This window comes from Luteimonas dalianensis (genome assembly GCF_049339425.1).
In the GTDB taxonomy this organism is placed as follows: domain Bacteria; phylum Pseudomonadota; class Gammaproteobacteria; order Xanthomonadales; family Xanthomonadaceae; genus Luteimonas; species Luteimonas dalianensis.
Genome location: NZ_JBMPPO010000001.1, coordinates 111,673 through 167,788, shown reverse-complemented (window position 1 = coordinate 167,788; position 56,116 = coordinate 111,673). Strand labels below are relative to the sequence as shown.

Below are 56,116 nucleotides of genomic sequence, written 5' to 3'. Positions count from 1 at the left end.
CCGTAGCAGATGCCCAGCAGCGGCAGGCCGCTGTCGAAGACTTCCTGAGGCGCGACCGGCGCGCCCTCGACGGTCGTCGATTCCGGGCCGCCGGACAGGATGATGCCCTTGGCGCCGAACTTCGCGATCTCGCCCGGGTCGTGATCCCAGGCCCAGACTTCGCAGTAGATCCCGATCTCGCGGATCCGGCGGGCGATGAGCTGGGTGTACTGCGCCCCGAAGTCGAGGATCAGAATCTTGTCGTGGTGGATGTTGGTCATTACCCAGCCCGGTAGTTCGGCGGTTCCTTGGTGATCTGCACGTCGTGGACGTGGCTTTCGCGCTGGCCGGCGCCGGTGATCTTCACCAGCTGCGGCTTGCTGCGCATGTCCTCGATGGTGCCGCAGCCGACGTAGCCCATGGTCGCGCGCAGGCCGCCGATCAGCTGGTGGATCACGCCGCCCAGCGGGCCGCGGTACGGGACCCGGCCCTCGATGCCCTCGGGCACCAGCTTGTCGGCCGAGGCGGCTTCCTGGAAGTAGCGATCCGAGGAGCCCTTCTCCATCGCACCCAGGCTGCCCATGCCGCGGTAGCTCTTGTAGCTGCGGCCCTGGTAGAGCTCGGTTTCGCCCGGGGTTTCCTCGGTGCCGGCGAACAGGCCGCCGATCATCACCGAGGACGCGCCGGCGGCCAGCGCCTTGCCGATGTCGCCCGAGTAGCGGATACCGCCGTCGGCGATCAGCGGGATGCGATCCTGCAGGGCCTCGGCGACCATGTCGATGGCGGTGACCTGCGGCACGCCCACGCCCGCGACCACCCGCGTGGTGCAGATCGAGCCCGGGCCCACGCCCACCTTCACCGCGTCTGCGCCGGCGTCCATCAGCGCCAGGGCGGCGTCGCCGGTGACGATGTTGCCGCCGACCACCTGGATCTGCGGGAAGTTCTTCTTCACCCAGGCGACGCGGTCGATCACCGCCTGCGAATGGCCGTGCGCGGTATCGACGATGACCACGTCCACGCCCGCCGCCACCAGGCGCTCCACGCGCTCCTCGGTGTCGCCGCCCACGCCCACCGCGGCGCCGGCCAGCAGGCTCTCGGAGGCGTCCTTGGCGGCGTTCGGGTTGTCCTGGGCCTTCTGGATGTCCTTGACGGTGATCAGCCCGCGCAGCTGGAAGTCGTCGTTGACCACCAGCACCTTCTCGATCCGGTGCTTGTGCAGCAGCTCGATCACTTCCTCGTCGCTGGCGCCCTCCTTCACCGTGACCAGCCGCTCCTTGCGGGTCATGATGTTGCGCACCGGGTCGTCGAGCTTCTTTTCGAAGCGCATGTCGCGGCCGGTGACGATGCCCACCAGCTGGTCGCCCTCCACCACCGGCACGCCGGAGATGTTGCGGGCGCGGGTGAGGCGCAGGACTTCGCCGATCGAGGTCTGCGGGCCGACGGTGAACGGCTCGCGGATCACCCCGGCCTCGAAGTTCTTGACCTGCAGCACGTGCTGCGCCTGGCGCTCGGGGCTCATCGACTTGTGGATGATGCCGATGCCGCCCAGCTGGGCCATGGCGATGGCCAGGCGGGCTTCGGTGACGGTGTCCATGGCGGCGGACGCGATCGGCATGTTCAGGCGCAGGTCGCGGGTGAGCCGGGTGGCGAGGGAAACGTCCTTGGGCAGGACCTGGGAGTGAGCCGGGACGAGCGAAACGTCGTCGTAGGTCAGTGCTTCGGCCTGGATGCGCAGCATGGGCAATCCGGATGGGGAGTGAAGCGCGCCATTGTACCGCGTTTACCGGCCCCGCAGCGGGCCGCTGAACGTCTGGACGGGTGGTTTTTGACCCTAGCGGGCGGCGCGCAGCAGCAGTTCCCCGGTCTCGGCCGCCTCGGCCGCTTCCAGGGTGTTCTCCATCAGCGTGGCCACGGTCATCGGCCCCACTCCGCCGGGCACCGGGGTGATCCAGCTGGCCCGCTCGGAGGCGGCGGCAAAGCCGACGTCGCCGACCAGGCGGCCGTCCTCGATCCGGTTGATGCCCACGTCGATCACCACCGCGCCGGGCTTGACCCACTCGCCCGGGACGATGTCCGGGCGCCCGACCGCCACCACCAGGATGTCGGCCGACTCCACGTTCCGCCGCAGCACCTCGGGCGGGGTGAACTTGTGGCAGCTGGTCACGGTGCAGCCGGCGATCAGCAGCTCCAGCGCCATCGGCCGGCCGACGTGGTTGCTCACGCCCACGATGGTCGCGTTCTGGCCGCGCACCGGGCGGTCTGTCCAGGCCAGCAGGGTGGTGATGCCGCGCGGCGTGCACGGGCGCAGGCCGAACTGGCGCAGGGCCAGGTGGCCGACGTTCTCCGGGTGGAAGCCATCCACGTCCTTGCGCGGGTCGATGCGGTGGATCAGCCGGGTGGCGTCGGGGATGCCGGGCAGCGGCAGCTGCACCAGGATGCCGTGCACCTCGGGGTCGGCGTTGAGGCGGTCGATCAGCTCCAGCAGTTCGGCCTCGCCGGTGCCGGCGGGCAGGTCGAAGTCGAGCGCGCGGATGCCGACCTTTTCCGCCGCCCGGCGCTTGTTGCGCACGTAGGACTGCGAGGCCGGGTCGCTGCCGACCAGCACCACCGCCAGCCCTGGCGCGGGCTTGCCGGCGGCCAGGCGCTGGTCGACCTTGAGGCGGAGCGAATCAAGCAGGCTGTCGGCAATGCTCCTGCCGTCGAGGATGCGTGCGGTCATGCGTGGGTGGGCGCGCTGCGATAGAGTCGATGCACATTCTCCCCGTTTGCGCGCGCTTGCGAAAGCGCCGATCCAGAACGCCATGACCGAAGCACAGCAAGACCCCACCACCACCGAGATCGAGGCCGCCGTGTTCCGCCGCCTGCGCGAGCACCTGCTGCAGGAGCGGCCGGACGTGCAGAACATCGACCTGATGATCCTGTCCGGGTTCTGCCGCAACTGCCTGGCCGACTGGTATCGCGAGGCGGCGCAGGATCGCGGCGTCGAGATGGATCGCGACGCCGCCCGCGAGACGGTCTACGGCATGCCCTTCAGCGACTGGAAGGCCCGCCACCAGCGCCCGGCCACGCAGGAGCAGCTGGAAGCCTTCGAAGCGGTGCAGCGCGCCCGCGGCAAGGGCTGAGCGCGCGAAGCTACGCGCCCGAGCAGAAGGCGGCGTAGTCGATGTAGCCGGGAAACTCGCGGCCCGGCGCGCACAGCGGGCAGTCGCGATCGGGGCCGAGCCGGGTTTCGCGAAAGCGCATGCCCATCGCGTCGAAGTGCAGCAGGCGCCCGCGCAGCGGTTCGCCCAGCCCCAGCAGCAGCTTGATCGCCTCGGTGGCCTCCAGCAGGCCGACCACGCCGGGCAGGATGCCCAGCACGCCGGCCTCCGAGCAGTTGGGGGCGAGCTCGGGCGGCGGCGGCTCGGGGAACAGGCAGCGGTAGCAGGGGTATTCACCGCGGTGGCGGCCGGCGTCGAACACGCTCACCTGGCCTTCGAAGCGGTGCACCGCGCCATAGACCAGCGGCTTGCCCAGCTTCACGCAGGCGTCGTTGAGCAGGTAGCGGATGGGGAAGTTGTCGGCGCCGTCGATCACCACGTCCACGTCGTCCAGCAGGGCTTCCACGTTGTCGCTGGTGACCAGCTCGGGCACTGCTTCGACATGGGTGCGCGGGTTGAGCGCGGTCAGGCGCTCGCGGGCCGAGGCGACCTTGGGGGTGCCGATCGAGGCTTCGGTGTGCAGGATCTGCCGGTGCAGGTTGCTGCGATCCACCACGTCCGGGTCGGCGATGCGCAGGGTGCCGACCCCGGCCGCGGCCAGGTACCAGGCCGCCGGCGAGCCGAGGCCGCCGGCGCCCAGCAGCAGCACGCGCGATGCCTGCAGCCGCAGCTGGCCCTCCAGGCCGATCTCGGGCAGCAGCATGTGCCGCGAGTAGCGCTCGTGGAAGTCGGCGTCGAAGCCGGGTTCGGGTGCCGACATCGGCAGCTGTTCCAGGCGCCAGCGCTCGGTGCCGCCGGCGACCGAGGCGATGTTGGCGTAACCCTGCCCGGCCAGCACCTCGGCGGCCAGCATCGAGCGGTTGCCGGAGCGGCAGATCAGCATCACTTCGTCGTCGCGGCCCGGCAGGTGATCGCCGGGAGCCGCTTCCAGCTCGGCCCTGGCCACGCCCAGCGCGCCTTCGGCCATGCCCGATGCGCGTTCGAAATCTTCGCGCACGTCGATCAGGCGCACGCCCTTGGTGACGCGCCGCCGCGCTTGGGCGGGAGAGATTTCCTTGATTGCCATGCGCGCCATTATCCCGCGCCGCGCGGCCGGCTGCGCGCCCGTCGCGGGCGCGCCGTTCAGTAAGCGATGACCTCGACCACGCTGCCGGCGGCGTACTCGCGGGAGCCCTCTTCCAGCACCAGCAGCGCGTCCGAATCGGCGGCCGCGCGCATGCGGTTGGAGCCGTCCGCGGGATTGGGCTCCACCGACAGCACGCCGTCTTCTCCGCGGATCAGCCGCCCGCGCAGGAACTCCAGGCGCTCGTTGCGCTTGTTCCACGAGGTGACCAGGCGGGCATGCAGCTTCGGCCGCGGCGCGCGCGCCTGAAGCGCATCCACCAGCGGCCGCCCCAGCGCCAGCCACGTGGCCAGCACCGACACCGGGTTGCCCGGCAGGCACAGGAACAGTGCTTCGCCCAGGCTGCCGCCCTCGGCCAGCAGCACCGGCATACCGGGCTTGAGCCGCGCCTTCCAGAACAGCACCCTGCCCTGCGACTGCATCAGCGCGGGCAGGTGATCCTTCTCGCCCGCCGAGACCCCGCCGCAGGTGATCACCAGGTCGAAGGCGTGGCCGGCGTGGCGCAGCGCGGACTCGACCTGCGCCGGCTCGTCCACCAGGGTCGGCCACGCCACCGGCTCCAGGCCCTCGGCGCGCAGCAGGCCCATCAGCAGTTCGCGGTTGGAGTTGTAGATCTGGCCCGGGCCGAGCGCCATGCCCGGCTCCACCAGCTCGTCGCCAGTGGCGAACACGGCCACCGTCGGCGGCCGCCGCACCTCCAGCTCCGCCAGCCCCTGCATCGCGCACAGCGCAATCCGTGAGGGAGTCAGCACGTCACCGGCGCGCAGCAGCAGCTCGCCCGGTGCGGTGTCCTCGCCGGCGCTGCGCACGTGGCGGCCGGCCGAAGGCGGCACCAGCACCCGCACCAGGCCGCCTTCCACCCGGGTGTCCTCCTTCATCACCACGGTGTCGGCGCCGGGCGGCATCGGCGCGCCGGTGGTGATGCGCACGCACTGGCCGGGCTGCACCGGCGGCTGGTCGGAGGTTCCGGCGAACTGCTCGCCGGCCAGCTCCAGCACGGTTTCGCCGGCCCCGGCCAGGTCGGCGTGGCGCAGGGCGAAGCCGTCCATCGCCGCGTTGTCGAACGGAGGCTGGGCGATGGTTGCGACCACGTCCGCCGCGAGCACCCGGCCGTGCGCGCGCTGCAGCGCGCAGCGTTCAACCGGCAGGCGCCGGGATCCGGCGGCCGAGGCGATGATCGCCGCGGCTTCGGCGTAGGAAATACGGGTCGGGAAATCAGTCATTCGGGTGTTGGACGCCGGCGTCGGCCAGGTCACGCGGGGTATTGAGGTTGCCGAAGCGTACCCCTTCCAGCCGCAGCGCGGCCATGCCGAGCCGGGCCTGCAGGGCGTGCACCGCAAGCTCGCCCGAACCGATCGCCGCTGCCACCGCCGGCCGCAGCGTATCCACATGCCACAGCGCCACCAGCGGCTGCGGGCCGTCGTCGTCGACCGCGAAGGCCCCCTGTCCGCCACGCGCGGCCAGCCTGCGCAGCAGGCAGTCGTTGATGTTGACCAGATCCACCGGCACCGTGAGCAGCCACGGAGTGCTGCAGGCCCGCGCCAGCGCCTCCAGCCCGCCCAGCGGCCCGAGGCCGGGCGAGGCGTCGGCCACGGCGGTCAGGCCGAGCGCCGCATAGGCATCGGGTTCGCGATTGGCGCTCACCAGCACTTCGTGCACTTCGGGCGCCAGCCGCGCCACCAGGCGTTCGACCTGGGAAACGCCGCCGCGTCGCAGCCAGGCCTTGTCCACGCCGCCCAGCCGCGAGCCGCGGCCGCCGGCCAGGATGCCCAGGGTGGCCGTCGCCCCCACCGCTCAGCCCTTGCGCTTGACGTGCCGCAGCAGCCGCTTCTTGCGCTCCACCTGGCGGTCGGTGAGCACGTTCTTGCGATCTTTGTACGGGTTGTCGCTTTCCTTGAAGACAAACCGCACCGGGGTGCCGACCAGCTTGAAGCGCTTGCGGAAGAAGTTCTCCAGGTAGCGCCGGTAGCTGTCCGGCAGCGTGCGCAGGCGGTTGCCGTGGACCACGAAGGTCGGCGGATTGGTGCCGGATGGATGCGCGAAGCGCAGCTTGGGTGAGCTGCCGCGCACCGCCGGCGGCGGATTGGCTTCCACGGCGATTTCCAGCGAACGGTTCACCTCGGCCGTGCCCAGCACGATGGTGGCCGAGTCGTGGGCGTTGTGGATGGCGCGGAACAGCTCGCGCAGGCCGGAGCCGTGCAGCGCGCTGATGCGCACCGACTGTGCCCACGGCACGAACGCCAGCTTGCGCTCCAGCAGCGCCTGGGTCTGGTCGCGCTGGTAGCTGTCCAGCCCGTCCCACTTGTTGACCGCGATCACCAGCGCGCGGCCGGCATCGAGCACCGCGCCCAGCACGCTCGCGTCCTGGTCGGTGACGCCTTCGCTGGCATCCAGCATCACCACCGCGACCTGGCACTCCTCGATCGCCCGCAGGGTCTTGATGATGGAGAAGGTCTCCACCGCCTCGTGCACCTTGGACTTGCGGCGGATGCCGGCGGTATCGACCAGCCGGTAGCTGCGGCCTTCGCGCTCCAGATCCACCGCGATCGAATCGCGGGTGGTGCCGGGGACGTCGGAGGCAACCACCCGCTCCTCGCCCAGCAGCCGGTTGACCAGGGTCGACTTGCCCACGTTGGGGCGGCCGATGAAGGCCAGCCGCATCCGTTCCGGATCGTCATCCAGATCCTCGCCCCGGCCCTCTTCCGGCAGCCGGGCCAGGATCCGCGCCAGCAGGGCATCGATGCCCTGCCGGTGCGCCGAGGACACCGCGAAGCTGTCCTCGAAGCCATAGCGCGAGAATTCGGCCAGGGAGGCGCGCGAGTCGATGCCGTCGGTCTTGTTGACCACCAGCAGCACCGGCCGGCCGCTCTTGCGCAGCCACTGCATGAGCTCCTCGTCCAGCCCGGACGGGCCTTCGCGCCCGTCCACCACCAGCAGCACCAGGTCCGCATCGGCGGCGGCGGCGCGGGCCTGGCGCGCGGTCGCGCCCGCCAGCCCTTCCTCGTCACCGGCGATGCCGCCGGTGTCCACCAGCATGAACGGGCGCTCGGGATCGAGCCTGCAGACGCCGTAGTTGCGGTCGCGGGTCACCCCGGGTTCGTCGTGCACCAGCGCGTCACGGCTGCGGGTGAGCACGTTGAACAGCGTCGATTTTCCGACGTTGGGGCGACCTGTCAGGGCAACGAGTGGAAGCATGGGCACACGCCCGCCGGCCGTTACTGCTGCAGCCGGAACGCGCTGACGTCGCCACCGACCGTCTGCACCACCAGCACGCCTTCCGACACCACCGGGGCGCCCTTGATGGCGTCGCTGCCGGACGCGCGTGCGCGCGCCGCCAGCTCGCCATTGTCCATCCGCAGCCAGTGCAGCCAGCCCTCGAAGTCGCCAACCACGGCGTGGTTGTCATGGATCGCGGCCGAACCCGGGTTGCGGCGGGCCAGCGCGTCCTGCTGCCACAGGGTGTTGCCGGTGTTCTTGTCCATCGCATACACGGTGCCGTCGCGATCGGCGATCACCAGGCGGTCGAAGCCCGCGCCCAGCTGGCCGGCCCCGCCCTGCTCGCGGCCCCACAGCGGACGCCCGCTCGGCGCCTCGATGGCCATGGTCTGGCCGCGATAGCTGCTGGCGAACAGGGTGGTGCCGTCGAGCACCGGGCTGCCGTCGATGTCGGCCATCCGCTCCAGCTCGGTGCGGCCGTCGGGATAACCGACCTGCTGCTCCCACACCGGCTGGCCGCTGGCCAGCTCCAGGGCGATGACCGTGCCGTCGGCGTTGCCCACGAACACGTAGCCCGGCCCGAGGGTGGGTGCGGCCGCGCCGCGCACGCTCAGCGCCGGCAGCTCACGGTTCCAGAACCAGTTGCGCTCGCCGGTGGCGGCGTCGAAAGAGGTGACCCGGCCGTCGTTGGAGTGCACCAGCACCGCGCCCTGCCCGATCACCGGTGCGGCCAGCACCTCGTTGCCCAGCTGCGCAGTCCAGCGCTCGGCGCCGGTATTGGCATCCAGCGCCAGGACTTCGCCGTCCAGGCTGCCCACCACCACCAGGCCGTCGCCCGCGCCCGGCGAGCCGGCCAGGCGAAGGTCGGACTGCGCGTGCCACAGCTCGTTGCCGGTCTGCAGATCCAGGGCGCGCACGCCGTGGCTCATGCCGGCCGCGTACACGCGTCCATCGGCCACCGCAGGCCCCTGGCGGGTACCGGTGCGGCGCTCGCCCTTGCCGACGCTGGCGCTCCAGATCCGGGTCGCGGTGGCGGTTTCGGTGAAGTCCTGCAGCGGCATCGGCTCGGTGACGCCGGGTTCACCGTCGTTGCTGCTGAACCAGCCGCGCACGGTGCTGCAGCCGGACATCGCCAGCGCGCAGGACAGCACCACCGCGCCGCGCAGCAGCATGGACTTGCGCGAGATCGTCGGACGCATCGTATTCACAGGCTTCATCAAATCGTCCCGGGCTGCGCCGGCTGTCCGCCGGCGTCAATGAGTTTGAGTTCCAGCAGCCGCCGCTGCGGCGCGTCGGCTGCCATGCCGTCCAGCGCGGACGCGTAGGCCTCGCGGGCCTGGTCGCGCTGGTCGAGGGCGGCGTGGGCATCGCCGAGGGATTCGAGCGCGGCCGGCTGGCCGCTGCCGCTCAGCAGTTCGACGGCCTGCTGCGCCTGGCCGGCTTCCAGCAGCACCTGGGCCAGGCGCTGGCGCCGGAGCGGCTCCAGCGCAGGGTCGCTGCTCGCGGCGCCCTGCAGGGTCGCGACTGCAGCGTCGAAGTCATCGGCCTCGACCTGTGCCTTGGCCAGTTCCAGCCCGGCCAGCACGCGGTAGGTGTCGCCTTCCAGGCCGGCGGCCAGGGTCTGCGCCTGTTCCAGGTTGCCGGCGGCGACGTTGTCGACCACGGCCTGGAAGGCGGTGCCCGCCTGCATGCGCTGATCCAGCTGGTACTTCTGCCAGTACTGCCAGCCGAAGATCAGCGCCAGGCCCAGGCCAATGCCGGCGAGCAGGCCCAGACTGTTGCGCCGCAGCCAGTCGCGGACGCGTTCGCCCTGTTCGTGCTCGTCGTAGATATCGTCGATCGCCATGCTGTCTCCGGCCCGCGCTGGCGCGCGGGCAGCTTTCACTCTCTGGTTTCGGGATTTGCGGCTGCGCCCCGTCCGGGACCGCCGCCGGCCTGCGCGTGGCCTGCCGGGTCAGTCGCCAGCCGGGGCGAGCGAACCGTCGGAGGATACCGTAAAGCGCGCCACGTTCGCCCGCTGGAAGGGCGCGATATCCTGAATATCGCCGAACCGGCTGACTTCAACGGCGCCGGCATTGCCCAGCACCACCTGCCCGACTTCGCCGCCGTCGTAGTCGCGCTGCTCGCCTGCGCGAACCAGCGCCTGCTCCAGGCGGGCGCCACCGGGTGCGCTGATTTCCACCCAGCTGTCGGCCGTGAACCGCAGCGACAGGGCCGGTGCGCTGGACGCGGGGTCGGGCGTGGCAACGGGTGCGGGACGGCGCGACTGGATCGGCGTCATCGAGGCCACGAACGGACGCTGCTGCCGGGAAACGTCGGCGGCCGCGTCGGCCCCGGGAGCAACCTGGAGGTCGAGCGAAGCGGTTTCCAGCGGATCGCCGTCGATGTGGCCGCGGGTCACCATCCAGACCGGAACGGCCAGGGTGGCGGTGATCACCACGTACACCATCCGCCGCGCCGCCTGCTCGGCGATGCGCCGGTAGCGCGGGGTGAAGGTGCGCGGGCGCAGTTCCGGGGGCGTGACCGGGGGAAGCTCATCGGCCGGCTGCAGGGCCTCCGGCGGCAGGCCGACGGCGCGGGCATAGCTGCGCAGCTGGCCGCGCACGAACACGGCCGCGCCCAGGCGATCCCAATCGCCCGCTTCGAGCGATTTGACCACGCGCGCCGGTACCCGCATTGCTGCGGCGACTTCGGATACCCCGAGCCCTGCGGCTTCACGGGCCTGTCTGAGGCGGAGCCCGGCCCCCTGATCGGGCGCGCCTGCGTTCGCTGCCGATGACATGTTGGACTGCTATCCCCCGGAATTCTGCTGCACTGCGCCCGGGAACTCCCTTCCCAGCTGCTGACGGTAACGCTCGGCGGCGGTGGTGTCGCCCATCTTTTCTTCGATCTGTGATGCAAGCAATAGTACGTCCGCCGTGGCCGGCGCCGCCGCCAGCCGCCGCTGCGAAAACGCGCGGGCATCCAGATAATTGCCACTACGGTACTGGTATTCGGCCATCGCTGACAACGCCACGCTGTTTTCCGGATCCAGCTGCAGGGCCGCGCGCAGGTAGGACTCGGTGCGGTCACCGCGGCCGGCGGCCTCGGCGCAGGCGCCGGCATTGGCCAGCGCGTCGGCCCGGTTGTAGCCCGGAGCGGCCACCGCGCGTTCGAAATACGCCATCGATTCGGCGGCCCGGCCTTCGCGGCACAGCCAGGCGCCGTAGTTGTTCTGGATCGCGCCGTCTTCCGGCGCATGCCCGGCGGCGGCGGCGTAATGGCGGCCGGCCTGCTCGCTGTTGCCGCGAACCATTTCCACCAGCGCCATCATGGTGAGCGCGTCGGGGGCGTTGCGGTCGATCTTCAGCGCCGCCTCGGCCTCGCGCACGGCCACGTCGGTCTGGCCCGCGTTCAGGGCGCGCCCGGCCTCGGCGACATGGTTGCGCACCTGGGCGCGCTCGCGGCTGCCGCGGCTGTCGGAATAGCTGTAGTCGGGCGCCACCTGGTGGTAGCGGCCGCGCTCGGCGCTGGGCTTGATGAAGGAAAGGCGCGAACAGGCGGTGGCCGTCACGGCCAGGACGGTTGCCAGCAGCAGCGCGTCACGCGCGCGCATCGGAGCCCTCGGCCAGGCGCTTGCGGAACTCCGCCTGGCGGCGGGTGCGATCCATCACCTGGCCCTTGAGCTGGCCGCAGGCAGCGTCGATGTCGTCACCGCGCGGGCGCCGCACCGGCGCGATCCGTCCGGCCTCGTTGAGCAGCTTCTGGAAGCGGCGCACGGCCACGTCGTCCGGACGCTCGTAGCGGGTGCCCGGGAACGGGTTGAACGGGATCAGGTTGACCTTGGCCGCGTCCTTCATCTGCAGCCGGTTGTCGAACTGGCGCATCAGCTGCACCAGCTCGCGGGCATGTTCGGGCTGGTCGTTGACGTCCTTCATCAAGGTGTATTCGAACGTCACCGACTCGCCCTTGCGGCGCTGGGCGTAGCGCACGCAGGATTCCATCAGCTCGGCGATCGGGTACTTCTTGTTCAGCGGCACCAGCTGCGTGCGCAGCGCGTCGTTGGGCGCGTGCAGCGATACCGCCAGCGAGACGTCGCTCTCCTGGCCCAGGCGGTCGATCATCGGCACCACGCCGGCGGTGGACAGGGTGACCCGCTTGTTGGCCAGTCCGTAGCCCAGGTCGTCGCGCATCACGCTCATCGCCCGCACCACGTTGTCGAAGTTCATGAGCGGCTCGCCCATGCCCATCATCACCACGTTGGTCAGCCGGCGCTGCTTGTGCGGCACGTTGCCCAGGTGCTTCGCAGCCACCCACACCTGGCCGATGATCTCGGCGGTGGAGAGGTTGCGGTTGAAGCCCTGGGTGCCGGTGGAGCAGAAGGTGCAGTTGAGCGCGCAGCCCACCTGCGAGGACACGCACAGGGTGCCGCGGCCCTTGTCGGGGATGTAGACGGCTTCCACCGCATTCCGGCCGTCCATCGCCAGCAGCCACTTGTGGGTGCCGTCGGCGGAGGGCTTTTCGAACTGGATCTGCGGCACCACCACCTCGGCGCGCTCGTGCAGCTTGGCGCGCAGCGCCTTGCCCAGGTCGGTCATGTCCTCGAAGTCAGTGACGTAGTGGTGGTGGATCCACTTCATCACCTGGTGGGCGCGGAACTTCTTCTCGCCCAGGACGTCCACGAAGAAACGCTCCAGCCCCTCGCGGTCGAGCTCAAGAAGGTTCTGCTTGGCGGCTGGTTCGGTCACGGGTCTTCGGTGGTTCAGGCGGGGTGGCCGCGGATCGCATGGATCCGCGGCCGATGGTGCTCAGCGGGCGTAGACGTCCGCGTCGCCAAAGAAGTACTTGATCTCCTGGGCGGCGGTTTCCGCGGCGTCGGAGCCGTGCACGGCGTTGGCGTCGATCGAGTCGGCGAAGTCGGCGCGGATGGTGCCCGGCGCGGCTTCCTTCGGGTTGGTGGCGCCCATCAGCTCGCGGTTCTTCGCGATCGCGCCCTCGCCTTCCAGCACCTGGATCATCACCGGGCCGCTGATCATGAACTCCACCAGCGCGCCAAAGAACGGACGCTCGCGGTGCACGGCGTAGAAGCCTTCGGCCTCTTCGCGGGTGAGGTGCTTCATCTTCGCGGCGGCGATCTTCAGGCCGGCCTTTTCGAAACGCGAGTAGATCTCGCCGATGACGTTCTTGGCGACGGCATCGGGCTTGATGATGGACAGGGTGCGCTCCAGCGCCATGGGGGTGGTCTCCGGTCAGCGGGCGGCCATGGGCAGGCCTCCCAGATTAGCATCTAAAAACCCGCGGCGGGACGCGGGTTTAGCCAGCTTGGCTGCCAGCGATTCTACAGCAGTCCCAGCCCGTGCGACACCGGCGTTTGACCGCCGGAGCCGATCCGCCTAGTATCAAACAAGCGTTTGAACCCCTCCTGCGGCCACTTTCCAGACTTGATGTCCACTACCCGGTTCTCCACCAAGGAGCGGATCCTCGGCGCGGCCGAGGAGCTGTTTGCCCAGCAGGGCTTCGGCGGCACCTCGCTGCGCCAGGTCACCTCGCGGGCGGACGTCAACATCGCCGCGGTCAACTACCACTTCGGCAGCAAGGAAAACCTCGTGAACGAGGTGTTCCGCCGGCGCATGGACGAGATGAGCGCCCAGCGCCAGGACATGCTGCGCCAGGCCCGGGCCGAGCGGCCCGGTGACCTGGAGGCGATCCTGGCGGCGTTCGTGGAGCCGGCGCTGGCGCTGGCCGGCGACCGCAGCGGCGGCGGCGCGTTCATCCGCGTGATCGCCCGCGCCTATGCCGAGAAAAACGACGGCCTGCGCGCCTTCCTGTCCGAGCGCTACGGCCACGTGCAGCGGGATTTCGCCCGCGCGCTGGCCGACTGCCTGCCCGGGCTGAGCAAGCAGGAGCTGTACTGGCGTCTGGATTTCCTCGGCGGGGCGCTGACCTACGCCATGGCCGACTTCGGCCTGATCAAGCGGCCGTCCGGGGTGGGTGAACTCGAACACCGGCGCCGTGCCGCCAGCGAGCTGATCCGCTTTGCCGCCGCGGGTTTCAAGAGCTGAACCTTTTCCTTTTCAAGGAGTTGCGTAAATGACCGAGAAGCTGCTTGTACGCCGCGCCGCCGTCCTCGGCGCCGGGGTGATGGGCGCCCAGATCGCCGCCCACCTCACCAATGCGGGCGTGGACACGGTGCTGTTCGACCTTCCGGCGAAGGAAGGCGACCCCAACGGCGTGGTGCGCAAGGCCATCGCCAACCTGGGCAAGCTGAGCCCCGCCCCGCTGGCCGACCGGGCGCTGGCCGCGCGGATCACGCCGGCCAACTACGACAGCGACCTGGCGCTGCTGGCCGAATGCGACCTGGTGATCGAGGCGATCGCCGAGCGGATGGACTGGAAGCAGGATCTGTACCGCAAGGTCGGCCCGCATATCGCTCCACACGCGGTGCTGGCGTCCAATACTTCCGGCCTTGGAATCAACAAGTTGGCCGATGTTCTTCCAGAGGAATTGAGGAACCGGTTCTGCGGCGTCCACTTCTTCAACCCGCCGCGCTACATGCATCTGGCCGAGCTGATCCCGGCCAGGGACACCGACAAGGCGGTGCTGGAGGGGCTGGAAACCTTCCTCACCACCCATCTGGGCAAGGGCGTGGTGTACGCGCGCGATACGCCGAACTTCATCGGCAACCGGATCGGGGTGTTCTCGATCCTGGCCACCGCCCACCACACCAGCGAGTTCAACCTGGGCTTCGACGAGGTGGATGCGATCACCGGGCCGCTGATTGGCCGGCCCAAGTCCGCCACCTACCGCACCTCCGACGTGGTCGGGCTGGACACGATGGCCCACGTCATCAAGACCATGGCCGACACCCTGCCCGACGACCCGTGGCACCGCTACTTCAAGTCGCCGGCCTGGCTGACGGGGCTGGTCGAGAAGGGCGCGCTGGGGCAGAAGACCCGCGCCGGCGTGTTCCGCAAGGTCGGCAAGGACATCATGGTCCTGGACGTCGACAAACAGGACTACCGCCCCTCCGACCGCAAGGCGGCCGACGAGGTGGTCGAAACCCTGAAGACCAAGGATCCGGCGGCAAAGTTCGCCAGGCTTCGGGAAAGCGACCATCCGCAGGCCAAGTTCCTGTGGGCGGTGTTCCGCGACCTGTTCCACTACAGCGCCTTCCACCTGGCCGACATCGCCGAGACCGCGCGCGACGTGGACCTGGCGATCCGCTGGGGCTACGGCTGGTCGCTGGGGCCGTTCGAGACCTGGCAGGCCGCCGGCTGGAAGCAGGTGGCCCAGTGGATCGACGAGGACATCAAGGCCGGCAAGGCCATGAGCGACGCGCCGCTGCCGGCGTGGGTGCTGGACGGGCGCGACGGCGTGCACGGCCGGGACGGCAGCTACAGTCCGGACTCCGGCAAGCAGGTGCCCCGCTCCACCCTACCCGTCTACGCGCGTCAGCGCTTCCCCGATCCGCTGCTGGGCGAGCGCTTCGACCAAGGCGAGACGCTGTTCGAGAACGACGGCGTGCGCCTGTGGACGGACGGCGACGGCGTGGGCGTGATCAGCTTCAAGACCAAGATGCACACGGTCAGCGACCAGGTGCTGGACGGCATCCAGGAGGCAATCGCCATTGCCGAGCGCGACCTGCGCGCGGTGGTGGTGTGGCAGCCGAAGGAGCCGTTCTCCGCCGGCGCCGACCTCGCCGGGGCGCTGGGGCTGCTGCAGGAAGGCAAGGTCGACGCCTTCGAGGCGATGGTGGCCAACTTCCAGCGCACCAGCCAGCGCATCAAGTACTCGCTGGTGCCGGTGGTGGCCGCGGTGCGCGGCCTGGCGCTGGGCGGCGGCTGCGAGTTCCAGATGCATTCGGCGCGCACGGTGGCGCATCTTGAAAGCTACATCGGCCTGGTCGAGGCCGGCGTGGGCCTGCTGCCGGCCGGCGGCGGGCTGAAGGAGCTGGCGGTGCGCGCGGCGCAGGCCGCGGGCCCGGGCGGCGACGTGCTGGCCGAGCTCAAGCGCGGCTTCGAGACGGTGGCGATGGCCAAGGTGTCGACCTCGGCGCTGGAGGCCAAGGCGCTGGGCCTGCTGCGCCCGGACGACGTGGTGGTCTTCCACGCCCACGAGCTGCTGCACGTGGCCCGCCAGCAGGCGCTGGCGCTGGCCGAATCCGGCTACCGCCCGCCCCTGCCCGCGCGCGCGGTGGAGGCCGCCGGCGACGTCGGCATCGCCACCCTGAAGATGATGCTGGTGAACATGCTCGAAGGCCGCTTCATCAGCCCACACGACAACGAGATCGCCGAGCGCATCGCCGACGTGCTGTGCGGCGGTGAAATCGACCGCGGCGCGCAGGTGGACGAGGACTGGCTGCTGCGCCTGGAGCGCGAGCACTTCGTGGCGCTGGCGCAGATGCCCAAATCCCAGGAGCGCATCGCGCACATGCTCAAGACCGGCAAGCCGCTCAGGAACTGATGAGGAAGATGACCATGACCAAGCAGATCCAGGACGCCTACATCGTCGCTGCCACCCGGACTCCCGTCGGCAAGGCGCCCAAGGGCATGTTCCGCAATACCCGTCCCGATGAAATGCTCGCGCACGTGCTCAAGGCCGTAGTCGCGCAGGCGCCGGGCATCGACGTCAACCGCATCGAGGACGCGGTGATCGGCTGCGCCATGCCCGAGGGCGAGCAGGGAATGAACGTGGCCCGCATCGGCACCCTGCTGGCCGGCCTGCCCGACACCGTGGCCGCGCAGACCATCAACCGCTTCTGCTCCTCCGGCCTGCAGGCGGTCGCGCTGGCCGCCGACCAGGTCCGCCTCGGCACCGCCGACCTGGTGCTGGCCGGCGGCACCGAGAGCATGAGCATGGTGCCGATGATGGGCAACAAGATCGCGATGTCGCCCAGGGTGTTCAAGGACGACAACGTGGCCATCGCCTACGGCATGGGCATCACCGCCGAAAAGGTGGCCGAGGAGTGGAAGGTCTCACGGGAGGATCAGGACGCGTTCGCGCTGGCCTCGCACCAGAAGGCGCTCAAGGCCATCCAGGCCGGGGAGTTCGCCGACGAGATCAGCCCCTACGAGATCGTCTCCCACCAGCCGGATCCGGACGGCAACGTGATCCGGATGCACAAGCGCGTGGCCGACACCGACGAAGGGCCGCGCCCGGATACCTCGCTGGAAGGGCTGGCGAAGCTGCGCACGGTGTTCCGCAACGGCCAGTTCGGCGGCACCGTCACCGCCGGCAACTCCTCGCAGATGAGCGACGGCGCCGGCGCGGTGCTGCTGGCCTCCGAGCAGGCGATCAAGGACTACGGGCTGACCCCGCTGGCGCGCTTCGTCAGCTTTTCGGTGGCTGGCGTGCGGCCGGAAGTGATGGGCATCGGCCCGATCGCGGCGATTCCCAAGGCCCTCAAGCAGGGCGGCCTGACGAAGGATCAGCTGGACTGGATCGAGCTCAACGAGGCCTTCGCCGCGCAGGCGCTGGCGGTGATCCGCGATTCGGAGCTGGATCCGGACAGGGTCAACCCGCTGGGCGGCGCGATCGCCCTGGGCCACCCGCTGGGCGCGACCGGCGCGGTGCGCACCGCCACCATCCTGCACGGCATGCGCCGCAGGCAGCACAAGTACGGCATGGTGACCATGTGCATCGGCACCGGCATGGGCGCCGCCGGCATCTTCGAGTCGCTGTAACCCGGTAGGAGCGCGTAAGACGCGCTCCTACACGGCCGCGGCGGCCATGTCAGTCGTTGCTGGAGACCCCGAGCTCGTCCAGTGCCCGCTGCATGCTGGCGCGGGCGGGCTCGCTGAGCTGCTCGTGGTCGAGCGCGAAGCGGATGGTCGCCTCGATCAGGCCGATGTGGGTGCCGCAGTCGAAGCGGGTGCCCTGGAAGCGGTAGGCGTCGTAGTGGGCGCCGCTGCGGATCATCGCGGCGATCGCGTCGGTGAGCTGGATCTCACCGCCGCTGCCCCGCCCGGTCGTCTCCAGCGCCTGGAAGATCCCCGGCGGCAGCACGTAGCGGCCCACCACGCCCAGGGTGCTCGGGGCATCCTCGGGCTTCGGCTTTTCGACCATGCCGCGGATCGCGCCGTGGCGGCCGTCGAAGTCGTCAGTGGCCACGATGCCGTAGCTTGAAGTCCGCTCGCGCGGCACGTCCTGGACAGCGATCGCACCGCCGCCGGTGCGTTCGGCGTGGTCGGCCATCTGCTTCAGGGCGCCGTCGCCGGTGTTCCAGATCAGGTCGTCGGGCAGCATCACGGCGAACGGCTCGTCGCCCACCACCGGCTTCGCGCACAGCACGGCGTGGCCCAGGCCCAGCGCCTCGGGCTGGGTGACGAACACCGTGCGCACGTGCGCCGGCAGCGGGTTGCGGATCATTTCCAGCTGCCTGGTCTTGCCGGCCCGCTCCAGCTTGTCTTCCAGTTCGTAGGCCTTGTCGAAGTAGTCCGCCACCGCGTGCTTGTAGCGGTTGGTCACGAACACCAGGGTGTCGCAGCCGGCTTCGATGGCTTCGTCCACGGCGTACTGGATCAGCGGCCGGTCGACGATCGGCAGCATTTCCTTGGGAACGGTCTTGGTGGCGGGCAGGAACCGGGTTCCAAGGCCTGCCACGGGGAATACGGCCTTGCGGATGCGCTGGGTCATGTCTTCCTTGCGTGCCTGGCGGGGAACGCCACGACGGTGGCGACTTCAGGCTGGCTGGATGGCGTCTGTGGGGAGAACTCGGGCACCGAGTCCCGAAGCAGCTGGGAGAGGGTTTCCAGGTCGTACTCGCCGACCGCCTCGCGCATGCGCCCGAGGGCGTGGAACACCCGCTCCTCCAGGATCCCGCGGGCCTCGGCCTGCAGGATCTTCGGATGCGAGGTCGGGCGGTAGCGCTCGTCGGCGTGGAACAGGGTTTCGTGCAGCTTCTCGCCCTGCCGCAGGCCGGTGTACACGATCGCCACGTCGCGCTCGGGCTGCTTGCCGGCCAGGCGGATCATCTGCTCGGCCAGCAGCCGGATCGACACCGGCTCGCCCATGTCCAGGGTGTAGATCGCGTGCCGGGATCCCATCGCCGCCGCCTGCAGGATCAGCTGGCAGGCCTCGGGGATGGTCATGAAGTAGCGGGTCACTTCCGGGTCGGTCACGGTGACCGGCCCGCCGCCGCGGATCTGCTCGCGGAACAGCGGCACCACGCTGCCGGCCGAGTCGAGCACGTTGCCGAATCGCACGGTGACGAAGCGGGTCGCGGCGGGCCGCGACATCGACTGGCACACCATCTCGCCCAGCCGCTTGGTGGCGCCCAGCACGTTGACCGGGTCGACCGCCTTGTCGGTGGAAATCAGCACGAAGCTGGCGACGCCTGCGCGCACCGTCTCGGCGACCACGGTCTCGGTGGCCAGGACGTTGTTGCGCACCGCTTCGCGCAGCTGGGATTCCAGCACCGGCACCTGCTTGTAGGCCGCGGCGTGGAAGACCGCCTCGGGCGAGGCCAGCGACAGCGCGTGGCGCATCACCGCCGGGTCGCCGCAGTCGCCCAGCACCGGCACGCACTGGATCTGCGGAAAATCGCGCCGCAGGGTTGCCTCGATCGTGGCCAGGGCCAGCTCGTCGATCTCCACGATGGCGATCTGGCGGGCTCCATGCCGCGCACACTGCCGGCACAGCTCGGCCCCGATCGAACCGCCGCCGCCGGTCACCAGCACGCTGCGCCCGCCCAGCCAGCCGCGGATCGCCTTCCAGTCGGGCTGGACAGGCTTGCGCCCGAGCAGATCCTCGATCGCGACCTCTTTCAGCTCGCCCGGGAGCGAGCGCCCTTCCAGCAGGTCGTCGATCCGGGGCACCGTCCGAAACGGCAGCCCGGTGCTGTCGCAGGCGGCCACCACCCGGCGCATCTGCGCCGCGTCCAGCGACGGCATGGCGATGATCAGCAGCTTGGCGGCGGTCTCCGGCGCGATCCGGCCGACGTCCTCGATCCTGCCCAGCACCGGCACGCCCTGCAGGTGGCTGCCGTGCAGCTTGATCGCATCGTCCAGGAAGCCGACCGCCTCGTACGACCCGGTACGCCGCAGGTCGCGCAGCAGCGCCTCGCCGGCCTGCCCCGCGCCGAGGATCAGCACCCGCACCGCGGACTGGTCGGTGCGGTTGACGCTGTAGTCCTTCCAGCTGCGGTAAAGCAGCCGCGGCATGCCCAGCAACGCGGTGAGCACCACCGGGTACATCACCAGCACCGTGCGCGGCACCTGTTCGAGGCGGTTGAACAGCGCCAGCGCGAACACGATGCCGAACAGCCCGAACAGGCTGGCCTTGAGGATGTTGATCAGATCCGGGACGCTGGCGAAGCGCCACACCCCGCGATACAGGCCGACCCGCCACAGCACCAGCGCCTGGACTGCGAGAACCAGCGCGATCTCGGTCGACCACAGCGGCACCTGGGGCGCGAAGGGCTGCATCGACAGGCGGAACTGGTGCAGGCCGAGCCAGCACAGCCAGACCATGAGCAGGTCATGGGCGACGATCGCCAGGCGCGGCAGCGCGATGATGACCCGATCCTTCCAATGATTCATTTCTGCTGAGTCCGTCCTTCGCCGTCCCGGGATACGCCCTGCACTGCCAGCCAGACTGCGGCCGAAACCGCACACCAGCTTACTGTCGCAGCGCTCACAATGATAAACGTGCCGTTGACCAAGGTCATGCCAAACATCAATGCGACCGCTGCCGCCGACCAGCCTGCATACAGCAAGGTCACGGGTGCGTGATGCCCCAGTCTGCGTGACCAGACCTGGTACGCATGCTGAACGTGGGGCTGCCACCAGGCCTCGCACCGCAGGATCCTGCGGCCCAGGGTCAGCGTTGCGTCCACCAGGAACGTGGCCAGGGGCAGTACCAGCAGCAGCCAGCCGGCCCGGCCACCCTCCTCCCCGGGCGCCAGCATCACCAGCACCACCAGCAGCGCCAGCACCTGCCCCAGCGAGCCGCTGCCAACGTCGCCCAGGAAGATCCGCGCGCGGGGGAAGTTGAACGGCAGGAAGCCGCAGCAGGCCCCGGCCAGCGCCAGTCCCAGCAGCCCGGCCGGCGTTCCCGTGCCGGCCAGGAGCGCATAGGCCAGCGCGGCGATCGCGGCCTGGCTGGCGGCCAGGCCGTCGATCCCGTCCATGAAGTTCCAGACGTTGACCAGCACCAGCACCGCCACGAATGCGATCGCCGCCACCAGCAGGCCGTGTCCGGACATGAGCAGCGCCCCGGCGAGCAGGGCTGCGGACAGCGCATGGGCCAGCAGGCGGAGCCTGGCCGACAGCGGCCGGTGGTCGTCGATCCAGCCCACCGCGGCCACCAGCACCAGCCCAAGCGCGCCGACCTGCAGCACCGGGCGCAGCTGTGGATACAGCCACCCCATGGCCACGAGGGCGGCCAGCACGACCACCGTGATCGAGATCCCCCCGCCGCGCGGAGTCGCGACCGCATGGCTGCGGCGCTCGCCGGGCTGATCCAGCAGGCCGCGCCGGCGCGCATAGCGCAATGCCAGCCATGTCACCGCCGCGCTGGCGACCAGCGCGCCTGCGAACCAGGCGATCGCCACCACCGGCGAAACCGGCATGTTCAGACCACCGCGTAGTTCAGCAGCGGCTTGATGGTGCCCCACTCCTTGCAGCTCGGGCACTGCCAGTGGTGGCTGCGCGCGCCGAAGCCGCAGCGGCTGCAGCGGTAGCTGGGATTGCGCACCAGCAGCTGGTCGGTGATCAGCTTCAGGTCCTGCAGGGTCGAAACGGGGTCGGAGCTGCCGTTGTCGGCCAGGGTCAGCTCGATCAGCGCCGCCTCGCCGCGCACGGAGGGCCGATCCTTGAGCTGCCGGGTCAGGTACTCGCGCGCGGCCGAGGTGCCCTTCTCCGCCTCCAGCAGCCGGGTCAGCGCCAGCACCGGGGCGATGCCGCGGTAGTGCTCGGTCATCTCGGCCAGGAAGTTGCGCGCGCCGGTGGCGTCGCCGATGCGCTCGTAGGCCGAACGCAGCAGCGGGATGATCTCCGGCAGGAAGTCGGTGTCGTGGCGAGCGGCGCGCTCCAGGGCACGGATCGCGGCGGTATCGTTGCCGGCGTCGATTTCCACCCGGCCCTCGAGGATGCCCGCGCGTACCGACTTGGAGTCGGCGGCATAGGCGCGGCGGACTGCTTCGCGGGCCTCGTCGATGCTGCCCGTGGACAGGTGGCGCTCGGCCAGCTCGCACTCGAAGTGGGCCACCAGGCGTCCCATCGGCTCGCCGGTGGCGGCCTCGTAGCGGGTCGCGTTCTCGATCGCCTTGGCCCAGTCACGCTCGGACTGGTAGATGCTGATCAGGTGCCGCAGCGCCTGCGGCGCGCGGTCGTCGAGCTGGGCCAGCTCGGTGAAGACCGTCTCTGCGCGATCCAGCAGGCCGGACTTCATGTAGTCCTCGCCCAGCGCGAGCAGCGCCTGTACCCGCTGCTGGTCACCCAGGTCGTTGCGCTGCACCAGGCCCTGGTGCAGGCGGATGGCGCGATCCACCTCGCCGCGGCGGCGGAACAGGTGGCCCAGCGCGATCTGGGTCTCGAAGGTGTCCTTGTCCAGCTCGGCGATATGCAGGAACAGCTCGATCGCCTTGTCCGGCTGTTCGCTGAGCAGGTAGTTCAGGCCACGGAAATAGGTCGTCGACAGGCGGCTGACCTGGTTGTCGCTGTGGCGTTCCCCCCCGCGCCGGCCGATCACCCAGCCCGAAAGGGCCGCGGCGGGCAGCAGCAGGAAGAACCAGAACCATTCGGTCATGAAGGCCATGCGGTCACGCTCCCGGCATCCGGACAGCCGCAGCCGTCAGTCTTCGTTCGGCAGGGGCATCACGTCGCTGACGCGCTCGCGCAGTTCCTTGCCGGGCTTGAAATGCGGTACGTACTTGCCCGGCAGGGCCACGGCGGCCCCGGTTTTCGGGTTGCGGCCGGTACGCGGCGGCCGGTAGTGCAGTGAAAAGCTGCCGAAACCGCGGATCTCGATCCGCTCACCCTCGGCCAGGGATGCGCCCATGATCTCCAGCACCGACTTGACCGCGAGGTCGACGTCGTCCGCCTTCAGGTGGGCCTGGCGACCGGCCAGGATCTCGATCAGTTCCGACTTGGTCATTGACCCTTTCCGCCCCCTTCAATCGCGGCCGGCGGCCCGGTTGCCCGGGCCGCCGGTGCGCGGTCTTACTCCGACTTGCCTTCCAGCTGCTCGCGCAGCAGCGCGCCCAGCTTGGTGGTGCCGCTGGAAGCCTCGGCGGCGGCCTTGTTGTACTCGGCCAGGGTGGCGGCGGTCTCGGCTTCGTCCTTGGCCTTGATCGACAGCTGCAGGGTGCGGCCGCGACGATCCATGCCGACGAACTTGGCCTCGATGGTGTCGCCCACCTTCAGGTGCTGGCTGGCATCCTCGACGCGCTCGTCGCTGATGTCGCGGGCCATCACGTAGCCCTCCACGCCCTCGGCCAGGTCGATGGTGGCGCCCTTGGCGTCCACTTCACGCACGGTGCCGCTGACCTTGGAACCCTTCGGGTGGCCGGCCATGAACTGGCCGAACGGATCCTGCTCCATCTGCTTGACGCCCAGGCTGATGCGCTCGCGCTCCGGGTCCACCGCAAGCACCACGGCCTGCAGGGTGTCGCCCTTCTTCAGCTCGCGGGCCACGTCCTCGCCGTCGGTGTTCCAGCTCATGTCCGACAGGTGGATCAGGCCGTCGATGCCGCCGTCCAGGCCGATGAACACGCCGAAGTCGGTGATCGACTTGATCTGGCCTTCGACCTTGTCGCCCTTCTTGTGGATGGCCGCGAAGGTCTCCCACGGGTTGGAGGTGACCTGCTTCATGCCCAGCGAGATGCGGCGGCGCTCCTCGTCCACGTCCAGCACCATGACCTCGACGTCGTCGCCCACCTGGCAGACCTTCTGCGGGTTGACGTTCTTGTTGGTCCAGTCCATCTCGGACACGTGCACCAAGCCCTCCACGCCCGGCTCGATCTCCACGAACGCGCCGTAATCGGTGACGTTGGAGACCTTGCCGAACACGCGGGTGTTGGACGGGTAGCGGCGCGAGATGTTGTCCCACGGATCCTCGCCCAGCTGCTTGAGGCCCAGGCTGACGCGGTTGCGCTCGCGGTCGTACTTGAGCACGCGCACGTCGAGCTCCTGGCCCACTTCCACCACCTCGGACGGATGGCGCACGCGCTTCCAGGCCATGTCGGTGATGTGCAGCAGGCCGTCGATGCCGCCCAGGTCGACGAACGCGCCGTAGTCGGTGAGGTTCTTGACCACGCCCTTGAGCACAGCGCCCTCGACCAGCTTCTCCATCAGCGCCTCGCGCTCCTCGGAGTGCTCGCTCTCGACCACCGCGCGGCGGGAGACGACGACGTTGTTGCGCTTGCGGTCCAGCTTGATGAGCTTGAACTCCAGCTCCTTGCCTTCCAGGTACGCCGGGTCGCGCACCGGGCGCACATCGACCAGCGAGCCGGGCAGGAACGCGCGCACGTCCTTGATGTCGACGGTGAAGCCGCCCTTGACCTTGCCGCTGATCTTGCCGGTGACGGTCTCGTCCTTCTCCAGGGCTTCTTCCAGCTCGTCCCACACCATGGCGCGCTTGGCCTTCTCGCGCGAGAGCACGGTCTCGCCGAAGCCGTTTTCCAGCGCGTCAAGGGCGACCTTGACGACATCGCCCTCGGCGACGTCGATCTCGCCGTCGTCGTTACGGAACTGTTCGATGGGCACGATGCCCTCGGACTTGAGGCCGGCGTTGATGACGACCACGTCGGTGCGCACCTGGACCACGGTGCCGGTGACGATGGCGCCCGGCTTGAGCTTGGCCAGGTGGGCCTGGCTGGCTTCGAACAGTTCTGCGAATGATTCGGTCATGTTGATATCCGGTTGATGACACAGACCGCGGCGCGGGTTCTTCGGGAACTCCGGCTGTGTGCTGCGGTCCACCCGTTGAGTCGGCCGGCGCGGGATTGCGCATTGGCCGCAGGAGTGTGTGGTTTGCAAATGGGTTGATCCGCCGGTTTCCCGGCGGGGCTGGCTCTGTCGTGCGGGCTTCAGGCGGGGTCGCGCGCCGGCAGCAGGGCCAGGACGCGGTCGACGACGGTATCGATGCCAAGGCCGGTGGTGTCGATGTGGACGGCCCCTTCGGCCGGCCTCAGCGGAGCCACCGCGCGATTGGCATCGCGGGCGTCGCGCGCGAGAATTTCGCGTAACAGACCGGCCAATGTAACCGAAACCCCTTTGTCACTCAACTGTTTATAGCGCCTTTCCGCCCGTTCAGCGGCGCTCGCGGTCAGGAAAACCTTGTAGCGGGCGTCGGGGAAGATCACCGTGCCCATGTCGCGGCCGTCGGCCACCAGCCCGGGCGGGCGCCGGAACGCGCGCTGGCGCTCCTTCAGCGCTTCGCGCACCTCCGGGATCGCGGCGATCGCCGAGGCCGCCGCGCCGGCGGTTTCGGTGCGCAGTTCCATGGTGGCGTCCACGCCGTTGACCAGCACCCGCGGCTCCCCGCCCGGCTCTTCACGGAAGCTGACTTCGGTGTCGAAGGTGCAGCGCACCAGGGCCGAGGCGTCCGACAGGTCGAGGTTGCCCCACCCGGCCGCCACCCCGACCGCCCGGTACAGCGCGCCCGAATCCAGGTAGTACCAGCCCATCCGGGCCGCGATCGCGCGGCTGATCGTGCCCTTGCCCGAGCCCGATGGGCCATCGATAGTGAGGACGGGGACGGCGGATCCGGAGTCGGCTTCTGTCATGGAGTGGCTGGCAGCGGTGACGGGATTGGCAATTGTACTGCCCCTTGCAACAGGGCGAGGAAAACCGCTATGCTTGGCGGCTTGTTTCCGCCGTCCCCATATTTAGAGGCACATCATGAAGGTCCTGTCCTCCCTGAAGTCGGCGAAGGCCCGTCACCGTGACTGCAAGGTCGTTCGTCGCCGTGGCAAGGTCTTCGTGATCTGCAAGTCCAACCCGCGTTTCAAGGCGCGCCAGCGCTGAGCAATGCGCCGTGCGGCCGCGTGCCGCACGCGAACGGTTGCATCGTCCGGGGTCGCAGAAATGCGGCCCCGGTTTCGTTTCCGCCGCCCGGCAAGCGCGCCGTTCTGCTTACAATCGGCAGTCCAGACCCGGGGAGGAGTCGCCATGAACAACCGTAATCCGTTCCGCCGCGCCAGCAGCCTGCTTGCCCTGCCGGCCGCCGCCCTGCTTGCAGTGGCCGGATCCGCGTCCGCCGACGTGCTGTTGATCGAGCGCGTGGAAGCACAGTCGCAGGTCGCCCTGCCCGACCGCGGCCTGAGCATGGCCCAGGTCGAACAGCGCTTCGGCGCCCCCAGCGAGCGGCTTGACGCGCGCGGCGGCCAGAAGAGCGACTGGCCGACCATCAACCGCTGGGTCTACCCGCAGTTCACCGTCTACTTCGAGCGCGACCGGGTGATCAACGCCGTGCTCAACCAGGCCCGGCCGAACGAAGTCGGCCCCAGGCCGGCCATCCGCTGAGCCATGGGTGACGGCCAGGCGCGCTTCCCCGCGGAGTGGGAACCCCAGTCCGCGATCCTGCTCGCCTGGCCGCACGCCGGTACCGACTGGGCCGAACGGCTCGGCGAGGTCGAGGACAGCTACGTCGAGCTGGTTGCGGCGATTGCCCGCTTCCAGCCGGCCATCGTCTGCGTCGCCGACGCCGACGTGGAAGCCTACGCCCGCGCCCGCCTGGCCTCGGCCCGCATCGACATGGATCGGGTGAGGTTCGTCGAAGTCGAGTACGACGACACCTGGCTGCGCGACACCGGCCCGATCACCCTGCAGGATGCCGACGGCTTCCGCATGCTCGACTTCCGCTTCACCGGCTGGGGCGGCAAGTTCGGCGCCGAGCGCGACGACCGCCTGGTGGGCCAGCTGCAGGAAGCTGGAATCTTCTCGAATAATTCTGTTCAACCCATTGATTTTGCATTGGAAGGCGGCGCCATCGAAACCGACGGCGCCGGCACCCTCCTGAGCACCCTGCACTGCCTGCGCGAGCGCCACCCGGGTCTCGGCCGCGAGGATCTGGAGTCGCGCCTGGGCGCCTGGCTGCACCAGGATCGCTTCCTCTGGCTCGAACGCGGCTACCTGGAAGGCGACGACACCGACGCCCACATCGACACCCTCGCCCGCCTCGCCGCTCCCGACGCCATCGTCTACCAGTCCTGCGACGACCCGGCCGACAGCCACCACGCCGAACTGCAGGCCATGGCCGCCGAACTGGCCGCCATGCGCACCCGCGAGGGCACCCCCTACCGATTGTTTCCCCTTCCCTGGCCCGCGCCCGTACGCGACGGCGACCGCCGGCTGCCGGCGTCCTACGCCAACTTCCTGATCGTCAACGGCGCTGTCCTCATGCCCGCCTACGACGACCCGGCCGACGCCCGCGCCGCCGAAGTGTTGGCCGCGGCCTTCCCCGGGCGAGAAATCGTCCAGGTGCCCTGCCGACCTTTCGTCTGGCAGAACGGCAGCCTGCACTGCCTGACGATGCAGATGCCCGAGGGCAGCGTCGCGTTTTGATCCGGGGTCTGGGGTTTTTGGTTCCAGGGCTTCGGTAACAGGTGTCACCTGCACTTGCGATTCACCTGATCCCACCCGTATGGCGCTCGTATAGAAGAAGAGCCGAACTGGTCGTTGCGGTGAGCCGTGCCCCGCACCCCTCCGCCCCCGCACCCACGCCCACTCACACGGGTGAACAGCCGCACTCCACCGCAACCCACAAGCCCCCGCTTTTCGCACGCCAATCCACCACCCCCTTTACAATGCCCGCATGAAGAACAAGACCCTTCCCGTCGCCCTGGTGCAGGAGCGCAACCACGGTGATGCCGAGGAAAACCTGGCCGTCATCGAAACCCGCGTCGCCGAGGCCGCCGCCGCCGGCGCGAGGCTGGTCATGCTGCAGGAACTGCACAACGGCCCGTACTTCTGCCAGCACGAATCCGTCGACGAATTCGACCGCGCCGAACCCATCCCCGGCCCCAGCACCGAACGCCTCTCCGCCATGGCGAAGAAGCACCGCGTCGTCCTCATCGGCTCCCTCTTCGAGCGCCGCGCCCCCGGCCTGTACCACAACACCGGCGTCGTCCTGGAAGCCGACGGCACCCTGCTGGGCAAGTACCGCAAGATGCACATCCCGGATGATCCCGGCTTCTACGAAAAGTTCTACTTCACTCCCGGCGACATGGGCTTCACCCCCATCGACAGCTCCGTCGGCCGCCTCGGCCTGCTCGTCTGCTGGGATCAGTGGTATCCCGAAGCCGCCCGCCTGATGGCCCTGGCCGGCGCCGAAATCCTCCTCTACCCCACCGCCATCGGCTGGGATCCGCAGGATGACGACGCCGAAAAGCAGCGCCAGCGCGACGCCTGGATCATCAGCCATCGCGGCCACGCCGTCGCCAACGGCCTGCCCGTGCTCTCCTGCAACCGCGTCGGCCACGAGGCCTCGCCGCTGGGCGCGTCAGGCATCGACTTCTGGGGCAACAGCCACGTGCTTGGCCCGCAGGGCGAGTTCCTCGCCGAGGCGGGTGGCGAGCCGGAAGTGCTGCTGGCCGAAGTCGACATGGCCCGCAGCGAGGACGTGCGCCGGATCTGGCCGTTCCTGCGCGACCGGCGCATCGACGCCTACCAGGATCTGCTGCGTCGCTACATCGACTGACGGCGGCCGGAACCGACCGCCCATGACCGATACCACCGCGCCCCTGTGGCAAAGCCAGCCGCACGCCATCGTCGAGCGCGACGGCGTGCACTACACCCTGCTTGGAACCGCGCACGTCTCCCACACCAGCGTGGAGGCGGTCGAGGACGCCATCGACAGCGGCGGCTTCGACACCGTCGCCGTCGAACTCGACCAGGCGCGGCTGCAGGCGCTCACCGATCCCGATTCGCTGGCCAAGCTCGACCTGGTGCAGGTCATCCGCAAGGGCCGCGTGGCGATGTTCGCCGCCAACCTGGCCCTGGCCTCCTACCAGCGCCGGCTGGCCGAGCAGCTGGGCATCGAGCCGGGCGCCGAGCTCAAGCGCGCGGTGGCCGTGGCGAAGGAGCGCGATCTGGCAGTCGAACTGATCGACCGGGAGGTCGGCCTGACCTTCCGCCGCGCCTCCGCCAACCTCGGCTTCTTCGGCAAGCTGAAGCTGGCGTCCGGGCTGGTGGCCGGCCTGCTCAGCAGCGAGGAAATGGACGAATCCGAGATCGAGAAGCTCAAGGAAGGCGACATCCTCGAATCGACCTTCGGCGAGTTCGCCCAGAGCAGCCCCGCCCTGTATGAAAGCGTGGTCGGCGAGCGCGACCGCTACATGGCCGCCAGGCTGCGGCAGGTGCCCGCGGGTACCCGCAGCGTGCTGGCGGTCGTGGGCGCCGGGCACCTGGCCGGGCTGGCGCGCCACCTGGCCGAGGACACCGCGGCCCCGGGCGAGATCCGCGCCGGACTGGAAGACGCGCCGCCGCCGCGCGGCATGCGCTGGATCGGCACCGTGATCACCCTGCTGATCCTGGCCATGATCGCCTGGGGCTTCTGGCAGGGTGGCGCCGACATGGGCCGGCAGCTGGTGCTGGAATGGGCCCTGATCACCGCCGGGTTCGCCGCCCTGGGCGCGATCCTCGCCGCCGGCCACCCGCTGGGCATCCTGGCGGCGGCCGTCTCCGCGCCGCTCAAGCCGTTCCGCCCGCCCGGGGTCTCACCGGGGCTGTTCAGCGCCCTGATCGAAGCCCATTTCCGCAAGCCGGCCTACGGCGACTTCCTCGCCCTGCGCGACGATGCCGGTGACCTGCGCGGCTGGTACCGCAACCGCGTCTCGCGCACGCTGCTCAACTTCATCCTCACCAACCTGGGCTCCAGCGTCGGCGTCTGGGCCGCCGGCCTGCGCATCGCAGGCCAACTGTTCTAGGAGCGCGCCATGCCCGCGCCGACCGGGGCATCGCCGCGGGCGCGGCGCAGCACCCGCCGGGTGGCGTTGTTGAGGTCGTCGAGCATGGCGTAGATGGTGGGCAGGAACAGCAGGCTGACCACCGTGGAGAACGCCAGCCCGCCTGCCACCGCGCGCGCCATCGGCGAATACGCCAGCCCGCCCAGCACCACCGTCTCGCTGAGAGAGATCGGTATCATCGCCAGCACCGCCGTTCCCATCGTCATCAGGATCGGGCGCAGGCGCTCACGGCTGCCGGCCACCAGCGCATCGGTCCGGTTCATGCCCGTCCGGCGCAGGTTGTTGATGTGCTCGACCATGATGATGCCGTTGTTCACCACCACCCCCATCAGCACCAGGATGCCGATGAAGGCCATCACCGTGAACGACGTGCCGGTGAGCCAGAACAGCCAGAACACGCCCAGGATCGAGAACACCACGCAGCTCATGATCGCCGAGGGGAACAGCAGCGACTCGAACACCGCCGCCATCACCACGTAGATCATCACCAGCGCCAGCAGCAGGTTGAACATCATCTGCTGCACCGCCTGCTGGTCTTCCTCGAAGCCGCTGCCGGCGAAGCTGTAGCCATAGCCGGCCGGGAAGCTCATCGCGCCCAGGGTTTCCTCCATCGCCCGGCGCGCGTCCTGCATGGTCGCCCCGTCCGTGACGTTGGCCTGGATCGCCAGCGTGGTCTGGCGGTCGGTGCGGGTGATGCGGTTGGCCGCCGGCTCGATGGCCACGTCCACCATCGACATCAGCGGCACCGTGCGCCCGTCCGGCGCCCGCACCATGAAGGTGGCGATGTCGCTGGCGTCGAAGGTCTCGGCCCCGGCGAAGCGCACCCACACCGGCACCTCGGTCTCGCCGCGCCGGTACTCGCGCAGCTGGCTGCCGCGCAGGGCCAGGCCGACGAAGCTGGCCACCTGGTCGGCGCTGAAGCCGAACGCCGCCGCCCGCTCGCGATCCACGCGCACGGCCAGCTCGCTGGTACGGTCGCCCACGTCCAGGCGCACGTCGCGCAGCTCCGGCCGGCGCGACAGGATCGGCAACACGTCGGTGGCCAGCTCGCGCAGCACCTGCATGCTGTCGCCCACCAGCTGCACCTGCGCGTTCTGGCCCATGCCGCCGCCCTGCTCGCCGCCGCCCTGGATGCCGATGTCCGCGCGCGCGGACGTCGGCAGGCCGGCGCTGATCGCCTCGGCGATCGGCTTGCTGTCGCGCACGCCGGGATCGAGCGTGATCATCGTCCCCGAGCCGCCCTGCTCGCCGTACCAGGAATACACCTGGGTGATGCGGAACCGCTCGCGGTTCTCGTCCAGGTAGCGCTCGACCCGCGCGACCTCTTCCGACAGCTGTCCCAGCGTATAGCTGCCCTTCCACTGGTAGTACACCTGCAGCTCACCGGCCTCGCCGCCGCCGAACATGTCGAACTTCGTCTGCGTCATCGGCACCACGCTCGCCGCGACCACCAGCAGCATCCCGGCGATCGTCCAGCCACGGTGCGCCAGCGACCAGCGCAGCACGCTGGCATAGCCGCGCTGCAGCCGCGGGATCAGGCCGTTGCTGCGCTGCACCGCCGCCGGCGTCTTCATCCGCGCCGACAGCATCGGGATCAGGCTGACCGCAACCAGCCACGAGGCCAGCAGCGAGACGGTGATGGTCACCGCGATCTGCACCATGAAGATGCTGATGTTGTTGGTCTCGCCCAGCAGGTTGGGCAGGAACACGATGCAGTGGCAGATGGTGCCGGCCGACAGCGCGATGGCCACGTTGCGCGTGCCCACGATGGAAGCGCGCCAGGAGTCGCCGGGATTCTTTTCCCGCTCCTGGTAGATGCTTTCCACCACCACCACCGCGTTGTCCACCAGCATGCCCACGGCCAGCAGCAGGCCCATCAGGCTCAGCACGTTCAGGGTCACCCCGAAGAAGTGCATGAAGCCCAGCGTCATCACGAAGCAGATCGGGATCGCCAGGGTCACCATCAGCGTCGAGGGCCAGTGGCGCAGGAAGAAGAACAGCACGATGATCGACAGCAGCAGGCCGATCGCACCCGCCTCGGCCAGCTCCAGCAGCGATTCGGTGACCTCCGCGCCGGTGTCCTGGATCACCCGGAAATCGATCCCGTCCAGGCCCGGCGCGTCCTTGGCCTCCTCCAGGGTGGCCAGCGCCGCGCGCGACACCTCAACCAGGTTGGCGTTGCGCTCCTTGAACACCTCCAGCCCCACCGCCGAGCGCCCGTCCAGGCGCCGCCCGTAATCCATCCGCGTGGGCCGGAAGTGCACCTCGGCCACGTCCCCCAGCACCACCCCGCGCTCGTTGAGCGGCAGCTCGCGCAGCTCCTGCAGGTCGCTGATCTCGCCCACCGGCTGCACCCGCAGCCGCTGGCCGCCGTCTTCGATCAGCCCGGCCGAGACCGAGAAGTTCACCGTCTGCAGGCGTTCGGCCAGGGCGTTGAGCTGCAGCCCGTGCGCGCTCAGTCGATCCGGATCGACCGCGATCTCGACCTCGTTCGGGGGCGCGCCGCTGATCTCGACCCGGGCCACGCCCGGCACCCGCTCCAGGCGCCGCTTGAGCTGGCGGTCGATGAGGTCGTAGGCGTCGGTCAGGTCGGCCTGGGCGGCCAGGCGCACGCGCAGCACCGGCTGGTCGCTGGTCGACCACTTGAACACGAAGTAGCGCCGGAAGTCGTCGGGCAAATCACCGCGGATCGCATCGATCCGTTCGCGCGCCTCCGAGGCGGTGATCGCGATGTCCTTGTCCCAGTCGGAGAACTCCATGAAGATGCCCGCGCCGTCGGCCCCGGCCTCGCCGCGCATGCGCTTGATGCCGCTCATCGTGGCCAGCGCCTCCTCGGCCGGCTTGAGCAGGTTGCGCTCCACCTCTTCCGACGTGGAGCCGGTGTAGGGCAGCTGCGCGAACAGGAACGGCGGCGACACGTCCGGCAGCGCTTCCAGCGGCAGCCGGAACGAGGCGATCAGGCCGATCACCACCAGCGACACGAACAGCATCACCGTGGTGACCGGACGCCTCAGGCTGAGTTCGGCGATGCTCATGCCCGCTGCGGCTCCCCGTCATCGGAGCCGGTGATCGAGCGCCCGGCCCGGCGGCCACGCTCGGCGTACCAGGCGTCGCCGCGGCGGTCGAGCAGGTCGTACACCACCGGGATCACCAGCAGGGTCAGCAGGGTCGACGCCAGCAGGCCGCCGATCACCGTGATCGCCATCGGTGAGCGCACCTCGGCGCCCTCGCCGAATGCAAGCGCCAGCGGCAGGAACCCGAACAGGGTGCTCAGGGTGGTCATCGTGATCGGCCGCAGGCGCGAGCGCGCGCCCTCCACCAGCGCCTCGCGCTTGGCCACGCCGGCCTCGCGCAGCTGGTTGACCTTGTCGATCAGGATGATCGCGTTCTTCACCACCAGGCCCACCATCAGGATCAGCCCGATGAACACCACCACCGAGATCGTGTTGCCGGTGACCAGCAGCGCCAGCACCGCGCCCACCATCGCCAGCGGGATGGTGAACAGGATCACGAACGGGTGCAGCAGCGATTCGAACTGCGAGGCCATCACCAGGTAGACCATGAAGATCGCCAGCGCGAAGGCGAACAGCAGCGAGCTGATCGACTCGGCCAGCTCCTCGCCCTGCCCGCCGATGCGCATCTCGATGCCCGCGCCCAGCGGATCGGCGGCCACCATCTGCTCCACCTCCGCCACCGCGGTGCCCAGGTCGATGCCGGCGAGGTTGGACGATACCACCGCCACCCGGCCCTGGTCGGCGCGGTGGATCTCGCTCGGGCCGACAGTGGCGACGACGTCGGCGACCGCCGACAGCCGCACCGGCCGCGCGGATCCCGCGTTGATCACCAGGTTGCGGATCTGCTCGACCGAGTCGCGCTGGTCTTCCTGCGCGCGCACCAGCACGTCGATCTTGCGGTCACGGAAGTTGTAGCGGGTCGCCACTTCGCCGCGCACCGAGCGCACCACCGCGTCGGCGATGTCGCGGGTGGTCAGGCCCAGCGCACCGGCGCGATCCTGGTCGAAGCGGATCTGGATCTCCGGCGCGCCCTGCTCCACCGTGCTCTTGACGTCCGCGTAGTGCGGATTGGCCCGCAGCATCCGCGCCATCTTCTGCCCGGCCTCGGACAACGCGCCGAGGTCATGGCCGTGCAGCTCGATCTCCAGCGGCGTGGAGAAGCTGAACAGCGCAGGCCGGCTGAAGTCCACCTGCGCCTGCGGGTAGTCGCGCATGGTCTGGCGCAGGCTTTCGGTCAGCCGCGCCTCCCGCGCCCGGCTGCCACCGCCTTCCATCACCACGCTGAGCTTGCCGATGTTCTCGCCGCTCTCGGTGGGGTTGGCGTCCAGCCGGGTGCCGCTGCCGCTGACGCCGAACAGCACCTGGATGCCGTCCTCGCCGGCATGCCTGGCCTGTACCTCGCGCACGATCCGGTCGGTCTCGCGCAGCGGCGTTCCCGGCGGCAGTTTGACCGTCATCTCGAAGCGATCCTGGGCCAGCTGCGGAATCAGGTCGGTGCCCAGCAGCGGCACGATCGCCAGCGCCACCGCGAACACGGCCGCCGCGATCCCGAGCACCAGCCCGGGCCGCTGCATGGCCCGAGGCAGCACCCGCAGATAGCCTTCCTCGGCGCGGTCATAGACGCGCATCGCCGCATCGCTGGCGCGCCCGGTGACCGGTGACACCACGGCCACCAGCAGCCGCCAGATCCGCACCGCCACCCAGGCGATGGCGAAGAACACCCAGCGCACCAGCGCACCCGCCAGTCGCCCCACCGCCGCGAACGGCTTCTGCCACGCCGGCTGCGGACGCCACTGCGCACGCGGCGCCTCCTCGGGAAACGCCAGCGGCGGCCGGCCCGTGAGCGAGCTGAGCATCGGAATCAGGGTCACCGCCACCAGCAGCGACACGCCCACCGCGATCGCGATCGTCAGCGCCTGGTCGCCGAACAGCTGCCCGGCGATGCCGTCCACGAACACCAGCGGCAGGAACACCGCGATGATGGTCAGGGTCGAGGCCACTACCGCCATGCCCACCTCGCGGGTGCCCTCGATCGCCGCCGCGAGGATGCCAAGCCCGCGTTCGCGCGCCTTGGCGATGCTCTCCAGCACCACGATCGAATCGTCCACCACCAGCCCCGCGGCCAGCGCCAGGCCGCTGAGCGACATCACGTTCAGGCTCAGCCCCATCTGATCCATGAAGAAGAACGTGGTGATGATCGAGATCGGCAGCGACAGCCCCACCACCAGCGTGCTCCAGCCGCTGCGCAGGAACAGGAAGATGATCAGGATGGCCAGCGAGCCGCCCACCACCGCGTCGACCTTGACGTCGCTGATCGCCGCGCGGATGAACTTCGACTGGTCGTCCACCACCGTCAGAGCGATGTCCGCCGGCAGCCGCTCGCTGATCTGGGCGATGCGCGCGTGCACCGCGTCGGCGGTGGCCACGGTGTTGGCGTCGCCTTCCTTGTAGATCGCCAGCTCCACCGCCTCCCGGCCGGCCAGGCGGATGATCGCTTCGCGCTCCTTGTAGCCCTGGCTGACGCTGGCCACGTCGCCCAGCCGCACCGGGCGGCCATCGGCCACCATGCGGCTGTCGGATGCGGCCGCGCTCTGCGCCGACATCGCCGCCGCCATCACCGAGGCATCGCCCGAGGCCGCCGCGATCCGCGCCACCTCCTCGGCGCCGCCACCGCCCGCCGAGGCGGACTGGGTGGTCACCAGCATGTCGCGGATCTCCTCGACGCTGGCGAACTGGTTGACCGTGCGCACCAGGTAGCGCTGGGTGCCCTGCTCCAGCCGGCCGCCGGAGAGGTTGATGTTTTCCTGCTGCAGGCGCTGGATCACGTTGCCCGGCGGCAGGCCGATGCGGGCCAGCTGCTGGATGTCCAGATCCACCTGGATCTCGTCCTCCAGGCCGCCACCGACGCGGATCGCGGCCACGCCCGGCACCGATTCCAGCCGCCGCTTGAGCTCGTCGTCGGCGTAGCGGCGCAGCTGGGTCAGCTGACGCACCGCATCGCCCCCGCCCGCCGCCGACAGCGCCACCCGCAGCACCGGCTCGGTGGACGGATTGAACCGCAGCAGCACCGGCGGCTGCACCTCGAACGGCAGCTGCAGCGTCTCCAGCTTGTCGCGCACCTCCAGGCCGGCCTGGTCCATGTCGGTGCCCCAGGCGAACTCGAGCACCACGTCGCTCTGGCCGGTGCGGGAGATGGACTTGAGCTTGCGCAGCCCCTTGACCACGCCCACGGCCTCCTCGACCGGCTCGCTGATCAGGGTCTCGATTTCCATCGGCGCCGCGCCGGTGTACTCGGTGCGCACGGTCAGGGTCGGATAGCTCAGGTCGGGCAGCAGGTTGACCCGCAGGTTGCCCAGCGCGATCAGGCCGAACAGCAGCAGGCTGACGGTGACCATGGCCACCGTGACCCGGCGCCTGGTGGAGAACTCGATGATGCCGCCGCGCGCACCCTGCGCCGGCACGGGATCCGTGGGCGGAGCGCCGTGCGGGTTGCCGGGGGTACCGCTCACTGCGGGTTACCGGCGTCGGATTCGGCGGATTCGGCTGCGGCGGGCGCGGCGGCGACCGCTGCGTCCGCACCGATCACCTGCACCGCGCTGCCGTCGCGCAGCGCGCCCTTGCCGGCGATCACCACTTCGTCGCCAACGGCCAGACCGTCGCGGATTTCCACGAAGCCCGCATCCACGTGGCCCAGCTGCACCGGCGTGCGCACGGCCAGGCCGTCGCGCACCAGGTACACGGCCGGCTCGCCCTCATCGTCGAGCAGCGCGCCGCGCGGGATGGTCAGCACGTCGGCGCGCTGCTGGTACTCGATCCGGAAGCGGCCGAACATGCCCGGCTGCAGCTGCTGCCCGCCCTCGAACGCGCTGATGACGCGGAAGGTGCCGCTGCCCGCATCCACCACCGGTGCCACCCTGTCCACGCGGCCCTCGAAGCTGCGCCCGGGCAGCGCGTCCACCTCCATGTACACCGGCTGGCCGGCCTGCAGCGTGGCCAGCTCGCGCTCGGGCACGTTGAGGGTGGCCTCCAGCCGCGAGTTGTCGACGATGCGCATGATCGGGGTGTTGATCTGCACGAAGTTGCCGGTCTTGATCGAGCGCGAGGCGATGACCCCGGAGATCGGCGCGGTGACCGTGGTGTAGGACAGCTCCAGCCGCGCCAGGTTGTAGGCGGCGCGCGCGTTCTCCAGGTCGTAGCGCATCTGGTCGTATTCGCCGGCGCTGATCAGCTGCTGCGCGGCGAGCTGCTCGGCGCGCCGGTAGTTGCTTTCCAGCTTGCGCATCTGCGCTTCGATCTGGGCCAGGTTCAGGCGCGCGCGATCCGGATCCAGCCGCACCAGCGCCTGCCCGGCCTCCACCACCTGGCCTTCCTCCACCATCACCTGCAGGGCCACGCCCGAGGTCTTGGCCACCACCTGCGATTCGGCCAGCGCCTCCAGCGAAGCGGTGCCGGTGTAGCTGGCGGCGATGGTGCGGTTGCCCGCCTGTGCGACTTCAACCGGAACCTGATGCGCCTCTTCCGCCTGTCCGGACTGCGGGCCGCCTGGGGGGCCTCCGCACGCGGCCAGGGCCACCAGGCAACCGGCCAGGACAAGCAATGACCATCGGTGATGGCCGCCCACGGGAAGTACGCGCATGTTCAGGACTCGGTCTGGTGTTGTAGTCAAGTAAATCACCGATAGGCCTGCGGGAAATCCGCCAAAGGTCACGGTGACTGCCGGCTGGCGCCGTTGGAGTCGCGATTGTAGGGCAGGCTATACTCTGCCGATCGTGCGCCGTAGGGGGATTTTACGGCGTCCGCCCATCGGGCCGCGACGGCCCCGGATCAGCCAATACAGGATTGCGGATAACCACATGATGCGACCGCTGCAACTTGCCGCCTGCCTCGCCCTCGCCGCCCTGCCGTTCACGGCAGCAGCCCAGGATCCCGCCACCGCCGCCGCGCCCGCGCAGGGCTCGGCCGACGAAGGGCGCACCCTGGCCTACACCTGCATGGGCTGCCACGGGATCCGCGAATACCGCAACGCCTACCCGGCCTACCGCGTGCCCAAGATCGGCGGCCAGTCGGTCGAATACCTGACCAACGCCCTGACCGAGTACAAGCGGGGCACGCGCCAGCATCCGACCATGGAAGCGCAGGCCAAGAGCTTTTCCGACGAGGACATCGCCAACCTGGCGGCCTTCCTGTCCAGCGTGAACGAGTGAGCCGCCCGATGACGATTTCCAAGCACTTCCTGTTCCTGTCCGCATTCTCCGCCGCCGCGCTGCTGGCCGCCTGCGCCCCCGCCGACGGCGGCTCCTCGTCCGCGGGCCTGCCCAGCGGGCGCATCGACGCCGGTGAACTCCAGGCCGCGGTCAAGGGCGAGGCCACCGGCCAGTCCTGCATCGACTGCCACGGCGCCGACGGCAACCAGCCGCTGGATCCCACCTACCCCAAGATCGGCGGCCAGTACGCCGACTACCTGGGCCACGCCCTGCAGCAGTACCGCAGCGGCGCGCGCGATCATTCGCTGATGTCCAACCAGGCCCAGGGCCTGAGCGACCAGCAGATCGCGGATCTGGCGGAGTTCTTCGCTTCGCAGCCTTCGCAGCTGAGCGACCTCAGCAACGCCTACTGAGCCTGCGCCTGCACAGCCGGTGCAACGGGGCCCACGTGGCCCCGTTGTCGTTTGGGCGCCGGCAACACCTCAGCGCCAGGCGTCGTCGCTCAGGCCTTCCTGGTCTTCCTGCAGATCCGGGCGCCACGGAATGTCCGGCGGCGGCCGGGCGCTGGCGGGGTCGTCCTGCAGGTTTGGATCGACCAGGTCGCAGCCGCCGGCGAAGGCCAGGGTGGCGACGTTGCAGCGGATCGACTTGTTGGTGCCGGGGATCGGGATCAGCACGGTGCGGATGCTGCGCCGTACCCATTCCTCCAGCAGGTTCTCGTGGGGCACCCAGAAGCGGTCGAAGCTGGTCGGCTCGTAGTCGGTCGGCGGGCGCTTGAGCCAGGTGCCCATGCGGTCGATCTTCTCGTAGTCCTCGGTGATCGTGCCGGGCGGCAGGCCGCCGCCCACCTGCCCCTGCCCCGGCGGCAGGCGCACGCTGCCATCCGGGTTGAACAGGCTCGAACTGCCGCCCTGCCCGCCAGGGCGGTTGACGGTGGATGCACCGGGGTCGTCGCCGCGCTGCGGGGTGCTCCAGCCACCATCGCGCACGACCGGGGCCGGCCCGGCGTTCGCCACCGGATCGTCTCCGCGCTCCGGCCCGGTGTCGGGTGGGGTGTCGGGCTCGGTGCCCTGCCCGGCTTCGGCCTGGGCCAGGTCGCCTTCATCCGAGGCATCCGCAGCGTCCGCGGACTCGCCGGGATCCGGCACGGGTGGCATCGGGATGTCGCGGGTGCGCGCCTGCCGGGTGTCCGGGCTCAGCGTGGGCGCCTGGATGTCCGGCACGCGCACCTGCGGGGCCGGCGGCGCGGGTTCCAGCAGGGCGACCTCGCGCTCGGCGATTTCGAGCTGCGGCTGTGCGGGCTCGCGCGCCGGGGTGTCGATCGGCCGCATCGGCGGCGCATCGAGTTCGTGGGTTTCGGCCAGTTCGATCCCGCGCGTGCGCGGCGCCACTTCGATTTCGCGCAGCTGCGGCGCGGGCACTTCGACCGCCTGGATCGGTGGCACCTGGAAGGCGCCGTCGGGCAGCGGCGTTTCGGTCACCACGAGCGGCTGCTCGGGTTCCGGCGTGGGCGGCGGGGGCTCCGGTTCGGGCTCGGGCTCGGTCACCGCTACGGCTGCTGGCTCCGGCTCCGACGCGGGCAATGGAGCCGGGGCCGGCTCCGGCAGCGGCGCAGGCAGTTCGGGCTCGGCCGGAGCCGGGGACTCAACCTGTGCGGCGGGCTCCGGCGGCGCGCCGCCACCTTCATCCTCGGGGGTGCCGTCGCCGATGAAGACCACCTGGGTCACCTGCTCGCCGCGCTGGGCATCGGGCGCCGGCGCGACCAGGAACCGGGCGTGCATCAGCCACGACATCACCACCACCAGGCCCAGGTGCAGCAGGATCGACAGGCTGCGCGAGAGCACCCGCAGGCCGCGTTCGTCGCGGCCGGGCGGCTCCCACTGCTGGCGCCACAGCGCCCGGAATGCCCGCCAGCCCTGCAGCTGTTCAACCGGAGGCCTCGGCACCGGGGGGCGCGCGGCGAAGATCGCGATGATGTCGCGTGCCAGCGAAACGTCCGCGGGGCCCGCAGCGGGCGCGCTGGATTCAAACCAGGCTTTCCACGATGGCGGGATGCCATCGGCAGGCAGCGGCCGGATCGAGCGGCGCTGCCGGCGCCGCAGTGACTCGATCAGTTCGGCCGGGGTGAACACCCGAGTCGGCGTCCGGTCAGCCGGAACTGCGCTTGATGTACGGGGCGGTGCCGGTGTCGTGGTCGGTGGCGTCGCGCACCGCGGTCACGCCGGGCACCTTCTGCAGCAGGGTCTTCTCGATGCCCTGCTTGAGGGTGACGTCGGCCATGCCGCAGCCGTGGCAGCCGCCGCCGAAGCGCAGCACCACCACGCCCTCGGCGGTCACTTCCACCACCGAGACGTGGCCGCCGTGGCTGGCCAGCTGCGGGTTGATCTCGTGCTCGACCAGCCAGCGCACCCGCTCGACCAGCGATGCGGATCCATCCGGCGCCTCGCCCTTGATTTTGGGGGCGCGGATCTGCAGCTGGCCGCCGGTGGCCTGGGTGGTGAAGTCGATCTCGGCGCCGTCGAGGAACTTCACGCTGGAGGCGTCGAGCCAGAGGGTGAAGCCTTCGCAGTCGATGGCCCACTCGTCGCCGTCGAGGTCGCCGGGCTCGGCAAACTCCAGCTGGACGTCGGCGCGGGCGGTGCCCGGATACACCGCGGCCAGGCGCACGCCCAGGCCGGGCAGCGCTTCGCGTTCGATGAGTTTGCGGAAGTGGGTCTGGGCGGTGTCTGAGATCTGGATCATGCGGGTATTCTATCCGGCCCGCGGCGGGGTTTCCGGAACGCCAGTCGACCGGAGCGTTGCGCCGCAGCGACAGGAGTGAACCATGTCAGACCTGATCCCCCTCGCCCGGGCCCGCTGCGTGCCCCGCAGCGGCCGCGAACACCGCCTGTCCGATGCCGATATCCGCGAACTGCTGCCGCAGGTGCCGGGCTGGGAGCTGGCCGAGGACGGCCATGCGCTGGTGCGCACGTTCAAGTTCGACGATTACTACCGGACGATGGCGTTCGTGAACGCGCTGGCGTTCATGGCCCATGGCGAGGATCACCACCCGGACCTGGGGGTGCACTATGACCGCTGCGTGGTGCGGTATTCGACCCATGACGTGGACGGACTGTCGGAGAACGATTTCATCTGCGCCGCGAAGGCGGATGCGCTGGTTGGCTGACGAGTGAGCTGAGGGGCCACGACGGGGCTCGGCTTCGGTGCGCACCATCGGCGCGAATCGCTTTCAGCCTGCCAGGCGATCCAGGACTTCGGACAGCTCCGGCGCCAGCGGCGCGTGCAGCAGGTACGGAGTCCGGCCGTCGTCGAGCGCGAATTCAAGCGAAGCGGCGTGCAGGAACAGGCGCCGCAGGCCGGCCTTGTCGCGCAGGCGCCTGTTGACCTCCGGGTCGCCGTACTTGTCGTCGCCGGCCACCGCGTGGCCGATGTGGCGGGCGTGGACGCGGATCTGGTGGGTGCGGCCGGTGGCAATGGCGACTTCACAGTAGGAATGGCCGCCGCGGCGCTCGAGCACCTTGAAGTGGCTCAACGAGGGCTTGCCGGCGTCGCTGACCTGCACGTGGCGTTCGCCGCCCTGGCGCAGGCCCACGTGCAGGGGGGCGTCGACGCTCATGGTGCCGTCGGGCATCCGGCCGGCGAGCAGGGTCAGGTAGCGCTTGCCGACCCCGCTACGGGCGTCGCCGCCGCCTTCGCGCAGCAGCGCCTGCAGCTCGGACAGGGCCGAACGCTTCTTGGCGAACAGCAGCAGGCCCGAGGTGTCGCGATCCAGGCGATGCACCAGCTCCAGCGACTGGTTGGGGCGCAGGGCGCGCAGGGTCTCGATGGCGCCGAAGCCGATCCCGCTGCCGCCGTGGCTGGCGACCCCCGACGGCTTGTTCAGGGCCAGCAGCCGCTCGTCTTCGAACACGATGCCGGCCGCCAGCGCGTCCATCAGTCCCTTGGCCGGGGTGCCCCGCTCTCCCGGCCCGGCCAGGCGGACGGGCGGGATCCGGACTTCGTCGCCGCCCTCCAGGCGCCGGTCGGCCTTGGCGCGGCCGCCGTTCACCCGCACCTGGCCGGATCTCACCAGCTTGTAGACGAGGCTGCGCGGGGCGCCCTTGAGCTGGCCGAGCAGGAAGTTGTCCAGCCGCTGGCCATCGCGGTCGTCGGCCACCCGCACGGTGCGGGCGCCGCCAGGCTGGGAATCGGGGCGTTCCGGATGGGTCATTGGACGGGTTTGATCTGCTACACTCGCGTCGCGATATAAGGGTTTGATTTCGCAGGGAGTTGCCCCGGCGGTGCCAAGGTGCCACCGGAACCGGCAAACAGGGCCGAAAGCCCACCTTCCTCGATCCCGATTGCAGTGCGCGGCCACCGCCCCCGGGGCGGACATGTTAGCGGCTCATCGGCAGGCCCGGCCATCGTCCGTTTCCGCGGAAACCCCGCAAGACGGTGCTGAACATGCCCCGCGCGGCGCCTGCGGCTTTTTTGCCAAAGGCCGCCGCCGGTCCTTGCAACACGAACAATGCAACGCAAGCGCTCCCGCGGCCTGCCGTGGTGTCGTAGCGCTGGAACAACCTGATGGCCGCGCCGCGGCGCGGGACGGTTCGCCGTCCCGGCAGCGGAACATTCGCCCCGCTGGCGCAGCCTCCAGTACAACCAGACGAAACGCCCACGGCGTTCCGCGCGGTAGCAGCGCGCGAGGAACGCAACAATGAAACGCATGCTGATCAACGCCACGCAGGCCGAAGAACTGCGCGTGGCGATCGTGGACGGCCAGAACCTGTACGACATCGACATCGAACAGCCGTCCCAGGAACAGAAGAAGTCCAACATCTACAAGGGCCGCATCACCCGGCTCGAACCCTCCCTTGAAGCAGCCTTCGTGGAGTACGGCGCCAGCCGCCACGGTTTCCTGCCGCTCAAGGAAATCTCCCGCGACTACTACCAGGCCGGCGTCGACCACAAGGCCGGCATCCGCGAGCTGCTGCGCGAGGGCCAGGAAGTCGTGGTGCAGGTGGAGAAGGAGGAGCGCGGCAACAAGGGCGCCGCCCTGACCACCTTCATCTCGCTGGCCGGCCGCTACATGGTGCTGATGCCCAACTCGCCCACCGCCGGCGGCGTCTCGCGCCGGATCGAAGGCGAGGATCGCGCCGAGCTCAAGCGCGCCATGGACGCGCTGCAGATTCCCGACGACATGGGCGTGATCATCCGCACCGCCGGCGTCGGCCGCGACACCGAAGAGCTGCAGTGGGATCTGGACTACCTGCTGAGCATCTGGAAGGCGATCTGCGACGCCGCGCTGGCCAAGCCTTCGCCGTTCCTGATCTACCAGGAGTCGCGCCTGATCACCCGCGCCCTGCGCGACTACATGCGCGCCGACATCGGCGAGATCCTGGTCGACACCCCGGAGATGTACGCCGAGGCCAAGGACTTCGTCGAACAGGTGATGCCGCACAACCTGCGCAAGCTCAAGCACTACACCGACGACACCCCGCTGTTCAACCGCTTCCAGATCGAGTCGCAGATCGAAAGCGCCTACGAGCGCACCATCAACCTGCCCTCCGGCGGCGCGCTGGTGATCGACCAGACCGAGGCGCTGACCGCGGTGGACGTCAACTCCGCCCGCGCCACCCGCGGCGGCGACATCGAGGAAACCGCGTTCCACACCAACCTGGAGGCCGCCGACGAGGTGGCCCGTCAGCTGCGCCTGCGCGACCTGGGCGGCCTGGTGGTGATCGACTTCATCGACATGTCCTCCAACAAGCACCAGCGCGAGGTCGAGAACCGCCTGCAGGGCGCGCTCAAGTACGACCGCGCGCGCGTGCAGCTGGGCCGGATCTCCAAGTTCGGCCTGCTGGAGATGAGCCGCCAGCGCCTGCGCGCCTCGCTGGGCGAGTCCAGCCAGATCGTGTGCCCGCGCTGCGAGGGCCACGGCCGCATGCGCAGCGTCGAGTCGCTGAGCCTGTCGATCATCCGCGTCGCCGAGGAGCACGCGATGAAGGACAACACCGGCCAGGTGCTGGTGCAGGCGCCGATGGAGATCGCCAACTACCTGCTCAACGAGAAGCGCGCCGCGCTGGCCGAGATCGAGGGCCGGCACACGGCGCCGATCGTGATCGTCGCCGACGAGCAGCTGCACACGCCGCACTACGAAGTCACCCGGATCCGCGAGAACGAGATGGGCGAGGAAACCGATCGCCCCAGCTACCAGCGCCGCACCCCGCGCAAGGTGGCCACGATCGCGCTCAACAAGTCCAACCTCAACGTGCCGCCGGCGGCGGCGGTGAAGGCGGTTCGCCCGGCGCAGCCGGCACCCGTCCGCGAGCCGCGCGAAGAGCCGGCTCCGGCTCCGGCCCCCGCGCCCGCGCCTGCACCGGCGGCGGCGCCTGCCGCTGCAGCCGCGCCGGCCGGCGGAGGCTTCATGGGCTGGCTGCGCACGCTGATGGGCGGCGCGCCCGCGCCCGCGGCCACGCCGGTTCCGGCCGCGCCCGAGCGTCGCAGGAATGATTCCGGCAAGGGCGAGGAGCGCGGCGAACGTGGTGATCGCGGCGGCCAGCAGCGCCGTTCCGGCCGCCAGGGCCGCAGCGGCGAGCGTTCCGACGAGCAGAAGTCGCGCCGGTCGCGGGGCCGGGGCCAGAAGGCCGATCGCGACCAGTCCCAGGACAGGCAGGACAAGCAGGAGCGCCAGGAACAGGACAAGCAGCAGCGCGGCGGCCAGAAGCAGGCCCAGCAGTCCCGCGGCCAGCGCCAGAAGCAGGCCGACAAACCGCCCCGCGGCGACCGCCCTGCCAGTGCCGACGACGCCGTGCAGTCCGACAACAAGGCGACCGAAGCGCTGAAGGCGACCGAGGCGGTTGCAGCCGCCGCTGCAACCGGCGCCGCGGCAGCGGCAGCCACGCCGGCTCCGGTGGACGCCGCGGCACCCGCTGAAAAGCCCGCGCAGGAAACCGACGTGGCCCGCGAGCAGCAGGGCGCGAACGCTGCCCAGGGCGAAGGTGAAGGCGCATCCGGGGAAGGCACCGGGCGCCGCCGCCGCGGACGCCGCGGCGGACGCCGTCGTCGTCGCGGGGGCGCGGGAGCCGAGTCCGCGGATTCCGGCGATTCGGCCGCCGCGCTGCAGGAGGATGCCGCAGATACCCCGGCCGCCCAGGCGTCGCAGCCCGAGTTCGACTTCGACGACAACCCGCCTGCGTCGGCGGATGGGGCGCCCAGGCCTGCGCGCCGGCCGCGCAAGCCGACTCCGGTCGCCGCCGCTGCTGCCGACACCGATACCGCCGACCTGTCCCCGGCCGAGACCAAGGCAACGGCGGCTGACAGCAACGTGGCAACCGAAGTCGCCGCAGTGGCGCAAGCCCAGCCGGCCCAGACTGCGGACGCGTCCGACGATGCCGGCAAGCAGGCTGTCGCCGAAGCGGCCCCTGCCCTGTCCATGAGCGAAGTGGAAGCAGCGCCTGCCGTGAAGCCGGAACCCGCGGCGGAAGCCCAGGCGGCTGCGCCGCAGGCGCCGGCCCCGGCCGAATCGCCGGCCGAAGCAGCTGCGGAAGCAGTCGTGGCCGAGGCGACGCCGGTGGCCGAGGAAGAACAGGCTCCGGACGAAGCCGTGGTGGCCTCCGAAGAAGCCGAAGAAATCGTAGCCGCCGCTCCCGCCACCGGGACGGACGACAGCGGCAGCACCGGCAACGCCAGGGCACAACCGGAAGCCGGGCCCGGCACAGTGACCGCGAGCCTGTTCGAAACGCCGGCCCCTGCCCAGCAAGCTGCCGACGCGGTCGAAGCCGCGCCCGTGCAGGCAGCCGGGTCGGACACGGAAGTCGCCGCCAACGCAGAAGAGAAGGAAGAAGCCAGGTCGGAACGCCCGGCCGAGCAGCCCCGCAGCGCCTGACGCGCTGCGGATCGGCCCGCGCAGCGCCTTACAGGGTCTGCGCGGGGTCGATCACCCCGTACTGGCTCGCCATGCGGGCCAGCGCGATCATGTCGGTGATCTGCAGCTTGTCGAACAGCCGCGTCTTGTGGGTGTTGATGGTCTTGGCGCTCAGACTCAGGCGCTGGGCGATCTGCTCCTGGCGCAGGCCCTGGATGAGCAGCATCGCGATCTCCATCTCGCGCGCGGTGAGCGCGTCGAAGGGGCTGCCCTCGCCGTCCAGGCCCGACAGCGCCATGTTCTGGGCGATGGTGCTGGCCAGGTAGCGCTTGCCGCTGGCCACCGTGCGCACTGCGCGCACCAGTTCACTGGCGTCACCGCCCTTGCCGACGTAGCCGGACGCGCCGGCCTCGATGAGCCGCTTGGGCATCGGCCCGTCTTCAAGCACTGAAACCACGATCACCCGGGAGCCGTAGTCGCCGCGGACGATCCGCTCGGTGACCTCCAGGCCGCTGACGCCGGGCAGGTGCAGGTCGCACAGCACCACGTCGGGCTTGAGCTGGCGGATCCTGGGCAGCGCATCCTCTCCCGAGTCCGCCTCGCCCACGATTTCGATATCGGCCTCCCCGGCCAGGATCATGCGCAATCCGGTGCGCACGAGCGCATGGTCGTCGACCATGAACACCCGGATGGTCATTCCCTGTACCTCCCTGGATTTCCCCTGTTGCAGGCTAGCGCAGCGGTGCACGCTTGCAGGCTGACCTGTGTCACGGAATTGGCGATATGTGCGGTGATTCCGGGCATTTCGAAGTTTGATATGGCGGAGAGAGTGGGATTCGAACCCACGAACGGTTTCCCGTTGCCGGTTTTCAAGACCGGTGCCTTCAACCACTCGGCCATCTCTCCGATGTCCTCATTATCCACCAACGACGCTTCGCGTCGTGCCGGTTTGACCAGCGCCCCTCTCAGGCGGCGTCCTCCAGGCCGGCGCCCTTGCAGTTGAGGCTGGACTGTTCCAACAGGCGCGGCATGTATTCGGCCAGGTGGTCGATGAACACGCGCACCGCCGGCAGCAGGCCGCTGCGCGAGGCGAAGACCGCATGGCACACGCCCTGCGGCAGGCGCCATTCGGGCAGCACCACTTCCAGTTCGCCATTGTGCACCGCGTCGGCGCAAACGGTTTCCGGCAGCATGGTGATGCCCAGGCCCTGCGTGGCCAGCGACATCAGCATGGGGAAATCGAAGCCCGAGATGCGCGGCTTGAGCTCGACCCGCCGGGTCTCGCCGTTGCGCTGCAGCTCCCAGCGCTGGCGCACCTCGTCCTCGGCCATGGTCATGGTGGTGTGCTCGGCCAGGTCTTCCGGCTCGGTCGGACGGCCGGCGCCCTTGAGGTACCTCGGGCTGGCCACCAGCAGCTCCTGGATCGGGCCGAAGCTGCGCATGATCAGGCTGCCGTCGTCATCGAACTTGGTGCGCACCCGCACGGCCACGTCGAAGCCTTCGTTGATCAGGTCGACCCGGCGGTTGCTCACGTGCATCTGCACCCGCACCTGCGGGTAGCGGGCCAGGAAGTCCGGCAGCAGCTTGGGCATCAGCTGCTGGGCGATGTTGACCGGCACGCTGGCCCGCACCACCCCGCGCGGCTCGGCGCTCAGGCGATCGACCACCTCGCGGGCGGCGGCGGCCTCGGCCAGCATCGAGCGGGCGTGGCGGTAGACGCTCTGGCCCACGTCGGTGACCGCAAAGCGCCGCGTGGAGCGCTGCAGCAGGCGCACGCCCAGCTCGGTTTCCAGCTGGCTGATGCGGCGGCTCAGGCGTGACTTGGGGATGCCCTGGGCGCGCTCGGCGGCTGCGAAACCGCCGTGCTCGACCACCAGGGCGAAGTAATACAGGTCATTCAGATCCTGCACATCAAGTCCTTTTCGTGGAACGATGTTTTAATTTTAACGCTTTTCGTCCCATTTTCACAACGTCAGGCGATCCGTTCCGCGCCGCCCATGTACGGGCGCAGCACCTCGGGAACCTCGATCGTGCCGTCGGCCTGCTGGCAGTTCTCCATCACCGCCACCAGCGCCCGGCCCACCGCCACGCCGGAGCCGTTGAGGGTGTGGACGGGCTCCGGCCGGCCGGCCTCCGGGTTGCGCCAGCGCGCCTGCATCCGCCGGGCCTGGAAATCCCCGCAGTTGGAGACCGAGGAGATCTCGCGGTAGCGCTCCTGCGACGGCAGCCAGACCTCCAGATCCCAGGTCTTGCGGGCCGAGAAGCCCATGTCGCCGGTGCACAGCAGCACGCGCCGGTACGGCAGCCCGAGCTTTTCCAGCACCACTTCGGCGGCGCGCACCATGTGCGCGTGCTCGGCCTCGCTCTGCTCCGGTGGCGACACCGTCACCAGCTCCACCTTTTCGAACTGGTGCTGGCGGATCATGCCGCGCACGTCGCGGCCGTGGCTGCCGGCCTCGGCGCGGAAGCACATCGAGTGCGCCGTCATCCGCAGCGGCAGCGCGTCGGCCTCCAGGATCTGGTCGCGCACGATGTTGGTCAGCGGCACCTCGGCGGTCGGCACCAGGTAGCGCCTGGAGTCGCCCACCATGGTGGCGAACAGGTCGTCCTCGAACTTGGGCAGCTGGCCGGTGCCCTGCATCGACTCGGCGTTGACGATCACCGGCACGTTGGTTTCCTGATAGCCATGCTCGCCGGTGTGCAGATCCAGCATGAACTGCGCCAGCGCCCGGTGCAGCCGCGCCAGCGGGCCGCGCAGCACGGTGAAGCGCGCGCCCGACAGCTTCGCCGCAGTCTCGCCATCCAGCCAGCCGTTGCGCGCGCCCAGCTCGACGTGGTCGAGCACCGGGAAGTCGAATGCCCGTGGCGTGCCCCAGCGGTGCTCCTCGACGTTGTCGTCTTCATCCTTGCCCGCAGGGACGTCGTCGGCCGGGAGGTTGGGGATCTCCAGCGCGATGCGGTCGATCGCCTCGCGCTTTTCCTGCAGCGCCTGCTCGTTGGCCTTGAGCTCCTCGCCGAAGCCCGCAACCTCCGCCAGCAGGGTGGCGACGTCGCCACCCTGCGCCTTGACCTTGCCGATCTCCTTGCTGCGCGTGTTGCGCAGGTTCTGCAGCTCCTGGGTGCGCACCTGCAGCTGCTTGCGCTCGTTCTCCAGGGTCTGCAGGGCATCCACGTCGAGGGAGAACCCGCGCGACTGGCGCAGGCGTTCGGCGAGGGCGGGAAGGTCGTTGCGCAGCAGGTTCGGATCAAGCATGGGTGCGTTCGTCGCGTGGCGTGGGCGGGCATTATCGCCCGAGCGCGCCGCCCGCGCCGACCGCCATGCCGACCTGTGCAAGAATCGGGCGTCCCCTCCGACCCCCCGACACATGCCAGGATCTGCCAACCGGAACACGAACGCCCGGGCGCGCTGGCGCACGCTGTCCGGCTCATGGCTGATCGTCCCGGCCGGGGTGGCGCTGGGCGTGCTGCTGTTCCTGCTGGTGTGGATGCAGCGCGAAGCACCGGAGGCGAGCAACGACGCGATGCTCCCGGCGGTCACCGTCGGGGCCAAGCCGGATGCGCCATCCCTTCCCGCCCCGCAGCTGCCCGAGCAGCAGGCCGAGGCCGAGCCGGACGACGAGGCCGGCGGCGTGTTCACCCTGCCCGACGCGCCCGCCGAACCGCCCCCGCAGGTCGTCGGATCCCCGCCACCGGAACCGGCGCCTGGCGATATCCAGCCCGATGACGGCGGGCCGCTGGTCGCCGATCACGGCGCCCTCGCGGTTCACCGCCCGCCTCCGGAATACCCCGCGCGTTCGCTCAGGCGCGGAGAATCCGGCGAGGTGATGATCCGCGCCCTGGTCGGCACCGACGGACGGCCGCGCCAGGTGGAGGTGGCGCGCAGCAGCTCGCATCGGGCGCTGGATCGGGCCGCGGTGCAGGCGGTCAGGCGCTGGCGGTTCGAACCGGCGACCCGGCAGGGCCAGCCGGTGACCCAGGTGGTTCACGTGCCGGTGCTGTTCAACCCCTGAACCGGCGGGCCGGCATCGTGACGCGGCGACAACAACCCCTGTGGTTCGCTGATCGCCTTAAAGGCTGAATACGGAGCCCCGCCATGTCCGTTCCCCCACCGGCTCCCGGGCCCGAGGATCCACAGTCCGGCGGGCGCGAGGACGAACGCCGCAGCACCAGGCCGCTGGTCGGGCTGCTGTTGCTGATCGCGCTGCTGGCGATCCTCTGGTACGCCTACAGTAAACGCGAACCGGTGCCCGGCCAGCCGGGCATGGAGACGCCGGTCGTTGAGCCGGCCGCGGAGGATGCGCCCGCCGAGGCGCCGGCAGAGGAAACCCCGCCGCCCGCACCCGCCGCCGAGTCCGCACCCGCTCCAGCGCCGCCCGCCGACCGGGGCGCCGAACCGGTCGACCGCGTACAGCCCGAGTACCCGCGTGCGGCCCTGCGCGCGCGCGAGCAAGGCACGGTGCTGCTGCGGGTGGAAGTGGACGCCCAGGGGATCCCGGTGTCGGTCGAAATCGAACGCAGCAGCCGCTCGCGTGAACTGGATCGGGCCGCGCGCGAAGCGGTCAGCCAGTGGGTCTTCCGGCCCGCGATCGAGAACGGGCAGGCAGTGGCCTCGACGGTGACGGTGCCGGTCGACTTCAGCGTCGAGTAGGCGCCGGCCCGTCCTCCAGGCCGAAACCGGCATCCCGGGCCAGCGCCGCGAAGCCGGGAAACGATGTGGCGACGTTGGCGGTGTCGTTGATCCGCACCGGGCCATCGGCAAGCTGCCCGGCCACCGCGAAGGCCATCGCCACCCGATGGTCGGCCTGGCCATCCACGTCGCCGCCCTGCAGCCGGCCGCCGTGGATGGTGGCGCCGTCGTCGGTCTCGTCAACGCGCATGCCCAGCCGGCGCAGGCCCGCCGCCATCGCCGCGATCCGGTCGGACTCCTTGACCCGCAGCTCGGCCGCCCCGCGCACGACCGTGCTGCCGCTGGCGCAGGCCGCGGCCACGAACAGCGCCGGGAACTCGTCGATCATGTCGGGCACGTGCTCCACCGGCACCTCGATGCCGCGCAGCGGCGCGTGGCGCACCACCAGGTCGGCGACCGGCTCGCCGCCCTGCTCCCCGGCGGCACGCTGCTCGATATCCGCGCCCATCGCCCGCAGCACGTGCAGCAGCCCGGTGCGGCGCGGGTTGATGCCCACGCGCGGCAGCAGCAGCTCCGAGCCGGGCACCAGCGTGGCGGCGACCAGGAAGAACGCCGCCGAGGAGAAGTCCGCGGGCACCGTCACATCGGTTGCGCGCAGCCGGTGCCCGCCCGGGAGCTCGGCCCGCCCCGGTGAGAACCGTACCGGCCAGCCGAACGCCGCCAGCATCCGCTCGGTGTAGTCACGCGTTGGCCGCGGCTCGCTCACCCGGGTCGTGCCCCGGGCGTACAGCCCGGCCAGCAGCACCGCGGACTTGACCTGGGCGCTTGCGACTTCCGATTCAAAATCAATTGATTGAAGGGTGTTGTTGCCATGGACTCTCAGGGGCGGGCGGCCATCCGTCGTATCGATTCGCGCCCCCATCCGGGCCAGCGGCGCGGTCACCCGCCGCATCGGCCGCTGCGACAGCGACCCATCGCCCACCAGCACGGAGTCGAAGCCCTGCCCGGCCAGCAGTCCCGCGAGCAGGCGCATCCCGGTTCCGGAATTTCCGCAGTCCAGCACGCCTTCCGGGGCGAGCAGCCCGTCGATGCCGACGCCGTGGACGATGCGCACGCCCGGCGACGGCGCTTCGATCCGCACGCCCATCCGGCGGAAGATCGCCTCGGTCGCCTGCGCGTCCCCGCTCTCCAGGAATCCCTCGATCCGCGACGTGCCATCGGCCAGCGCGGCCAGCATGATCGCCCGGTGGGAGATCGACTTGTCGCCGGGCACCACGATTTCCCCGCGCAGCGGCCTGCCCGCTTCCGCAGTCCAGCTGTCCACGCTCAAGGCACGGCCACCGGATACGAGCCCAGCACCCGCACGTCGCCGGCAAACTCGTCGATCTCGCCCAGCGCGTCGCTCAGCGGCGACTCCTCGGCATGGCCAGCCACTTCGATGAAGAACGCGTACTGCCACAGCGCGCCGTGGGCCGGCCGCGACTCGATCCGGTTCATGCTGATCCCGCGCCGCGCCAGCGGCTCCAGGATCCGGTACAGCGCGCCGGGCTGGTCGCGGATGAACACCAGCAGCGAGGTGCGGTCGTGGCCGGACGGCGGGAACGAGGCGCGGCCGATCACCAGGAAGCGGGTGGTGTTGTCGGCGCGATCCTCGATCGGCCCGGCAACCACCTTGAGCCCGTACACGTGGGCGGCGTTCTCGCCCGCGATCGCCGCCGCGTCGTCGGCATTGCGCGCCCGGCGCGCGGCCTCGCCGTTGCTGGCCACCGGGTGCTTCTCCGCGTCCGGCAGGTGCTGGCGCAGCCAGCCCTTGCACTGGGCCAGCGACAGCCCGTGCGAATACACCCGCTCCACGTCCTCGATATGCCCGGTGCGCGAAAGCAGGTACTGGTGCACCCGCAGCTCGACCTCGCCGCAGATCATCAGCGGCGAAGTCAGGAACAGATCCAGCGTGGACTGGATGGTGCCCTGGCCGGAGTTCTCGACCGGCACCACGCCGAAGTCGGCGTGCCCGGCGGCGACCTCGTCGAACACCTCCTCGATGCTCGCCATCGGCAGGCCCTTGGCCGAGTGGCCGAAGTGCTTGTGCACCGCCTGCTGCGAGAATGTCCCCTCCGGCCCGAGGTAGCCGATCTTCAGCGGCTCCTGCTGGGCCAGGCAGGCGGACATGATCTCGCGGAACAGGCGCACCAGCACTTCGTCCGAGAGCGGCCCGTCATTGCGGTCGACCACCCGCCGCAGCACCTGCGCCTCGCGCTCGGGGCGGTAATAGTCCACCGCCGCCGCCAGCTTGCCCTTGGCCTTGCCGACCTGGTGCGCCCACAGCGCACGCTCGGCGATCAGGCCCTGGATCTCGCGGTCGATGCTGTCGATCTGCTCGCGCACCGACGACAGATCCGCCGGCGTCGCCGCTGCCTCCGCCGGTGTTTTCCGGGCGGCCTTCTTTACCGCCTTCTTCGCCGCCTTCTTTGCGGTCTTCCCGCGTGCCTTTTCGCTCATGGCGGCCCTTACCCGTTGCGCCGCTGGAAGTCGCGCATGAAGCCGGCCAGCGCCTGCACGCCTTCCACCGGCATGGCGTTGTAGATCGACGCGCGCATGCCGCCAAGCACGCGGTGGCCCTTGAGCCCGATCAGCCCGGCGGCGCGTGCTTCGTCCAGGAACGCCTGGTCGAGGGCCTCGTCATGCAGGAAGAACGCCACGTTCATGCGCGAGCGCACCGCCCGATCCACCCGGTTGAGGTAGAAGCCGCCGGAGCCGTCGATCGCTTCGTACAGCGCCGCGGACTTGGCCGCGCTGCGGCGGGCGAACTCCTCCACCCCGCCCTCGTCGAGCATCCATTTCACGGTCAGCCCGAGCATGTACCAGTTCCAGGTCGGGGGCGTGTTGAGCATCGAGTCGGCCGCCAGCTGGCGGCCGTAGTCGAAGATGTCCGCGCGCGGCTGGCCGGCGCGCTCGAGCAGGTCGCGGCGCACGACCACCACGCCGATGCCCACCGGCCCCAGGTTCTTCTGCGCGCCGGCGTAGATCATCCCGTACCGGGACACGTCGATGGGCTCGGAGGCGATCGACGAGCTGAAGTCGGCGAACAGCGGCACCTCGCCCACGTCCGGGACGTCGCGGAACTCGACGCCGTGGATGGTTTCGCTGGCGGTGATGTGCACGTAGGCGGCGTCGCCGGAAAGCTTCCAGGTGTCGCGCGCCGGGATCGAGCGGAAGCCGTCGGCCTCGCTGCTGGCGGCGATCCGCAGGTCGACGTAGGGCGCCGCCTGCCGGGTCGCGACCTGGCCCCAGTGCCCGGTCACCACGTAGTCCGCCGGCTGGCCGGCTTCGGCGAAGTTGAGCGCCATCAGCGCCTGCTGGGTGGTCGCGCCGCCGGCGGTGAACAGCACCGCGTAGTCGTCGGGGATGCCCACCAGTGTCCGCAGGTCGCGCTCGGCCGCCTGCGCGATCTGCATGAACTCGGGCCCGCGGTGGCTGAGTTCGACGATCGACGCGCCCGCCGCGCCAAACTCGAGCATCTCGCGCTGCGCCTGCTCGAGTACCGGCTCGGGGAGCGCGGCGGGGCCGGCGCTGAAGTTGTAGGCACGCGACATGGTTTCTCCTGTTCCGGACAATCGGCTGCCGCCCGAGTATGGCGCAGTGCAGCAAGGTTGTCGCAACTCCAGGCCCTTCCATGTGGTCGAATGGGACGTCCCCCGCACCCCCAAGGACGCCATGAACCTGCGCGACGCCCTCCGCATCCCTTCCGCCGCCGTGACGGACGAAGCCGTCTGGCAGGGCCGGCGGCGCATCGTGGCCGGCCTGGCCGCCCTGCCCGCGCTTGGCCTGGCCGGCTGCGCGGCCGCCGAGCCGCCCCCGCCTCCCGGCCCCGCGCCCACGCCCGACCAGGTGCGCGCCGGTTTCTCCACCGACGAGGAGCTGACCCGGTTCGAGGACGCCACCACCTACAACAACTTCTACGAGTTCGGCAGCGGCAAGTCCGACCCCTCCAGCGCGCCGCGCACCCTGCGCACCTCGCCGTGGCAGGTGGAGGTCGGCGGCGAGTGCGCGCGCCCGGGGGTGATGGACTTCGACGATCTGCTGCAGGGCCTGCTGCCGGAGGAGCGCATCTACCGCCTGCGCTGCGTGGAAGGCTGGTCGATGGTGATCCCGTGGCTGGGCGTGCCGCTGGCCAGCGTGCTCAAGCGCTTCGAGCCGACCTCGAAGGCGAAGTACGTCGCCTTCACCACCCTGGCCGACCCGCAGCAGATGCCCGGCGTGCGCCGGCGCACGATCGACTGGCCCTACCGCGAGGGCCTGCGCATCGACGAGGCCATGCATCCACTCGCCTTCCTGGCCACCGGCCTGTACGGCCGCCCGCTGCCGCAGCAGAACGGCGCGCCGCTGCGCCTGGTGGTGCCGTGGAAGTACGGCTTCAAGAGCATCAAGTCGATCGTCGAGATCCGTTTCAGCGAAACCATGCCGGCGACCGCCTGGAACGACCTGCAGCCGCGCGAATACGGCTTCTTCGCCAACGTCAATCCGCAGGTCGACCACCCGCGCTGGAGCCAGGCCAGCGAGCGGCGCATTGCCGGCACCACCTCGCGGCTGGTGGCCAACCGCATCGAGACCCGGATGTTCAACGGCTACGCAGACCAGGTCGGCTCGATGTATTCCGGCATGGATCTGGCCAGGTGGTACTGAGCCCGCGGACGCCGCGGCGGCGATCCTCCACCGGGCTGGTCGCAGCCAAGGCAGCGGTGCACGCGCTGGCGCTGGCGCCGCTCGCGCTGCTGCTGTTCCAGGTCTGGCAGGTGGCCGGCGGCATCGATATCGACGCCCTCGGCGCGGATCCGGTGGCGGAAATCGAGCACCGCACCGGCACCTGGGCCCTGCGCCTGCTGCTGGCCACGCTGGCGATCACGCCGCTGCGCCAGCTGACCGGCCAGGCGCGGCTGGTCGGGTTCCGCCGCATGCTGGGCCTGTATGCGTTCTTCTACGCCAGCCTGCACCTGGCCGCGTTCCTGGCCCTCGACCTGGGCGGCTGGTGGAGCAGCATCTTCGAAGAGATCATCCGCCGCCCGTACATCACCGTCGGCTTCCTGGCCTGGCTGGGCCTGGTGCCGCTGGCGATCACCTCCACCCGCGGCTGGATGCGGCGGCTGGGCCGACGCTGGGGCCAGCTGCACCGGCTGGCGTACGTCATCGCGGTGCTTGCGGTCGTGCACTTCTGGTGGATCGTGAAATCCGACCTGCGCGAGCCGCTGCTCTACGCCGGCATCCTCGCCGCCCTGCTGGGCTGGCGGATCGTCCGCCGGTTCGGTGGCCGCCGCCGGCCCGCGGCTCAGCCCGCGCCGTAAAGCAGCAGCAGGCCCAGCAGCATCGCGATCAGCAGCGCCGCGAGCAGCACCAGCGGCAGACGCCAGTAGGACGGCGCAGCGGCTCCGGGCGTTTCCGCGACAGCGGCGCCCTCGCCCATGCCGCCGATCGGCAGCGGCTGCTGCGGCGCGTCGCGCATCGGCGCCTCCACCACGAAGCGGTCGTTGGCATCGAACACCACCTGGTCACCCGGCCGCAGCAGCGCATCGTGTACGCGCTCGCCGTTCACCACGCTGCCTTCCTCCGAGCCCAGGTCGCGCAGCCACACGTCCCCGTCCACCAGCTCCAGCCGCGCATGGCGGTCGGCGAAAGCGGGATCGTCGATGTGGATGTCGGCCGAAGACGCGCGCCCCACCAGCCGCGGCACGTCCAGGGTGAAGCTGCGACCATGGTGGCGCCCGCCCAGTCCGCGAAGCACCACGCGCGGATCGCAGGCGCCATCCCCACGGCCTGCAGGCTCACCGGCCGGCGGCGAAGGCGACCGCCCGCCCACCAGCCGCATCTCGTGCCCGTCCAGGTACACCGAATCGCCCACCCGCAGCATCGCCAGCCGGCGTACCTGGCGGCCGTTCACGTGCACCCCGGCGCCGTTGTTGACGGTCAGCCAGACCCCGCGGCGATCCACGCAGAAGCATGCAAGCGCCTCCGACTCATCGGCAA

50 protein-coding genes and 1 tRNA gene (2 of these 51 running past the window's edge) are annotated in these 56,116 nt (G+C 70.1%); 17 read left to right on the top strand and 34 right to left on the bottom strand.

The window, feature by feature from the left end; translation table 11 throughout:
* From guaA to folD, 3 genes are all read right to left on the bottom strand, one after another.
* A protein-coding gene (gene guaA, locus ACOZ90_RS00805) for a glutamine-hydrolyzing GMP synthase (RefSeq protein WP_422891730.1) crosses the window boundary here: on the bottom strand, positions 1-260 show its start. 1,309 nt of this gene lie to the left of the window's left edge; the window shows 260 of its 1,569 coding nt (coding positions 1-260); its start codon is at positions 258-260; the stop codon falls past the left edge of the window.
* The gene (gene guaB / locus ACOZ90_RS00800; RefSeq protein ID WP_422891729.1) at positions 260-1,717 is read right to left on the bottom strand and encodes an IMP dehydrogenase; all 1,458 of its coding nucleotides are present in this window, start codon (positions 1,715-1,717) and stop codon (positions 260-262) included. Before guaB ends, guaA begins: the two co-directional genes overlap by 1 nt.
* Positions 1,718-1,810: 93 nt before the next feature.
* On the bottom strand, positions 1,811-2,698 hold the full coding sequence (gene folD, locus ACOZ90_RS00795; protein ID WP_422891728.1) for a bifunctional methylenetetrahydrofolate dehydrogenase/methenyltetrahydrofolate cyclohydrolase FolD: 888 nt from the start codon (positions 2,696-2,698) through the stop codon (positions 1,811-1,813).
* An 82-nt stretch (positions 2,699-2,780) separates the two neighbouring features.
* Here folD and ACOZ90_RS00790 point away from each other — a divergent pair, with 82 nt between their 5' ends.
* Positions 2,781-3,101 carry a DUF1244 domain-containing protein gene (locus ACOZ90_RS00790; RefSeq protein ID WP_422891727.1) on the top strand — a complete coding sequence of 107 codons (321 nt, stop codon included), beginning with the start codon at positions 2,781-2,783 and terminating at the stop codon, positions 3,099-3,101.
* A 10-nt stretch (positions 3,102-3,111) separates the two neighbouring features.
* Here the strand turns inward: ACOZ90_RS00790 and moeB are convergent, their stop codons facing one another.
* The 10 genes from moeB to ndk all read right to left on the bottom strand — a co-directional run bounded on the left by moeB (position 3,112) and on the right by ndk (position 12,731).
* Complete coding sequence (gene moeB, locus ACOZ90_RS00785) at positions 3,112-4,245, bottom strand: molybdopterin-synthase adenylyltransferase MoeB (protein WP_422891726.1); 1,134 nt, start codon at positions 4,243-4,245, stop codon at positions 3,112-3,114.
* A 56-nt stretch (positions 4,246-4,301) separates the two neighbouring features.
* Positions 4,302-5,525 (bottom strand): molybdopterin molybdotransferase MoeA, encoded by a 1,224-nt coding sequence (locus ACOZ90_RS00780; RefSeq protein WP_422891725.1) that lies wholly within the window; start codon positions 5,523-5,525, stop codon positions 4,302-4,304.
* Entirely contained in the window at positions 5,518-6,093 is a 576-nt protein-coding gene (mobA, locus tag ACOZ90_RS00775; RefSeq protein ID WP_422891724.1) for a molybdenum cofactor guanylyltransferase, read from the bottom strand. The genes ACOZ90_RS00780 and mobA overlap by 8 nt, the downstream gene beginning before the upstream one ends.
* 3 nt (positions 6,094-6,096) lie before the next feature.
* Entirely contained in the window at positions 6,097-7,497 is a 1,401-nt protein-coding gene (der, locus tag ACOZ90_RS00770; protein ID WP_422891723.1) for a ribosome biogenesis GTPase Der, read from the bottom strand.
* A gap of 20 nt (positions 7,498-7,517) precedes the next feature.
* Positions 7,518-8,705: an outer membrane protein assembly factor BamB gene (gene bamB / locus ACOZ90_RS00765; protein ID WP_422891995.1), complete on the bottom strand. Its 1,188-nt coding sequence runs from the start codon at positions 8,703-8,705 to the stop codon at positions 7,518-7,520.
* Between the two features lie 29 nt (positions 8,706-8,734).
* On the bottom strand, positions 8,735-9,364 hold the full coding sequence (locus ACOZ90_RS00760; RefSeq protein WP_422891722.1) for a YfgM family protein: 630 nt from the start codon (positions 9,362-9,364) through the stop codon (positions 8,735-8,737).
* Between the two features lie 108 nt (positions 9,365-9,472).
* Entirely contained in the window at positions 9,473-10,300 is an 828-nt protein-coding gene (locus ACOZ90_RS00755) for a helix-turn-helix domain-containing protein (protein ID WP_422891721.1), read from the bottom strand.
* A gap of 9 nt (positions 10,301-10,309) precedes the next feature.
* On the bottom strand, positions 10,310-11,113 hold the full coding sequence (pilW, locus tag ACOZ90_RS00750) for a type IV pilus biogenesis/stability protein PilW (RefSeq protein WP_422891720.1): 804 nt from the start codon (positions 11,111-11,113) through the stop codon (positions 10,310-10,312).
* Positions 11,100-12,263 carry a dual-specificity RNA methyltransferase RlmN gene (gene rlmN, locus ACOZ90_RS00745; protein WP_422891994.1) on the bottom strand — a complete coding sequence of 388 codons (1,164 nt, stop codon included), beginning with the start codon at positions 12,261-12,263 and terminating at the stop codon, positions 11,100-11,102. Before rlmN ends, pilW begins: the two co-directional genes overlap by 14 nt.
* Positions 12,264-12,305: 42 nt before the next feature.
* Positions 12,306-12,731: a nucleoside-diphosphate kinase gene (gene ndk, locus ACOZ90_RS00740; RefSeq protein ID WP_422891719.1), complete on the bottom strand. Its 426-nt coding sequence runs from the start codon at positions 12,729-12,731 to the stop codon at positions 12,306-12,308.
* A 210-nt stretch (positions 12,732-12,941) separates the two neighbouring features.
* Between ndk and ACOZ90_RS00735 the strand changes: the two genes are divergently transcribed.
* Genes ACOZ90_RS00735 through ACOZ90_RS00725 form a run of 3 tightly spaced genes read left to right on the top strand, consistent with a single transcriptional unit; the run spans position 12,942 to position 17,180 of the window.
* Positions 12,942-13,559 (top strand): TetR/AcrR family transcriptional regulator, encoded by a 618-nt coding sequence (locus tag ACOZ90_RS00735; protein ID WP_422891718.1) that lies wholly within the window; start codon positions 12,942-12,944, stop codon positions 13,557-13,559.
* A 28-nt stretch (positions 13,560-13,587) separates the two neighbouring features.
* Positions 13,588-15,960, top strand: coding sequence for a 3-hydroxyacyl-CoA dehydrogenase/enoyl-CoA hydratase family protein (locus ACOZ90_RS00730; RefSeq protein WP_422891717.1), 2,373 nt, complete (start codon positions 13,588-13,590; stop codon positions 15,958-15,960).
* 14 nt (positions 15,961-15,974) lie between these two features.
* Positions 15,975-17,180 carry an acetyl-CoA C-acyltransferase gene (locus ACOZ90_RS00725; RefSeq protein WP_422891716.1) on the top strand — a complete coding sequence of 402 codons (1,206 nt, stop codon included), beginning with the start codon at positions 15,975-15,977 and terminating at the stop codon, positions 17,178-17,180.
* Between the two features lie 49 nt (positions 17,181-17,229).
* Here ACOZ90_RS00725 and galU read toward each other — a convergent pair whose 3' ends face one another.
* From galU to cmk, 7 genes are all read right to left on the bottom strand, one after another.
* Positions 17,230-18,132 carry a UTP--glucose-1-phosphate uridylyltransferase GalU gene (gene galU / locus ACOZ90_RS00720; protein WP_422891715.1) on the bottom strand — a complete coding sequence of 301 codons (903 nt, stop codon included), beginning with the start codon at positions 18,130-18,132 and terminating at the stop codon, positions 17,230-17,232.
* Positions 18,129-20,036 carry a polysaccharide biosynthesis protein gene (locus tag ACOZ90_RS00715; protein ID WP_422891714.1) on the bottom strand — a complete coding sequence of 636 codons (1,908 nt, stop codon included), beginning with the start codon at positions 20,034-20,036 and terminating at the stop codon, positions 18,129-18,131. The genes galU and ACOZ90_RS00715 overlap by 4 nt, the downstream gene beginning before the upstream one ends.
* Entirely contained in the window at positions 20,033-21,049 is a 1,017-nt protein-coding gene (locus ACOZ90_RS00710; RefSeq protein WP_422891993.1) for an MraY family glycosyltransferase, read from the bottom strand. The genes ACOZ90_RS00715 and ACOZ90_RS00710 overlap by 4 nt, the downstream gene beginning before the upstream one ends.
* 20 nt (positions 21,050-21,069) lie before the next feature.
* A complete protein-coding gene (gene lapB, locus ACOZ90_RS00705) occupies positions 21,070-22,254 on the bottom strand; it encodes a lipopolysaccharide assembly protein LapB (protein ID WP_422891713.1) in 1,185 nt (394 codons plus the stop codon).
* Between the two features lie 36 nt (positions 22,255-22,290).
* Entirely contained in the window at positions 22,291-22,593 is a 303-nt protein-coding gene (locus ACOZ90_RS00700) for an integration host factor subunit beta (protein WP_422891711.1), read from the bottom strand.
* 65 nt (positions 22,594-22,658) lie between these two features.
* Positions 22,659-24,347, bottom strand: coding sequence for a 30S ribosomal protein S1 (gene rpsA, locus ACOZ90_RS00695; protein WP_422891710.1), 1,689 nt, complete (start codon positions 24,345-24,347; stop codon positions 22,659-22,661).
* 179 nt (positions 24,348-24,526) lie between these two features.
* Complete coding sequence (cmk, locus tag ACOZ90_RS00690) at positions 24,527-25,225, bottom strand: (d)CMP kinase (RefSeq protein WP_422891709.1); 699 nt, start codon at positions 25,223-25,225, stop codon at positions 24,527-24,529.
* A 115-nt stretch (positions 25,226-25,340) separates the two neighbouring features.
* Here cmk and ykgO point away from each other — a divergent pair, with 115 nt between their 5' ends.
* The 5 genes from ykgO to ACOZ90_RS00665 all read left to right on the top strand — a co-directional run bounded on the left by ykgO (position 25,341) and on the right by ACOZ90_RS00665 (position 29,368).
* On the top strand, positions 25,341-25,466 hold the full coding sequence (gene ykgO, locus ACOZ90_RS00685) for a type B 50S ribosomal protein L36 (protein WP_010342887.1): 126 nt from the start codon (positions 25,341-25,343) through the stop codon (positions 25,464-25,466).
* 144 nt (positions 25,467-25,610) lie between these two features.
* Positions 25,611-25,964, top strand: a complete 354-nt coding sequence (locus tag ACOZ90_RS00680; RefSeq protein WP_422891708.1) for a hypothetical protein — start codon at positions 25,611-25,613, stop codon at positions 25,962-25,964.
* Positions 25,965-25,967: 3 nt separating this feature from the next.
* Complete coding sequence (locus ACOZ90_RS00675) at positions 25,968-27,005, top strand: agmatine deiminase family protein (protein ID WP_422891707.1); 1,038 nt, start codon at positions 25,968-25,970, stop codon at positions 27,003-27,005.
* Positions 27,006-27,255: 250 nt separating this feature from the next.
* Complete coding sequence (locus tag ACOZ90_RS00670) at positions 27,256-28,140, top strand: carbon-nitrogen hydrolase (protein WP_422891706.1); 885 nt, start codon at positions 27,256-27,258, stop codon at positions 28,138-28,140.
* Between the two features lie 22 nt (positions 28,141-28,162).
* A complete protein-coding gene (locus tag ACOZ90_RS00665) occupies positions 28,163-29,368 on the top strand; it encodes a TraB/GumN family protein (RefSeq protein ID WP_422891705.1) in 1,206 nt (401 codons plus the stop codon).
* On the opposite strand, the gene ACOZ90_RS00660 is transcribed toward ACOZ90_RS00665, so the two are convergent.
* The 3 genes from ACOZ90_RS00660 to ACOZ90_RS00650 are packed head-to-tail and all read right to left on the bottom strand — an operon-like array spanning position 29,365 to position 37,057.
* Positions 29,365-32,442 (bottom strand): efflux RND transporter permease subunit, encoded by a 3,078-nt coding sequence (locus ACOZ90_RS00660; RefSeq protein ID WP_422891704.1) that lies wholly within the window; start codon positions 32,440-32,442, stop codon positions 29,365-29,367. The two genes, ACOZ90_RS00665 and ACOZ90_RS00660, sit on opposite strands and share 4 nt — an antisense overlap.
* A complete protein-coding gene (locus tag ACOZ90_RS00655; protein ID WP_422891703.1) occupies positions 32,439-35,930 on the bottom strand; it encodes an efflux RND transporter permease subunit in 3,492 nt (1,163 codons plus the stop codon). The genes ACOZ90_RS00660 and ACOZ90_RS00655 overlap by 4 nt, the downstream gene beginning before the upstream one ends.
* Positions 35,927-37,057: an efflux RND transporter periplasmic adaptor subunit gene (locus ACOZ90_RS00650; protein WP_422891702.1), complete on the bottom strand. Its 1,131-nt coding sequence runs from the start codon at positions 37,055-37,057 to the stop codon at positions 35,927-35,929. The genes ACOZ90_RS00655 and ACOZ90_RS00650 overlap by 4 nt, the downstream gene beginning before the upstream one ends.
* Before the next feature lie 220 nt (positions 37,058-37,277).
* On the opposite strand from ACOZ90_RS00650, the gene ACOZ90_RS00645 reads away from it, so the two are divergent.
* Both ACOZ90_RS00645 and ACOZ90_RS00640 read left to right on the top strand, forming a co-directional pair.
* Positions 37,278-37,625: a c-type cytochrome gene (locus ACOZ90_RS00645; protein WP_422891992.1), complete on the top strand. Its 348-nt coding sequence runs from the start codon at positions 37,278-37,280 to the stop codon at positions 37,623-37,625.
* 8 nt (positions 37,626-37,633) lie between these two features.
* Positions 37,634-38,038, top strand: a complete 405-nt coding sequence (locus tag ACOZ90_RS00640) for a c-type cytochrome (RefSeq protein WP_422891701.1) — start codon at positions 37,634-37,636, stop codon at positions 38,036-38,038.
* Between the two features lie 69 nt (positions 38,039-38,107).
* Here ACOZ90_RS00640 and ACOZ90_RS00635 read toward each other — a convergent pair whose 3' ends face one another.
* The gene (locus ACOZ90_RS00635) at positions 38,108-39,757 is read right to left on the bottom strand and encodes a hypothetical protein (protein ID WP_422891700.1); all 1,650 of its coding nucleotides are present in this window, start codon (positions 39,755-39,757) and stop codon (positions 38,108-38,110) included.
* A gap of 16 nt (positions 39,758-39,773) precedes the next feature.
* On the bottom strand, positions 39,774-40,367 hold the full coding sequence (locus tag ACOZ90_RS00630; protein WP_422891699.1) for an NfuA family Fe-S biogenesis protein: 594 nt from the start codon (positions 40,365-40,367) through the stop codon (positions 39,774-39,776).
* Positions 40,368-40,449: 82 nt separating this feature from the next.
* Here ACOZ90_RS00630 and ACOZ90_RS00625 point away from each other — a divergent pair, with 82 nt between their 5' ends.
* On the top strand, positions 40,450-40,791 hold the full coding sequence (locus ACOZ90_RS00625) for a 4a-hydroxytetrahydrobiopterin dehydratase (RefSeq protein ID WP_422891698.1): 342 nt from the start codon (positions 40,450-40,452) through the stop codon (positions 40,789-40,791).
* Positions 40,792-40,854: 63 nt separating this feature from the next.
* Here ACOZ90_RS00625 and ACOZ90_RS00620 read toward each other — a convergent pair whose 3' ends face one another.
* A complete protein-coding gene (locus tag ACOZ90_RS00620; protein ID WP_422891697.1) occupies positions 40,855-41,835 on the bottom strand; it encodes an RluA family pseudouridine synthase in 981 nt (326 codons plus the stop codon).
* A gap of 495 nt (positions 41,836-42,330) precedes the next feature.
* On the opposite strand from ACOZ90_RS00620, the gene ACOZ90_RS00615 reads away from it, so the two are divergent.
* Positions 42,331-45,492 (top strand): Rne/Rng family ribonuclease, encoded by a 3,162-nt coding sequence (locus tag ACOZ90_RS00615; protein ID WP_422891991.1) that lies wholly within the window; start codon positions 42,331-42,333, stop codon positions 45,490-45,492.
* A 28-nt stretch (positions 45,493-45,520) separates the two neighbouring features.
* On the opposite strand, the gene ACOZ90_RS00610 is transcribed toward ACOZ90_RS00615, so the two are convergent.
* The 4 genes from ACOZ90_RS00610 to serS all read right to left on the bottom strand — a co-directional run bounded on the left by ACOZ90_RS00610 (position 45,521) and on the right by serS (position 48,724).
* On the bottom strand, positions 45,521-46,168 hold the full coding sequence (locus ACOZ90_RS00610; protein WP_422891696.1) for a response regulator: 648 nt from the start codon (positions 46,166-46,168) through the stop codon (positions 45,521-45,523).
* A 121-nt stretch (positions 46,169-46,289) separates the two neighbouring features.
* Positions 46,290-46,377 (bottom strand) — tRNA-Ser (locus ACOZ90_RS00605).
* 59 nt (positions 46,378-46,436) lie between these two features.
* A complete protein-coding gene (locus tag ACOZ90_RS00600) occupies positions 46,437-47,381 on the bottom strand; it encodes a LysR family transcriptional regulator (RefSeq protein WP_422891695.1) in 945 nt (314 codons plus the stop codon).
* 62 nt (positions 47,382-47,443) lie between these two features.
* On the bottom strand, positions 47,444-48,724 hold the full coding sequence (gene serS, locus ACOZ90_RS00595) for a serine--tRNA ligase (protein WP_422891694.1): 1,281 nt from the start codon (positions 48,722-48,724) through the stop codon (positions 47,444-47,446).
* Between the two features lie 112 nt (positions 48,725-48,836).
* Between serS and ACOZ90_RS00590 the strand changes: the two genes are divergently transcribed.
* Positions 48,837-49,481, top strand: a complete 645-nt coding sequence (locus ACOZ90_RS00590) for an energy transducer TonB (RefSeq protein WP_422891693.1) — start codon at positions 48,837-48,839, stop codon at positions 49,479-49,481.
* A gap of 83 nt (positions 49,482-49,564) precedes the next feature.
* Complete coding sequence (locus ACOZ90_RS00585; protein ID WP_422891692.1) at positions 49,565-50,119, top strand: energy transducer TonB; 555 nt, start codon at positions 49,565-49,567, stop codon at positions 50,117-50,119.
* Here the strand turns inward: ACOZ90_RS00585 and aroA are convergent.
* From aroA to serC, 3 genes are read right to left on the bottom strand one after another with little or no spacing between them, the layout of a single operon-like run.
* On the bottom strand, positions 50,106-51,428 hold the full coding sequence (gene aroA, locus ACOZ90_RS00580; protein ID WP_422891691.1) for a 3-phosphoshikimate 1-carboxyvinyltransferase: 1,323 nt from the start codon (positions 51,426-51,428) through the stop codon (positions 50,106-50,108). The two genes, ACOZ90_RS00585 and aroA, sit on opposite strands and share 14 nt — an antisense overlap.
* Positions 51,425-52,597: a prephenate dehydratase gene (gene pheA, locus ACOZ90_RS00575; protein ID WP_422891690.1), complete on the bottom strand. Its 1,173-nt coding sequence runs from the start codon at positions 52,595-52,597 to the stop codon at positions 51,425-51,427. The genes aroA and pheA overlap by 4 nt, the downstream gene beginning before the upstream one ends.
* Positions 52,598-52,605: 8 nt before the next feature.
* Positions 52,606-53,691, bottom strand: coding sequence for a 3-phosphoserine/phosphohydroxythreonine transaminase (serC, locus tag ACOZ90_RS00570; RefSeq protein WP_422891689.1), 1,086 nt, complete (start codon positions 53,689-53,691; stop codon positions 52,606-52,608).
* A 121-nt stretch (positions 53,692-53,812) separates the two neighbouring features.
* On the opposite strand from serC, the gene msrP reads away from it, so the two are divergent.
* Both msrP and ACOZ90_RS00560 read left to right on the top strand, forming a co-directional pair.
* Complete coding sequence (gene msrP, locus ACOZ90_RS00565; protein WP_422891688.1) at positions 53,813-54,781, top strand: protein-methionine-sulfoxide reductase catalytic subunit MsrP; 969 nt, start codon at positions 53,813-53,815, stop codon at positions 54,779-54,781.
* Positions 54,778-55,437: a protein-methionine-sulfoxide reductase heme-binding subunit MsrQ gene (locus ACOZ90_RS00560; protein WP_422891990.1), complete on the top strand. Its 660-nt coding sequence runs from the start codon at positions 54,778-54,780 to the stop codon at positions 55,435-55,437. Before msrP ends, ACOZ90_RS00560 begins: the two co-directional genes overlap by 4 nt.
* On the opposite strand, the gene ACOZ90_RS00555 is transcribed toward ACOZ90_RS00560, so the two are convergent.
* Positions 55,422-56,116: the 3' portion of an FHA domain-containing protein gene (locus ACOZ90_RS00555; protein WP_422891687.1), read on the bottom strand. The gene runs 106 nt beyond the window's last position; 695 of the gene's 801 nt are visible here — the last part of the coding sequence; its start codon lies off the right edge, out of view — the gene reads right to left on this strand; it ends in the stop codon at positions 55,422-55,424. The genes ACOZ90_RS00560 and ACOZ90_RS00555 overlap by 16 nt on opposite strands.

Excerpts from the sequence above, each read along its gene's own strand:
- guaB (WP_422891729.1), bottom strand. The coding sequence starts at position 1,717 with ATGCTGCGCATCCAGGCCGAAGCACTGACCTACGACGACGTTTCGCTC.
- folD (WP_422891728.1), bottom strand. The coding sequence starts at position 2,698 with ATGACCGCACGCATCCTCGACGGCAGGAGCATTGCCGACAGCCTGCTT.
- ACOZ90_RS00790 (WP_422891727.1), top strand. The coding sequence starts at position 2,781 with ATGACCGAAGCACAGCAAGACCCCACCACCACCGAGATCGAGGCCGCC.
- moeB (WP_422891726.1), bottom strand. The coding sequence starts at position 4,245 with ATGGCAATCAAGGAAATCTCTCCCGCCCAAGCGCGGCGGCGCGTCACC.
- ACOZ90_RS00780 (WP_422891725.1), bottom strand. The coding sequence starts at position 5,525 with ATGACTGATTTCCCGACCCGTATTTCCTACGCCGAAGCCGCGGCGATC.
- der (WP_422891723.1), bottom strand. The coding sequence starts at position 7,497 with ATGCTTCCACTCGTTGCCCTGACAGGTCGCCCCAACGTCGGAAAATCG.
- ACOZ90_RS00760 (WP_422891722.1), bottom strand. The coding sequence starts at position 9,364 with ATGGCGATCGACGATATCTACGACGAGCACGAACAGGGCGAACGCGTC.
- ACOZ90_RS00755 (WP_422891721.1), bottom strand. The coding sequence starts at position 10,300 with ATGTCATCGGCAGCGAACGCAGGCGCGCCCGATCAGGGGGCCGGGCTC.
- pilW (WP_422891720.1), bottom strand. The coding sequence starts at position 11,113 with ATGCGCGCGCGTGACGCGCTGCTGCTGGCAACCGTCCTGGCCGTGACG.
- ndk (WP_422891719.1), bottom strand. The coding sequence starts at position 12,731 with ATGGCGCTGGAGCGCACCCTGTCCATCATCAAGCCCGATGCCGTCGCC.
- ACOZ90_RS00735 (WP_422891718.1), top strand. The coding sequence starts at position 12,942 with ATGTCCACTACCCGGTTCTCCACCAAGGAGCGGATCCTCGGCGCGGCC.
- ACOZ90_RS00730 (WP_422891717.1), top strand. The coding sequence starts at position 13,588 with ATGACCGAGAAGCTGCTTGTACGCCGCGCCGCCGTCCTCGGCGCCGGG.
- ACOZ90_RS00725 (WP_422891716.1), top strand. The coding sequence starts at position 15,975 with ATGACCAAGCAGATCCAGGACGCCTACATCGTCGCTGCCACCCGGACT.
- galU (WP_422891715.1), bottom strand. The coding sequence starts at position 18,132 with ATGACCCAGCGCATCCGCAAGGCCGTATTCCCCGTGGCAGGCCTTGGA.
- ACOZ90_RS00715 (WP_422891714.1), bottom strand. The coding sequence starts at position 20,036 with ATGAATCATTGGAAGGATCGGGTCATCATCGCGCTGCCGCGCCTGGCG.
- lapB (WP_422891713.1), bottom strand. The coding sequence starts at position 22,254 with ATGGCCTTCATGACCGAATGGTTCTGGTTCTTCCTGCTGCTGCCCGCC.
- ACOZ90_RS00700 (WP_422891711.1), bottom strand. The coding sequence starts at position 22,593 with ATGACCAAGTCGGAACTGATCGAGATCCTGGCCGGTCGCCAGGCCCAC.
- rpsA (WP_422891710.1), bottom strand. The coding sequence starts at position 24,347 with ATGACCGAATCATTCGCAGAACTGTTCGAAGCCAGCCAGGCCCACCTG.
- cmk (WP_422891709.1), bottom strand. The coding sequence starts at position 25,225 with ATGACAGAAGCCGACTCCGGATCCGCCGTCCCCGTCCTCACTATCGAT.
- ykgO (WP_010342887.1), top strand. The coding sequence starts at position 25,341 with ATGAAGGTCCTGTCCTCCCTGAAGTCGGCGAAGGCCCGTCACCGTGAC.
- ACOZ90_RS00680 (WP_422891708.1), top strand. The coding sequence starts at position 25,611 with ATGAACAACCGTAATCCGTTCCGCCGCGCCAGCAGCCTGCTTGCCCTG.
- ACOZ90_RS00675 (WP_422891707.1), top strand. The coding sequence starts at position 25,968 with ATGGGTGACGGCCAGGCGCGCTTCCCCGCGGAGTGGGAACCCCAGTCC.
- ACOZ90_RS00670 (WP_422891706.1), top strand. The coding sequence starts at position 27,256 with ATGAAGAACAAGACCCTTCCCGTCGCCCTGGTGCAGGAGCGCAACCAC.
- ACOZ90_RS00665 (WP_422891705.1), top strand. The coding sequence starts at position 28,163 with ATGACCGATACCACCGCGCCCCTGTGGCAAAGCCAGCCGCACGCCATC.
- ACOZ90_RS00660 (WP_422891704.1), bottom strand. The coding sequence starts at position 32,442 with ATGAGCATCGCCGAACTCAGCCTGAGGCGTCCGGTCACCACGGTGATG.
- ACOZ90_RS00650 (WP_422891702.1), bottom strand. The coding sequence starts at position 37,057 with ATGCGCGTACTTCCCGTGGGCGGCCATCACCGATGGTCATTGCTTGTC.
- ACOZ90_RS00645 (WP_422891992.1), top strand. The coding sequence starts at position 37,278 with ATGCGACCGCTGCAACTTGCCGCCTGCCTCGCCCTCGCCGCCCTGCCG.
- ACOZ90_RS00640 (WP_422891701.1), top strand. The coding sequence starts at position 37,634 with ATGACGATTTCCAAGCACTTCCTGTTCCTGTCCGCATTCTCCGCCGCC.
- ACOZ90_RS00630 (WP_422891699.1), bottom strand. The coding sequence starts at position 40,367 with ATGATCCAGATCTCAGACACCGCCCAGACCCACTTCCGCAAACTCATC.
- ACOZ90_RS00625 (WP_422891698.1), top strand. The coding sequence starts at position 40,450 with ATGTCAGACCTGATCCCCCTCGCCCGGGCCCGCTGCGTGCCCCGCAGC.
- ACOZ90_RS00620 (WP_422891697.1), bottom strand. The coding sequence starts at position 41,835 with ATGACCCATCCGGAACGCCCCGATTCCCAGCCTGGCGGCGCCCGCACC.
- ACOZ90_RS00615 (WP_422891991.1), top strand. The coding sequence starts at position 42,331 with ATGCTGATCAACGCCACGCAGGCCGAAGAACTGCGCGTGGCGATCGTG.
- ACOZ90_RS00610 (WP_422891696.1), bottom strand. The coding sequence starts at position 46,168 with ATGACCATCCGGGTGTTCATGGTCGACGACCATGCGCTCGTGCGCACC.
- serS (WP_422891694.1), bottom strand. The coding sequence starts at position 48,724 with ATGCTTGATCCGAACCTGCTGCGCAACGACCTTCCCGCCCTCGCCGAA.
- ACOZ90_RS00590 (WP_422891693.1), top strand. The coding sequence starts at position 48,837 with ATGCCAGGATCTGCCAACCGGAACACGAACGCCCGGGCGCGCTGGCGC.
- ACOZ90_RS00585 (WP_422891692.1), top strand. The coding sequence starts at position 49,565 with ATGTCCGTTCCCCCACCGGCTCCCGGGCCCGAGGATCCACAGTCCGGC.
- pheA (WP_422891690.1), bottom strand. The coding sequence starts at position 52,597 with ATGAGCGAAAAGGCACGCGGGAAGACCGCAAAGAAGGCGGCGAAGAAG.
- serC (WP_422891689.1), bottom strand. The coding sequence starts at position 53,691 with ATGTCGCGTGCCTACAACTTCAGCGCCGGCCCCGCCGCGCTCCCCGAG.
- msrP (WP_422891688.1), top strand. The coding sequence starts at position 53,813 with ATGAACCTGCGCGACGCCCTCCGCATCCCTTCCGCCGCCGTGACGGAC.